The following is a 55,978-nucleotide window of genomic DNA, read 5'->3' on the forward strand; positions in this document are numbered from 1 at the left end:
CGGGCGCCACCGCCGAGAGGTACGACTGCAGCGTCTCGAACGCCTCGTCGCCGTCGATGACCATCTCGTGGAAGTCCTCGTTGAAGACGTCGCGCACGATCTTGATCAGCAGGTCGGGCTCGGAGTGCAGCTGGTTCGGGGCGTTGCCCGCCGCGACCTTCTTCTCGATGTCGGCCCACTGGTTGGTGAGGCGCTTGACGTCGAGGGTCAGCTGCTCTTCGGTCGCGCCCTCGGCCGCCGTGCGCACGATGACGCCGGTGTTCTCCGGCAGGGCCTCTTTGAGGATCTTCTTCAGACGCGCGCGCTCGGTGTCGGGCAGCTTGCGGCTGATGCCGTTCATCGAGCCGTTGGGCACGTAGACGAGGTAGCGGCCCGGCAGCGAGATCTGGCTCGTGAGACGGGCGCCCTTGTGGCCGACGGGGTCCTTGGTGACCTGGACGAGCACGCGGTCGCCGGGCTTGAGGGCCAGCTCGATGCGACGGGGCTGGTTGCCCGTCGACAGGGAGTCCCAGTCGACCTCGCCCGAGTAGAGCACGGCGTTGCGACCGCGTCCGATGTCGACGAAGGCGGCCTCCATGCTGGGCAGCACGTTCTGGACGCGGCCGAGGTAGACGTTGCCGATCAACGAGACGTTCTGCGCCTTGGCGACGTAGTGCTCGGCCAGGGTGCCGTCCTCCATGACGCCGATCTCGATGCGGTCGCCCGACGAGCGGACGATCATCTTGCGGTCGACGCTCTCGCGACGGGCGAGGAACTCGGCCTCGGTGATGACGGTGCGACGGCGTCCGGCGTCCCGGCCGTCGCGACGACGCTGCTTCTTCGCCTCGAGACGCGTGGAGCCCTTGATGCGCTGCGGCTCGGTGATGAGCTCGGCCTGACGCGGGGCACGGTCGCGGTCGCGACCACGGGGCTCGGAGTCGCGCTCCTCGCGGTCCTGCGAGCGGCCGCGCTGGCGGCGACGCGAGGCGGGCTGCTGCTCGCGGTCGTCGCGCTCGTCACGGTCGTCGCGGTCGTCGTCGTCGCCCTCGCGGTCGTCGTCCCACGAGTCGTCGCGGTCGTACCGGTCGTCACGGTCGTCGCGCTGTCGCCGACCGGGGCGGGCCGGCAGGACGGTGATCTCGGGTGCGTGGAAGATCAACGACGTCGTCGTGAGGTTCGCCGGGATCGGCGACGCCCCGTCGGTCGCCTCGTCGTCGGCCGTCGCGTCGGTGGCCCGTGACGGCTGGGTCGCCGCGGCGACGAACGCCTCGGCGACGGCGTCGGTCTCGCCCTGCTGGGAGGTCGGGGCCTGGGCCGCGACCTGCTCGTCGGTGGTCTCGGTCTCGTGGGTCACGGGTGATGCCTCCTGGGCGTCGTCTGTCGTCCGGACGGGTGAAGGGAGTGCTGCCTGCTGCCTGGCGGGGGCCGTCGCCGGGGCGGCGTCGACCGCTGCCTGGCGAGCCCTGAGGCCTGCGAACAATCCCCTTCTCTTCTTCGGACGTCCGTCGTTGTCTGTGTTGTCGTTCACCACTTGCGGTGCGCTCCTCGCCCCGCCGAGGCCATGCCGTCGGCAGGAATTCTCGTGTCGTGGCCGGGCGGTGACGTCGCACCTGCCCCTGACCACCGCGCCCTCTCACGGCGCGCCTTGTCGGACACGTCACGTTCGGTCACCCGGGGGTGTCGACCGACCTGCGGTCGTCGCCCTCGATGTCGTTCGTCGACGTGCTGTTCTTCGTGTCGCCTTGCTGGTTCGGAACTGGCCATCCGACGATGAGCGCCTGCGCTCTGGCCCGGATTCCGCTCGACCTGGTCGACCACGCGATCTCTCGCGTGACGACGACGGCCGGCACTGCCCGGTAAGCCTGGATCTCGGGGCCTGGGCCCCACGACTGGCTCGATTATCGCACGCCCACGTCGGTCCGGGGTCAAAGCGGACGCCCCGACGGCCCGTGCGATACTGCTGGACGTGACCGTCGAGACGCCTCGGGCCGTGACCCTGCCCACCGGCCGCACCCCGTTCGTCGCGGCCGTGCTGCTCGTCGTCGCCGGTCTCGGCGGACTCGTGGGGGCCTTCGCCCTGACCCTCGACAAGTTCCGGCTGCTCGAGAACCCGGGCGCGGCGCTCGGCTGCGACGTCAACCCGTTCGTGGGCTGCTCACCCGTCATCAACAGCTGGCAGGCCTCGCTCTTCGGCTTCCCCAACCCGATCCTCGGCCTGATCGGCTTCGCTGCCCCCGTGGCGGTGGGCCTGGGCCTGCTCGCCGGTGCGCGCTTCGCCCGGTGGTTCTGGCTGGCCTTCAACCTCGGACTGCTGCTCGCCTGGATCTTCATCACCTGGCTCTTCACCCAGACGGTGTTCGTCATCGGTGCGCTCTGCCCGTGGTGCATGCTCGTCTGGCTCTTCACCATCCCGCTGTTCTGGGTGTTCACGGTGTGGGGCGCGGCTCGCGGCGTCACCGTCCCGGACGGGCCGCTCCGACGTGCGGCGGCACGCTTCCTCCCCTACTCGTGGGTGCTGCCGGTGCTCAACTACATCGTCGTCGCCACGACCATCGTCGTCGTGTTCCCGCTGCTGCTGCCGACGCTGTTCGGGTGAGCCGCGCCTCCTCGCGTCCCCGGCTCCGGCCCACCCGCCCCCTCGGTCGCACTCAGGTCGCTCCCAGCCGAATCAGGGTCGACCTCGCCAGTCTTGACCGACGACCCCCGAGCCACGACGAGGACTGATGACGCCACCCACCGACTCCCCCGCCAGCAAGAAAGAACGCCGAGAAGCAGCCCGCGAGAAGGCCCGCGTCACGCGCGAGGCCGAGGCCCGACGTCGACGACGCAACAAGTGGCTCCTGCAGGGCGGCCTGGTCGTGGGCGTCGTGGCGGTGCTCGCGATCGTCGCGCTCGTCATCACGCAGTCGATCAAGCCGGCCGGTCCCGGCCCTGCGAACATGGCGAGCGACGGTCTGGTGCTCGAGGGCTCGAACGGGGCGGTCACCGCCGTGCCGAGCGGCGCCCTCGCCGCCGACGCGACCCCGACCCCGGCCCCGAGCGCCTCGGGCGACGTGCCGTCGATCGTGGTCTACCTCGACTACATGTGCCCGTTCTGCGGCCAGTTCGACACGACGAACGCCCAGCAGCTCGAGGAAGCCGTCTCGAGCGGTGCCGCGACCCTGGCGATCCACCCGATCGGGTTCCTCGACAACGCCTCGCAGGGCAGCCGGTACTCGACGCGGGCCGCCAACGCCTTCGCCTGCGTCGCGAACCACGAGCCCGACAAGGCGCTCGACGTCAACACCGCCCTGTTCGCGCAGCAACCCGAGGAGAACACCCGGGGCCTGACGAACGACGAGCTCGTCACCCTGGTGCAGGGTGCCGGGGCGACCGACGACCAGATCCCGTCGTGCATCACGGGAGGCGACTTCGAGGACTGGGTCGCCTCGGCCACCCAGCGGGCGTTGAACGACCCGATCCCGAACTCGTCGCTCGACAAGCTCGCGAGCACCCCGCTCGTCCTGGTGAACGGCCAGCAGTACCAGGGCTCGTTGACCGACGCGAGCACCTTCGCGCAGTTCGTCGCCGAGGTGCAGAACGGCGCCCCGACCGGTGACACGAGCACGGGCGACACCGAGGGCTCGACGGCGACGCCGGCCCCCTGACGACGCGACCCGTCGACACGACCGAGCCCGCGCCTCCTGATGGACTCAGGAGGCGCGGGCTCGGTGGTCTCCGGCGTCACGCCGGTCGGCGGCTCAGAACCAGAGGGCCAGCTCGCGCGTGGCGCTCTCGGGGCTGTCGCTGCCGTGCACCAGGTTCTGCTGCACCTTCAGGCCCCAGTCGCGGCCGAGGTCGCCACGGATGGTTCCGGGGGCCGCGGTCGTCGGGTCGGTCGTGCCGGCGAGCGAGCGGAAGCCCGCGATGACGGCGTCGCCCGCGATGCGCAGCGCGACGGTCGGGCCGCTCTGCATGAACTCGACGAGGGGCTCGTAGAACGGCTTGCCCACGTGCTCCTCGTAGTGCTTCGCGAGCAGGTCGCGGTCGGCCTGCACGAGGCGGACGTCGACGAGCGAGTACCCCTTGGCCTCGATGCGGCGCAGGATCTCGCCGGTCAGGCCGCGGGCGACGCCGTCGGGCTTGACGAGGACGAGGGTTTCTTCGAGATCGGACATTGCTCCTCTTTCGGTGGGTGGCGGATGGCTCGGTGGGTGGCGGATGGCTCGCGGGCGGGCGCCCGGAGGACGGGTCGGTGGGTGTCGGCTCAGGCCACGTCACCGGGCGCGTCGCGCAGCCGGGCGGCGTTCATGCGGTCGAGCTGTGTGCCCTTGACGAGGCAGTAGGTCCAGATGGCCACGAACAGGGCGGCCACGACGAACATGACCGGATCGAGGAACCCACAGGCCACGAGACCCAGCTGGACGAGCCAGCCGAGGGCGACGCCCCACCGCCAGCGCAGGGTCTGCGAGATCAGCAGCGTCAGGACGATCGCGGCGAGGCCTCCGCCCCAGGCGACGCTGGCCGGCAGCAACTGCCGCCCGAAGACCACGAGGGTGACGAAGAACAGCGTCATGGCCTCGAGCACGAGGACGATCGAGAGCAGGCTCTCGGCCGCCCCACGACGTCGACGGGGGCGCGGCGCGCGCCCGCCGGCTCCGGCTCCGGCTCCGGCTCCGGCGGGAGGCGGTGGCGTCGTCACGAGAGCCCCTCGGGCTGCTGCGAGAGGGCGATGACGTCGCCGACCAGCGTGATCGACCCCGTCACGACGACGCCGCCGGGCTCGTCGCCCTCGACCTCGTCGGCCAGGTCGCGCGCCGTGCGCAGGGCCGCCACGAGGTCGGTCTCGACGACGACGCGGTCGGCACCCACGACGCCCACCGCGATGGCGGCGAGCTCGTCGGCGTCGATCGCCCGGTCGGACTTCGAGCTCGTCACGACGAACTGGGTGACCGTGGGCGCCAGGGCGCGGACGATGCCCGCGGCGTCCTTGTCGGCCAACACGCTGAGCACCGCGACGACGCCGCCGAACTGGAAGTAGTCGTCGAGGGCCTTGGCCAGGGCGCGGGCGCCGTGCGGGTTGTGCGCCGCGTCGACCAGGATCGTCGGCTCGTTGGCGACGATCTGCAGGCGGCCGGGCGACGTCGCACTCGCGAGTCCCTCGGCGAGCACCTCGTGGTCGAGCGGCTGCGACCCGCCGCCGAGGAAGGACTCGACGGCCGCGACCGCGACGGCGGCGTTCTGGGCCTGGTGGTCACCGAACTGCGGCAGGAGCAGGTCGTCGTACCGGCCCGCGAGCCCGCGGATCGTGACGACCTGGCCGCCGACGGCGACGGTGGTGGACTCGACGCCGAAGGCGGTGCCCTCGACCGCGAGCGACCCCTCGCTCAACTCGACGGCGCGTTCGAGTTCGACCAGGGCCTCGGGGGTCTGCGACGCCGAGACCACGGCGGCCGTGGGCTTGACGATCCCGGCCTTGGTGCGGGCGATCTCGGCCACGGTCGAGCCGAGACGGTTCTGGTGGTCGAGGGCGATGGGGGTGAAGACGGCGACCTGGCCGTCGGCCACGTTCGTGCTGTCCCATTCGCCCCCCATGCCGACCTCCAGCACGACCACGTCGGCCGGAGCGTCGGCGAAGCAGGCGAAGGCGAGCACCGTCAGGGCCTCGAAGAAGGTCAGGGTGGGCTCCCCCGACGCTTCGAGATCGGTGTCGACCATGGTCAGGTAGGGCTGGATGTCGTCCCAGTTGGCGACCAGGCGCTCGTCGCTGATCGGCTCGCCGTCGACCACGATGCGCTCGTTGAGGTGCACGAGGTGCGGGCTCGTCATGAGCCCGGTGCGCAGGCCGTGCGCCCGCAGGATGCTCTCGATCATCCGGCTGGTCGACGTCTTGCCGTTCGTGCCGGTGAGGTGGATCACCGGGTAGGCCCGCTGCGGGTCGCCCAGCAGCTCGACGGCCCGCCGGGTCGGCTCGAGCCGCGGCTGCGGGGCCTGCTCGCCGATGCGTGCCAGCAGCTCGTCGTGGACGCGCTGCGCGCCGGCCGCGAACTCGCCTCCCTGCTCGTCGGCGGGGTCGCCCTGACGGTCGTTCTTCTTCGGGGTCATGCGCGTCGTACCTCCACGACGACGGCCGAGCCGGAGCCCGATCCGACGACGGTCTTCTCGGGCCGCTCGCCGACGCCCTCCTGGACGTCGACGATCAACTCGGTGGTCAGGGTCTCGCGGGAGATCAGCTCACGGTGGGCCTCGACGGCGACCGCCGCGACGGCGTCGGTCGTGAGCGTCGTCACGATGCGGTCGGACACGTCGAGGTCGGCGGTCTTCCGGGCCTGCTGCACGGCACGCACGACGTCGCGGGCCAGGCCCTCGGCCTCGAGCTCGGGCGTGGTCGCGGTGTCGAGCAGCACGAAGCCGCCGTCGCCGACGAAGGCGAGAGCGCTCGACGCGTCGGCGACGGCCAGCTCGAGCGTGAACTCGCCGGGCAGCAACTCGACGCCGCCGACGACGACGTTCTCGCCCGCGGGCTGCCAGTCGCCCCTCTTCGCCGCCGGGATGACCTGCTGCACCTGCTTCCCGATGCGCGGACCGGCCGCCCGGGCGTTGACGGTGAGCTTGCGGGTGACGCCGTATTCTCCGAGGCTCTCCTCGGTCAGGCGGGTCACGACGACCTGCTTGACGTTGAGCTCGTCGCGCACGATGTCGGCGAACGCCTCGAGGCCCGCGGGGTCGGGCGTGACGACGGTCAGACGGGCCAACGGCAGGCGGACGCGCAGCCCCTGGGCCTTGCGCAGCGCCAGGCCGCTCGACGCGACCGCGCGAACGGCGTCCATCGCGGCCACGAGGGCGTCGTCGGCCGGGAACGCCGAGGCGTCGGGCCAGTCGGTCAGGTGCACCGAGCGACCCCCGGTGAGTCCCTTGTAGATCTCGTCCGCGACGAGGGGCGCGAGCGGGGCCGCGACCCGGGTGAGGGTCTCGAGCACCGTGAAGAGGGTGTCGAAGGCGTCGACGTCGTCGCCCGACCAGAACCGGTCACGCGAGCGTCGGACGTACCAGTTGGTCAGGACGTCGGCGAAGTCGCGCAGCGTCGCGGTGGCCCGCGGCGTGTCGAGGGCGTCGAGGGCCGCCTCGACGTCCGTGACCAGGAGGCGCGTCTTCGCCAGCAGGTAGCGGTCGAGGACGTCGCTCGAGTCGGTTCGCCACTGCGCGTCGTGACCGGGGGCGGCGTGACGACCCGCGCCTCCGGAGGCCGCGTTGGCGTAGAGCGAGAAGAAGTACCAGGTGCTCCAGAGCGGCAGCAGGAACTGCCGGACGCCCTCGCGGATGCCCTCTTCGGTGACGACGAGGTTGCCGCCGCGGATCACCGAACTCGACATGAGGAACCAGCGCATGGCGTCGGCCCCGTCGCGGTCGAAGACCTCGCTGACGTCGGGGTAGTTGCGCAGGCTCTTCGACATCTTCTGACCGTCGGAGCCGAGCACGATGCCGTGGCTGACCACGTTCGAGAAGGCCGGGCGGTCGAACAACGCGGTGGAGAGCGTGTGCAGCGTGTAGAACCAGCCACGGGTCTGGCCGATGTACTCGACGATGAAGTCGGCAGGGCTGTGCTCGTCGAACCACTGCTGGTTCTCGAACGGGTAGTGCACCTGTGCGAACGGCATCGAGCCGCTGTCGAACCAGACGTCGAGGACGTCCTCGATGCGGCGCATCGTGCTCTGCCCGGTCGGATCGTCGGGGTTCGGTCGGGTGAGCTCGTCGATGTAGGGGCGGTGCAGGTCGGGCTCGCCGTCGGCGTTGAGCGGCAGGCGGCCGAAGTCGGCCTCCATCTCGGCCAGCGAGCCGTAGACGTCGACGCGCGGGTAGGCGGGGTCGTCGCTCTTCCACACCGGGATCGGTGAACCCCAGTAGCGGTTGCGCGAGATCGACCAGTCGCGGGCGTTGCCGACCCACTTGCCGAACTGGCCGTCCTTGACGTTGTCGGGCACCCAGGTGATCTGCTGGTTCAGCTCGCCCATGCGGTCGCGGAACTCGGTGACGCGCACGAACCAGCTCGACACCGCCTTGTAGATCAGGGGGTTGCGGCAGCGCCAGCAGTGCGGGTAGCTGTGCTCGTAGCTGGCGAGGCGCACCAGGCGTCCGTCGGCGCGGAGGCGCTGCACCAACGGCTTGTTGGCCTCGAAGACCTGGAGGCCGGCGACACCCAGCTCGTCGAACATCGGCAGGAAGCGCCCACCGTCGTCGACCGAGACGATCACGGGGATGCCCGCGGCGGCGCAGACCAGCTGGTCGTCCTCGCCGTAGGCCGGGGCCTGGTGCACGATGCCGGTGCCCTCGCCGGTGGCGACGTAGTCGGCGACCAGCACGCGCCAGGCGTTCTCGGTGCCCCAGGCCTCGGTGTCGGCGTAGACGTCCCAGATGCGGTCGTACTCGACGCCCTCGAGCTCGGCGCCGGTGAAGGTCGCGGTGACGGCGGCCTGGGCGGACTCGGCGGACTCGTAGCCCAGGTCGCGCGCGTAGGCGCCGAGCGTGTCGGCCGCGAGCAGGAACACGCTGCCGGTCAACAGCTCTTGGTCGCCGGTGCGCTCGCCCGGCAGGAGGGCGTGGGGCACGGTGACGTAGTCGATGGCCGGTCCCACGGCCAGCGCCATGTTGGTCGGGAGGGTCCACGGGGTGGTCGTCCAGGCCAGCGCCTCGACGCCGGTCAGGCCGAGCGCCTCGGCCTTGGCGCCGACGAGGGGGAAGGCGACGGTGACCGTCTGGTCCTGACGGTTCTTGTAGACGTCGTCGTCCATGCGCAGTTCGTGGTTGGACAAGGGGGTCTGGTCGTGCCAGCAGTAGGGCAGCACACGGAAGCCCTCGTAGGCGAGTCCCTTGTCATGCAGCTGCTTGAAGGCCCAGACGACGCTCTCCATGTAGTCGACGTCGAGGGTCTTGTAGTCGTGGTCGAAGTCGACCCAGCGCGCCTGGCGGGTGACGTACCGCTGCCATTCGTCGGTGTACTGCAGCACCGATCGGCGGGCGGCGGCGTTGAACACGTCGATGCCCATGTCGTCGATCTCGTGCTTCTCGGTCAGCCCGAGCTGACGCATCGCCTCGAGCTCGGCGGGCAGGCCGTGGGTGTCCCAGCCGAAGCGGCGGTGCACCTGCTTGCCGCGCATGGTCTGGTACCGCGGGAAGACGTCCTTGGCGTAACCCGTCAGGAGGTGCCCGTAGTGCGGCAGGCCGTTGGCGAACGGCGGGCCGTCGTAGAAGACCCACTCGTCGCAGCCCTCGCGTGCACGGATCGACTCGGCGAAGGTGTCGTCGCGCTTCCAGAAGGCGAGGACGCCGGTCTCGATCTCGGGGAATCGCGGGGAGGCGGGGACGCCGGTGGCGTCGGAACCCTTGGGGTAGGTCATCGGTTCTCCAGGTCGTGCGGTGGGTCGCCCCCGCTGCGCTGGCCGAGGGACCTTCTGACCACGAGGACGCCGTCCGGGTGCCTGACCCGGGTGGCGCGGTACCACCCCGCTTGCCGCCGTCGTCGTCCTCTCGGACGGCGACCGCGACCGCTCTGCTGCGGCTGTGACGGGCCTGCCCCGCCCGGTTCTACCGACGACCACCGGGCCTGGGCCCGCCGGTCGCTTTCTTCCGGGTGCTCCCCGGTGATGGCCGGATCGATGCGTGCTCGATCCTACCGTCAGAGCCGAGGAGGCGCGAGGCCGTCCCGAGGAGCAGGATCGAGGCCATGTCCTCCACCCCGTCCGACCCCCCGGTCAAGCCCGAGAGCACGGTCACCGTGATCGTGGCGTTCGTCGCCAACCTGCTGATCGCCGTCGCCAAGACGGTCGCCGCCTTCCTCACCGGTTCCGCGTCGATGGTGGCGGAGTCCGCGCACTCGTGGGCGGACACGGGCAACGAGATCTTCCTCTTCGTCGCCGACAAACGGGGCGTCAAGCGACGGGACGACGCGCACCCCCTCGGCTACGGGAAGGAGACCTACGTCTGGTCGATGTTCGCCGCGTTCGGCCTGTTCACCGTCGGGGCCGTCGTGTCCATCCAGCACGGCATCTCCCAGCTGACCGCCGACGAGGAGGCCGAGAACTACCTGATCAACTACGTCGTGCTGGCCATCGCCTTCGTGCTCGAGGGCACGTCCTTCCTGCAGGCGTTCCGTCAGGCCCGCGGATCGGCGGCCGAACGGCAGGTGCCGACGCTGCGGCACGTGCTGCGCAGTTCGAACTCGACCCTGCGGGCGGTGTTCGCCGAGGACGCGGCGGCCCTGATCGGCCTGCTGATCGCCTTCCTCGGGATCTTCCTGCACCAGGTCACCGGCTCGGCGGTGTTCGACGCGATCGGGTCCATCGCCGTCGGCGTGCTCCTGGGGGTGGTCGCGTTGGTGCTGATCGACCGCAACCGGCGGTTCCTCGTCGGCGAGAGCCCCTCGGACGAGCTCGAGTCGACCGTGCTCGAACGTCTGCTCGCGCGCCCCGAGATCGAGCGGGTCACCTACCTGCACACCGAGTTCGTCGGTCCGGGTCGGCTCTACCTGGTCGCCGCCGTCGACATGACGGGCGACGACCGCGAAGAGCACGTCGCCGTCGCCCTGCGCCGCGTCGAGCGGCAGCTCGAGGACCACGACGCCGTCGAGGAGGCCGTGCTCACACTCTCGACGCCGGACGAGCCGAGCCTGACGCCACGGAGGGCGTCCGACCCGGCTCGTCACTGACGGCCGCGCGGCGGTTCAGCCCCGGGAGGCGCGGCGCCGCGTGACGAGGACGGTCGCCGCCCCCAGACCCACGAGGACCATGCCGGCGAGACCCGCCCACGGAGTCGTCTCGGAGGAGCCCGTGTAGGCGAGGTCGGAGCGGTGCGCCACGGGGACGACATCCACGCCGACCGGGTTCACGGGCCGCGAGACGACCGGGATGACGGCGGGAGCGACCGGTGGCACCTCCGGAGCCGTCGCAGCCGGAGCGACCAGTGCGAATTCCACCACGACGGGTACGGACATGCGGCTGAACGGCGGACCCTCGAGACCGGCCAGGCCGTCACCGCGAGGCACGTACTGACTCACGAGCAGCCGCCACGACCCGTGAGGCAGGACCTCCAAGAAGCGGTAGGTACCGTCGGCGCCGACGCGGGGTGGGTCGTAGTCGTGACCCCACCCCTCTTGACCGCTCAAGGCTTCGACCGTGAAGGCGATGGCCGATCCGGGGACGCCCGTTCCGGCGATCGCGAACACACCCAGACCCGGGTACTCGGAGTCTGCCGTCACGATCGCACCGGTTCGGGGCGTGCTCACCGTCACGGCCGGGGACGTCGGGACGTCGATCCGGAAGTTCCGTGTCTCGTATCCGAGCAGGGCCCCTCGCGCGTCCGACACCACGACCGTGATCGCCTGATCGGCCGGCGCCTCGTCGGGCAGGTAGATCGTCTGCGTCATACGCGGTCCCGCGACCGTGGGCTCGTTGACGATCGGCTGTCCGGCCCCGTCGTACACGACGACGGCGATCGAGTCCTCCGTCGTGTCGATGACCAGTTCGTAGCCGAGCGTCGGGTACACCGCGCCTTCGACCGGGCTCACGAGCGAAAACGCCTCGGCCTGCGCAGCAAGGGGCGCCCCGTCATCCACCGGAGCGGCCTCGTCCACCGGAGCGGCCTCATCCACCGGAGCGGCCTCATCCACCGGAGCGGCCTCATCCACCGGAGCGGCCTCATCCACCGGAGCGGCCTCATCCACCGGAGCGGCTCCCCCTACCGGAGCGGCCTGGTCGACCGGCTCGGCCGATGGCCCGGCCGTGGCAACGGGCTGGTCCGTGCTTCCCTGTCCGTCCTGGGGTTCCCCCACCGATCGGGGCGAGGCGGTCGCGACTTGCGCCTCGACGCTCCCGGGAACCGACGCCGCAGACGCCGCCTGTCCGCTCAGCGCGATGCCCCCCAGGGCGATGACGATGGCCGTCGACAGCGCGGTGGCGGTCGACACGGTCTTCTTCATGAGTGGTGTCCTCTTCAGTGAGTCAGGGTGGACCGGTCGCCCTGACCCACCCCGGGGCGACCGGTCGCCGTCCCGGTGATCCGGTCCGACGAGCACGACGTTAGCCACCGGGGGCGACGGATCCTCACGCCGTGACCAGGCCGTGACGAGAAGTCATCCGCAAGAGTGAGCCGCCCTCAACCCTTCGGCGCTGCACGGGCTCACCCTCTCGTTCGGGGGGTGATTTGTGACGCATCCCGTGGTCGCTTTCAGCCGCTTCATCGCGCCCTCGGCTACCGTGATGCAGTGCAAGCAGTCATCAAGCTCATCAGAGAGCACCCTTCCGCGGCGAGGTTCCTCGTCGTCGGGGGCATCGGCTTCGTGATCACCATGGTGATCAACTACGGGCTCAAGCTGTTCGTCATCCCTCAGCACCCCGTCACCGCCCTCGCGCTGGGCATCATCGTCGCGACGGTCTTCTCGTACTGGATGAACAAGAAGTGGTCGTTCGACGACCGAGGCGAGCGTCACACCGCCCACGAGATGTTGCTCTTCGTCATCGTCAGCGTCATCGGGGTCGGCCTCAACTCCGCGCCGCTCTACCTCTCGCGCTACGGATTCGGCCTCGAGGTGCCGAACGTCTCGCGCACCACGCAAGAGATCGCCGACTTCGTCAGCGGGCCGATCATCGGCACCATGCTCGCCATGGTGTTCCGGTACTGGGCGATGAACAAGTGGGTCTTCCCGAAGCGCGCCGAGCTCGTGGACGTCCTCTCGCCCACGTCCCCGTCGACGTCACCGACGCCGACGGTCTAGGCCGAGCGCGCCTCCCGGGCGTCGAGTGCGTCCGCGACGGGGCCCACGGCCGCCGCGACCACCGGCCCGAGGGGGCCGCGCGAAACCCCGGCACGCGCCCAGTTCGCGATGGCGGTCGCCGCCGCCGCGATCAACGTCGAACCGATCACCTGTGCCGCGAGATCCGACCGATCCCGCCCCGACCGCTCGGCCACGTACGAGGCGACCGCCCCCTGCTGACGCACGAACCGGACCGCGGCCGAGGCGACGAGGTCGTCGCCGAGGGCCATCGCCTCGGACTGGGTCAGGGCCCAGGGCACGCGTTCGGGGTCGTGGGCCTCGGCGAGCGCGACGAGTGCGGCCTCGACCGCGCGGACCGGCGACAGCTCGGAGGAGGCGCGCAGCAGGTCGCCGAGATCGGCGAGGCTCCGGTCGAGGTCGAGCCAGAAGAGGTCGGACTTGGCCTCGAAGTAGTTGAAGAACGTGCCACGGCTGACGCCGGCCCGACGGGCGATGTCGTCGACGGTCGTCCCGGCGTAGCCGTTCTCGAGGAACAACTCGGCGGCGGCGTCCGCCAGCATCTCGGCGGACGAGCGACGCGGTCGGCCGACCGGCCGCCGAGGGCGGGTGGCGTCTGGTCCATCTGACATGGCCACCATCATGCCGCTAGACTCGACGGCGCACTTGTTGCACCCGGTCCACGAATGCCGCCTCGTCTCGGCGTCGTCGGATCTCACCCGACGTCCCGTCACTCCCCCGGAGCCCCATGCGCAGCCGCCTGCCCGTCCTGATCGCCGCCACCGCCGTCGCGAGCCTCGTGCTCGCCGGCTGCACGAGCGGGGGCGACCCGGACACCTCGTCCACCCCGGTCGCCGGGGGGACGTTGACCTACGCCTCGGGCGACGCCGAGCCGACCTGCCTCGACCCCCACGTCGGCGGCAACTACCCGCAGGCACTCGTGTCGACGCAGTACCTCGAGTCGCTCGTCTCGAAGGACGCCAACGGCGACATCGTCCCGTGGCTGGCCGACTCGTGGCAAGAGGGCTCCGACGGCCTCAGCTGGACCTTCACGCTCAAGGACGGCGTCTCGTTCACCGACGGCACCCCCTTCGACGCCACCGCCGTGGCGGCCAACGTCGCCCATCTCCAGGACCCCGCGACGCTGTCGTCGACCGGGTACCTCGCCCTCGGGAAGGTCACCGGCGTCGAGGCGGTCGACGCGCGCACGGCACGCTTCGACCTGAGCGAGCCCGACAGCGCCCTGCTCGAGTCCCTCTCTCAGCCCTGGCTCGCGATGGAGTCACCCGAGGCCCTGACCCGGAGCCAGGAGGTCAACTGCGAGTCACCGGTCGGCACCGGCCCGTTCGCGGTCGAGTCGTGGACCAAGCAGCAACAGGTCGTGCTCACCCGCAACGACGACTACAGCTCGCCGCCGGCCGATGCCGGGCACCAGGGGCCCGCCCACCTCGACGAGATCGTCTGGCGTTTCATCCCCGACTCGGCGTCCCGCTACGCCGCGCTGCAGGCCGGCCAGGTCGACGTGATCGACAACGCGCAGCCCGACACCCTCGTCGCCGCGGCGAAGGACGACTCGCTCGACGAGATCGACGCCCCGCGTCCCGGCGCCTCCAACCGCATCGAGCTCAACGCCGGCAAGGCGCCCTTCGACGACGCGAGCGTCCGCGAGGCGTTCATCCGCGGTGTCGACGTCGACTCGGGCATCGACTCGCTGTTCTTCGGCACGGCGAAGCGGTCGTACAGTCCGCTGTCGAGCGTCGAGCCCCTGGCGTTCTCCGACGAGTCGCTCTTCGACGTCGACACCGACGCGGCGAACGACCTGCTCGACGAGGCGGGGTGGACCACCCGCGACGCGGACGGGTACCGCACGAAGGACGGCGTGCGACTCGCCGCGACCTTCCCCGTGAGCACGAACCAGTCGATCCCCGCCGAGCAGTCGCTCTTCGAGCAGGTCCAGGCCGGCGCGAAGGACCTGGGCTTCGACGTCACCCTCGAACCCCTCGACCTCTCGAGCTGGTACGGCGCCCTCGCGGCGAACGAGTACGACCTGGTGAGCGCGCCCTACACGAAGGTCGGCCCCGACGTGCTGCGCATCCTCTACGACAGCGACGGCATCACCCCCGCCCCGAGCGGCTACTTCGCCAACCTCTCGCAGACGAGCGACCCGGCCCTCGACGACCTGTTGACCCGCGCCTCCCGGACGAGCGACGCCGACGAGCGCGCCGACCTCTACCAGCAGGCCCAGCAGACCATCCTCGAGGGATGGCACGTCCTGCCGCTGTACGACCAGCAGAACCACTACCTGGTGCGTTCGGCCGTCCAGGGCGTCCGGGCCCTGCCGACGGTCCAGGCACCGACGATGTACGACGCCTACAAGACGAGCTGATCGAGTGCGTCCGGGGCGGTGGCGACGGGCGGGTCGGTGGCTCGTCGGCCGCCTGCTCGGCGCGCTCTTCGTGCTCTGGGCCGTCGCGACGCTGATCTTCTTCGCCATCCGGCTCGTCCCGGGCGACCCGGCCGAGGCGATCCTCGGCGGTCCGGGGTCGCAGGCCTCGGCCGAGGCCCTCGACTCCGTCCGTCGGCAGTACGGCCTGGACCAGCCGTTGTTCGTGCAGTACCTCGCGCAGCTCGGACGGCTCGCCACGGGCGACCTCGGGACGTCGTACTCGCTGCGGACCGACGTCGGCCGGTTGCTGCTCGACCAGTTGCCGGGCACGATCGGTCTCGCGCTCCTCGCCCTGGTGGTGGCCTGGTCGATCGCGATCGCGACGGCCTGGTGGGCGACCCTCGGCGGCCGGATCGCCTCCGCGGTGTCGTCGGGTCTCGAGGTCGTCGCCTCGGCCGTGCCGCACTTCTGGCTGGCGAGTCTGCTCATCCTCGTCTTCAGCACCCGGCTCGGGCTGCTGCCCCCGGTGAGCACGGGAACCCCCGCGGGACTCGTCCTGCCGGTCGTCACCCTGGCGATCCCCGTCGCCGGGTTCCTCGGGCAGGTCACCCGCGACTCGCTGCTCGACGCGGCGGCCACCCCGTTCGCCCTCTCGGCACGTGCCCGGGGCGAGGGCCCGTCGGGACTCTTCGTCCGCCACCTGCTCCGACACGCGGCGCTGCCCGGGCTCGCCCTGTCGGGCTGGGCCTTCGGCTCGTTGCTCAGCGGCGCGGTCGTGGTCGAGTCGGTCTTCGCCCGCCCGGGTCTCGGTCGCACCCTGCTCGGCGCGGTCACGCTGCGCGACATCCCGCTCGTGACCGGCGTCGCCCTGGTCTCCGCGCTCGCCTACGTCGTCGTGGTCGCGCTCGGCGACCTGGCCGAACGCGCGGTCGACCCGAGAGGACGCGCGGCATGACGGCGCTGCCCGACCTGCCCCGGGGTGCCGACCCGGCCCGCGCCTCCTCGTCCCGCACCGCCCGGCGGCGCCTGCCGCTCGGCCCGACCGAACTCGTGGCGGCCGCACTGCTCTCGCTGCTGGTCGTGATGGCGGTCGCACCGGGCCTGTTGGCCCCCGCCGACCCGCTCGCCGTATCGCCGACCGACGCGTTCGCCGGTCCGTCGCTCACGCACCCGTTCGGCACGGACGAGTCGGGGCGAGGCGTGTGGACCCGCGTCGTCCACGGAGCCGGTGCCTCGCTGACGATCGGCCTCGTCGCCACGATGATCGGGACGGGACTCGGCGTGGTCCTCGGCGTCCTGGCGGGCCTCGGCGGTCGCGGCTTCGTCGGCCGCGCGACCGACGCCGGCGTGAGCCGCGTCCTCGAGGTGCTCTTCGCCCTGCCCGGCCTCCTGCTGGCGCTCGTCGTCATCGCCTTCACCGGGCCGGGGGCCGTACCGGCGACGATCGCCGTCGGCCTCGCGACCGCGCCGGGGTACGCGCGGATCGTCCGCAGCCAGGTGGCGGCCGTCCGCCGGTCGCCGATGGTCGAGGCCGCGACCGTGCTCGGCCGTCGCCCCGGGCTCGTCCTCGTGCGTCACGTGCTGCCGAACGCCCTCGCCCCCGTGGTCGTGCTCGCCACGCTGGGCCTCGGTCAGGCCGTGGTCTGGGCCTCGTCGCTGAGCTACCTCGGGCTGGGGTCGCCGCCCCCGGCACCCGAGTGGGGCGCGATGCTCTCGGCCGGGCGCACGTACCTCGCGGTCGCCTGGTGGATGACCGTCTTCCCGGGGCTCGCCGTCGTGGTGACCGCCGCGTCGGCCACGGTGCTGGGGCGAGGTCTCGCACGACGCGGACGAGGAGGACGGCGATGACCACGGACCCGCTGGCGACCGGCGCCGCTCCCCGCGACCGGCACCGCGCCTCCTCGGACGACCTCGTCGTCGACCGCCTGCACGTCACCTTCGGTGGGGTGACGGCCGTCGACGACGTGTCGTTCTCGATGGGTCGCGGCGAGTGCGTGGCCCTGGTCGGCGAGTCCGGCTCGGGCAAGAGCGTGACCGCGCGGGCCCTGCTCGGGCTGACCGGTGGCACCGTGACGGCCGACGCCCTGCGGCTCGGTGACGACGACCTGCTCACCCTGTCCGAACGGGGCTGGCGTCGGCTGCGGGGACCGCGCATCGGACTCGTGCTGCAGGACGCCCTGGTCTCGCTCGACCCCCTGCGCCCGGTCGGCCGCGAGATCGACGACGCGCTACGACTGCACACGCGACTCTCGCCGGCCGCCCGCCGAGCCCGCGTGCGGGAGGCCCTCACCGAGGTCGGCATGCCCGACCCCGAGGTGCGCCGGGGGCTGCGGTCGGGCGAGCTGTCGGGCGGACTGCGGCAGCGGGCGCTCATCGCCGCGGCCCTCGCCCTGCGACCCGGCGTGATCGTCGCCGACGAGCCCACCACCGCCCTCGACGCCGAGGTGCAGCGTCTCGTCGTCGACCGACTCGCCGCCCTGCGCGACACGGGCACGGCCGTCCTCGCGATCAGTCACGACCTCGGGGTCGTCCGGCGCCTGGCCGACCGCGTGGTCGTGATGCGCGACGGGCACGTCGTCGAGCAGGGTGACACGGCGACCGTGCTCGACTCGCCGCAGGCCGACTACACGCGCATGCTCATCGCCGCCCTGCCGGGAGGGGCCCCGCGGGGTCGCCGCCTCTCCGCCCCCACGACCTCCGACGGCACGGACGCAGGAGGCGCGCCCGCGTCGACGACGCCGGTCACCTCCGACGCGCCCGGCCCAGGAGGCGCTCCCGGCCCGTCGACGCCGGTCGCGGCGACGACTCCCCCGTCCGGCCCCGTCCTCGTGGCGACGGGCCTGCGCCGGGTCTTCCCGGGGCGCCGGGGGCCCGACCGGGTCGCCGTGGACGACGTCTCGCTCTGGCTCGGGGCCGGCGAGACGCTCGGCCTCGTCGGCGCGTCGGGCTCGGGCAAGACGACGACGGCCCGCCTGCTGCTCGGCCTCGACGACCCCGACGCCGGGACGGTCGACCTGCTCGGCACGTCCTGGGCCCCGGCCCGCGAGCGCGACCGTCGGACCCGCCGCGGCGACCTCGGCGCCGTCTACCAGGACCCCTCGAGCTCGTTCGACCCCCGGTTCACGGTCGGCCGTCTGCTGGCCGACGCGCTGACGTCGGGCCGCAGCACGCGCCTCGGTCCCGTCGAGCCCGAGGTCGTCGCCCTGCTGGCACGGGTCGGACTCGACGCCGACACGGTGACGCGTCGGCCCGACACCCTGTCGGGCGGACAGCGGCAGCGGGTGGCGATCGCGCGCGCCCTGGCCCCGCGGCCCCGGGTGATCGTCTGCGACGAGCCGGTCTCGGCGCTCGACGTCTCGGTCCAGGCCCAGGTGCTCGACCTCCTCGACGAGCTGCAGCGACAGGACGGGCTCGCCTACGTCTTCATCTCGCACGACCTGGACGTCGTCGAGCACATGTCCGATCGCGTCGCCGTGATGCACGAGGGCCGGATCGTCGAGCAGGGCCGCACGGCCGACGTGTTCTCCGCCCCGCAGCACGCCCACACCCGCGCCCTGCTCGCCGCCCGCCCCTAGCCGGGCCCTGCCCCTAACCGGCCCCTGCCCCGGGGCGGACGCGGCCCGGCCCGCCGGGGCGGGCAGCCGCCTCAGCCGCGGCGGGCGGCGTCGGCCTCGGCGGCCTTCGGGTCGACCACGTCGATGAGGCCGGACTGCGCCCACTCGAGCGCCCAGTCCGACTTCGCGACCTCGCTCGACTCGTCGGCGTAGGCCTCGACCAGCTCGCGCGCCTCGTCGTCGGTCGCGACCGAGGGGCCCGAGCCGAGCAGCGGCTCGTTGGCGGTCTCCTTCGTGAACCACACGGCGACGAGGCCGATCACGGCCGCGGCCATGAGGTAGAAGGCGGGGATGTCGTGGGCCCAGGAGAAGCCCTCGCCCTCGGCCCAGACGACCAGCGCCTCGGTGGCCAGGGGCGTGGTGCCGCCGAAGAGCGAGACGGACACGTTGAACGCGATGGCCAGTGCGCCGTAGCGGATGATCGTCGGGAACAGCGCGGGCAGCGTCGACGGCATGGTCGACGTGAACGTGACGAGCACCAGGCCGAGCACCAGCAGGCCGACGAAGACGAGCGGCGTGCTCTCGGACTGCACGAGCTTGAGCGCCGGCCACGACAGCACCAAGAATCCGACGCAGCCGGCGAACAGCACCGGTCGACGGCCGAACCGGTCGCTCAGGCGTCCGCTGAACGTGATGACGATCATCATCAGCACCATCACGACGATGACGAGCAACAGCCCCGAGGTCGCACTGCGGCCCAGCGTGTTGGTGAGGTAGGTCGGCATGTACGACAGCAGCATGTAGTCGGTCACGTTGAAGACGAGCACCAGGCCGATGCAGACGATCAACGCCCGCCAGTTCTCGGCGAAGAGCTTCACGAGGGGCACCTTGACGTGCTCGCGACCGGCGGCTTCTTCTTGCTGCTTCTGGAAGGCCGGCGTCTCTTCGAGCTTGAGGCGCAGGTAGAGCCCGATCAGGCCGAGCGGCCCGGCGATCAGGAACGGGATGCGCCAGCCCCAGGCGAGCAGCGTCTCCTCGCTCATGCCGAGCTGCAGGCCGGTGACCAGCGAGGCACCGAGCACGTAGCCGGCGAGCGTGCCGAACTCGAGCCACGAGCCCATGAAGCCGCGGCGCTTGTCGGGCGAGTACTCGGCGATGAACGTGGCCGCGCCTCCGTACTCACCGCCGGTCGAGAAGCCCTGCAGGAGGCGCGCCAACAGCAGCAGGACGGGCGCCCAGAGGCCGATGGTCGCGTACGACGGGATCAGGCCGATGGCGAGCGTCCCCGCGGCCATCAGGATCATCGTGAGGGCGAGCACCTTCTGGCGTCCGATGCGGTCGCCGAGCGGGCCGAAGAACGCGCCGCCGATCGGCCGCACGATGAACGCGGCGGTGAACGTCCCGAAGGTGAACAGGATGTTGAGCGCGTCGTTGCCCGGCGGGAAGAACACCTGGGCGATGGTCGTCGTGATGTAGGCGTAGACGCCGAAGTCGAACCACTCCATGGCGTTTCCGAGGGCTGCGGCGCTGACCGCGCGCTTGAGCAGACCCTCTTCGACGACGGTGACGTCGTCGGTGGTCAGGCTGCGGCGGGCGGGCTTCTTGCTGTCGTTCTTCTTGGCTGACATCGGGTGAGGCCTCCAGGTCGTCGGGCGGTGGCAGTCGACCCCAGCGTCGGCAAAAAACCCGTCGAGCCTAACAGAACCGCCATGTCAGTACCAGTGCAGGGGGTGCAGGCGTGCAGGCACCGCAGCGCGCAGGAGGCGCGGTGGCGGTCCACGAGGAGCCATCGCGGGGGTGCGTACACTGGTCGGAGTCCCACAACCAGGCACCTCCCCACCGACACGGTGCCGTCCACAGAACCGGAGAAGACCATGCCGTCAGCGATGCCCGAGAAGCCCGCCCTCGAAGGACTCGAGGCCCGTTGGGGTCAGGTCTGGGAGGCCGGCGGCACCTACCGCTTCGACCGCACCGACGCGACCCGCGCCTCCGTGTTCTCGGTCGACACCCCGCCGCCGACGGCGTCGGGCAGCCTGCACATCGGTCACGTGTTCAGCTACACGCACACCGACGTCAAGGCCCGGTTCGAGCGCATGCGCGGCAAGCGCGTGTTCTACCCGATGGGATGGGACGACAACGGACTGCCCACCGAGCGTCGCGTGCAGAACTTCTACGGTGTGCGCTGCGACCCGTCGCTGCCCTACGACGCCGACTTCACCCCGCCCTTCGAGGGGGGTGACAACAAGTCGTCGAAGGCCGCCGACCAGGTGCCGATCTCGCGCCGCAACTTCATCGAGCTGTGCGAGCGGCTCACCGTCGAGGACGAGAAGCAGTTCGAGGACGTCTGGCGGAAGCTCGGCCTCTCGGTCGACTGGACCCAGAGCTACCGCACCATCGACGACGACTCGCAGGCCATCGCCCAGAAGGCGTTCCTCCGCAACCTGGCCCGCGGCGAGGCCTACCAGGCCGACGCCCCCACGCTCTGGGACGTCACGTTCCGCACGGCCGTGGCGCAGGCCGAGCTCGAGGACAAAGAGATGCCCGGGGCCTACCACAAGCTCGCGTTCCACCGCACCGACGGTCAGGGCGACGTGCTGATCGACACCACGCGGCCCGAGCTGCTGCCGGCCTGCGTGGCCCTCGTCGCGCACCCCGACGACGAGCGCTACCAGGCGCTGTTCGGCACGACCGTCCGGTCGCCGTTGTTCGACGTCGAGGTGCCGGTGGTGGCCCACCACCTCGCACAGCCCGACAAGGGCTCGGGCATCGCCATGGTCTGCACCTTCGGCGACACCAACGACGTGGTCTGGTGGCGCGAGCTGCAGCTGCCGAACCGTGCCGTGATCGGCTTCGACGGCCGCTTCGTCAGCGAGGCCCCCGAGGCCATCACGTCCGAGGCGGGGCGCGCCTCCTATGCGCACCTGGCCGGCAAGACGGTCTTCAGCGCCAAGCAGTCCGTGGTCGAGCAGTTGACCGCGTCGGGTGAGCTCGTGGGCGAGATCCGCAAGATCTCGCACCCGGTCAAGTTCTTCGAGAAGGGCGACAAGCCGCTCGAGATCGTGTCGACGCGTCAGTGGTACATCGTCAACGGCGCCCGAGACGAGCAGCTCAAGGGTTCGCTGCTCGAGCGCGGTGGCCAGGTGGCCTTCCACCCCGACTTCATGCGCGTCCGCTACGACAACTGGGTCAACGGCCTCAACGGCGACTGGCTGATCTCGCGCCAGCGCTTCTTCGGCGTGCCCATCCCGGTCTGGTACCCGCTCGACGGCGACGGCAACCCCGTCTTCGACCAGGTGATCGTTCCCACCGAGGCGCAGCTCCCCATCGACCCGGCGTCCCAGGCCGCCCCCGGATACGACGAGTCGCAGCGGGGCGTGCCCGGTGGATTCGTCGGCGAGGTCGACGTCATGGACACCTGGGCGACCTCGTCGCTCACCCCGCAGCTGGCCGGCGGGTGGGAGCGCGACCCCGAGCTGTTCGACCTCGTGTTCCCGTACGACGTGCGCCCCCAGGGGCAGGACATCATCCGCACCTGGCTCTTCTCGACGATGCTGCGGTCGCAGCTCGAGTCGGGCACCGTGCCGTGGAAGAACGCCTCGATCTCGGGCTTCATCGTCGACCCCGACCGCAAGAAGATGTCGAAGTCGAAGGGCAACGTGGTGACCCCGGCCGCCATGCTCGACGACCACGGCTCGGACTCGGTGCGCTACTGGGCGGCGTCAAGCCGCCTGGGCACCGACGCGGCGTTCGACCCCCAGAACCCCAAGCAGATCAAGATCGGTCGCCGTCTGGCGATCAAGGTGCTCAACGCCGCCAAGTTCGTGTACTCGTTCGAGCTGCCGTCGGGTGAGTTCGAGATCACCCAGCCGCTCGACCGCGACCTCCTCGCATCCTTCGCCGCCGTGATCGAGACCGCGACCGAGGCGCTCGAGGGCTACGACCACGCCCGGGCTCTCGAGACGACCGAGAAGTTCTTCTGGACGTTCTGCGACGACTACCTCGAACTCGTGAAGGAGCGCGCCTACGGCGCCACCACGCCGGCCGAGCAAGCCTCGGCCGTGCTCGCGCTGCGCACGGTGCTCGAGGGCCTGCTGCGTCTGCTCGCGCCCTACCTGCCGTTCGCGACCGAAGAGGTCTGGTCCTGGACGCACGACGACTCGGTGCACCGGGCCGCGTGGCCGACGGTCGACGAGCTCGGACTCTCCGAGGGCGAGACCTCGTCCGGCCTCGTCGGGCTCGTCGGGCAGGCACTGATCTTCGTCCGGCGGGCGAAGTCGGACGCCAAGGCCTCGCAGAAGACCCCGGTGGCCTCGGCCGTCATCACGGGCCCCTCGGCCCAGCTCGACCTCGTGAAGCTCGCGGCGGGTGACCTCGCCGCGGTCGGCAAGATCGCCGAGCTGTCCTTCGCCGAGGGTGACGAGTTGGCGGTCGGCGACATCGTGTTCGCCGAGGTGCCGGCCGACGCCGGCGCGTCCGCCTCCGGTGCCGGCGCTGCTGCCGCTCCGGCCCCGACGGCGGGTGCCTGATGCAGCTCGGTACGCGGTGGAGCGTCGGAGGCGCGGCTCCTGCCGAGCTGCCCGCTGCGGTCCTCGGGGCGGTCGCCCAGGTCGAGCGTGAACTCTCCGACCAGGGCGTCGACGCCACGTCGTGGCGCTGGACGCTGACCTGGCTCGAGCGTCGCCCCGTCGTCGAACTCGACGACGGCACGGTCATCCGGGTCGACGCCGTCACCGGCGAGGCCCGCATCCACGAGCCCGTCGACGCCGAGGGCGACGACGACTGAACCGGCCCGTCCTCGGAGCCACGACGTGCCGCTCACCTCTCGAGGTGAGCGGCACGTCGCCTCCACAGGGGAGGTCGTGAGCCGTCAGGCGCGGGCGAGCAGCTCGCCGTGCGGCATGATCAACCAGCCGTCGGGGGCGTCACGCCACGAGCGCCAGGCGTCGGCGATAGCGTGCAGTTCGTCGTGCGTCGCGGCGTCCTTCTCGATCGCGTCGGCGTAGAACGCCGACTCCGTCGCGCGGGCCGCCCAGCTGTCGCCCCACCACGTGCGGTCCTCGTCGGACGCGAAGCACCACACGGAGGCGCTGCTCGCCACGTCGACGAAGCCCGCCTCGAGCGCCCACCCCTTGAGGCGCCTCCCGGCGTCGGGTTCACCGCCGTTGCCCCGGTGCACGGTCTGGTAGACGTCCATCCACCGGTCGAGACCCGGGTTCTCGGGTGCCCAGACGCAGCCGTGGTAGTCGACGTCGCGGACGGCGACGACTCCCCCGGGCCGCGCCACCCGGCGCATCTCGCGCAGGGCGGCGACCGGGTCGCCGACGTGCTGCAGGACCTGGTGCGCGTGCACCACGTCGAAGGCGTCGTCGTCGAACGGCAGGGCGAACAGGTCGGCGGTCTCGAAGTGGACGTTGTGGAGCCCCGCCCCGACCGCGAGCGACGTCGCCTGCTCGACGATGCCGGCGGCGGCGTCGATGCCGATCACGCGACCGGGCGCGACGCGGCCGGCGATGTCGACGGTGATGGTCCCCGGCCCCGACCCGACGTCGAGGACGCTGACCCCGGGCACGAGGTGCGGCTCGAGGTACGCGGCGGAGTTCTCGACCGTCCGCCACGCGTGGCTGCGCAGCACGCTCTCGTGGTGGCCGTGGGTGTACCGGGCGGGCGTCTCGGGGCGTTCGCTCATGCGGCGACCCTAGCGCGCCTCCTAGTGTGGGCTGATGACGAACCCGTTCCTCTCCTTCAGCACGCTGCCGTACTCCCTGCCGCCGTTCGCGAGCATCACCGACGACGACTACGGCCCCGCGTTCGATGCCGGGTTCGCCGAACAGCTGGCCGAGGTCGAGGCGATCGCGACCGACCCGGACGAGCCGACCTTCGAGAACACGGTCGCCGCCCTCGAACGCAGCGGTGCCATCCTCACCCGTGTCCAGCACGTCTTCTTCAACAAGACCTCGTCGGACTCGACCGAGGCCACCGACGCCCTCGAACTCGAACTCGCCCCGCGGCTCGCGGCGCACGCCGACGCGATCCGACTCGACCCGCGGCTCTTCGCCCGTCTCCGCAGCGTGCACGAGCGCCGCGACGCCCTCGACCTGACCGCCGAGCAGCGCTACCTCGTCGAGCGGCTCGTCGCCGAGGCCACCCGCTCGGGAGCCGCCCTCGCCGACGACGACAAGGTCCGCCTCCGCGACCTCAACGGCCGGCTCTCCACCCTGTCCACGAGGTTCGAGAAGAACCTGCTGGCCGACACGAACGACCTCGCCGTCGTGGTCGACGACGTCGCCGAACTCGACGGACTCGACGCCGGGGCGATCGCGGCCGTCGCCGAGGCGGCCCGAGAGCGAGGGCTCGAGGGCCGCTACGTCATCACGCTCGTCCTCTTCAGCGGGCACCCCTACCTGGCGAGCCTGACCGACGAGGGACTCCGCGATCGGATCATGCAGGCGTCGCTCTCGCGTGGACGGCGCGGAGGCGACCACGACAACCGCGAACTCGTCCTCGAGATCGCCCGGCTGCGCGCCGAGCGGGCCGAACTGCTCGGCTTCGCGTCGCACGCCGCCTACGTCACGGCGGGCGAGACCGCGGGCACCCCCGGGGCGGTGGCCGACCTGCTCGGGCGACTGGCGCCTCCTGCCGCCCGGAACGCCCGCGCCGAGCAGGCCGAACTCGAGCGCGTCGCCGGCCGGACGATCCGGGCCTCGGACTGGGCCTTCTACACCGAACGGGTGCGCGCCGAGGAGCACGACGTCGACACGGCCGCGATGCGCCCGTACTTCGAGGCCGAGCGCGTGCTGCAGGACGGCGTCTTCTTCGCCGCGGGGCTGCTCTACGGCCTGCGGTTCGCCGAACGCGCCGACCTCATGGGCTACCACCCCGACGCGCGGGTCTTCGAGGTGACCGACGCCGACGGCGGCGACGTCGGCCTCTACGTCCTCGACCTCTACACGCGCGACAGCAAGCGCGGCGGCGCCTGGATGAACCCGCTCGTCTCGCAGTCGTCGCTCACCGGGCTGCCCACCGTCGTGGTGAACAACCTCAACGTCCCGAAGCCGCCGGCCGACCAGCCGACCCTCCTCACGCTCGACGAGGTGACCACGTTCTTCCACGAGTTCGGGCACGCCCTGCACGGTCTCGTCGCCCGGGTGACCTACCCGAGCTTCTCGGGCACCAACGTCTTCCGCGACTTCGTCGAGTTCCCCAGCCAGGTGAACGAGATGTGGATGCTCTGGCCGGAGGTGCTCGCAAACTACGCCGTGCACCACGAGACCGGCGACCGGCTGCCGCAACGACTGGTGGACGCCCTCCTCGCCTCCCAGGGCTTCAACCAGGGTTTCGAGACGAGCGAGTACCTCGCGGCGGCCCTGCTCGACCAGGCCTGGCACGCTCTCTCGTCGGCCCAGGCCGCGGCGGTCACCGACGTCGAGGCGTTCGAGCAGGAGGCGCTGGCCGCGGTCGGCCTCGACCTCGCGTCGGTCCCCACCCGCTACTCGAGCACGTACTTCGCGCACACCTTCTCGGGGGGCTACGACGCCGGCTACTACTCGTACATCTGGAGCGAGGTGCTCGACGCCGACACGGTCGAGTGGTTCGAGCAGAACGGCGGGCTGACCCGCGAGAACGGCGACCGGTTCCGCGCACGCCTGCTGGGCGTCGGCGGCTCGAAGGACCCCCTCGAGGCCTACCGCGACTTCCGTGGGCGGGACGCCCGCGTCGAGCCGCTGCTCGCCCGCCGCGGCCTCGCCTGACACGAGAACGCCCCGGCCGAACCGGCCGGGGCGTTCTGACGTCGCTGCTAGGCGGACTTCTCGGTGCGCTGCTCGACGAGGCGCGGCACGATCGTGGGCGCGGCGTTCTCGAGCACCGACGCCCGCGTGATGACGACGCGCCCGACGGTGTCGTCGGACGGAACGTCGAACATGATCGGCCCGAGGACCTCTTCGAGGATGGCGCGGAGACCACGGGCACCGGTCTGGCGCAGGACGGCCAGGTCGGCGATCGCCTCGAGGGCGCCGCGATCGAACTCGAGCTCGACCCCGTCGATCTCGAACATGCGCTGGTACTGCCGCACGAGGGCGTTCTTGGGCTCGGTGAGGATCTGCATCAAGGCCGGCTGGTCGAGCTGCGTCACCGTGGTCACCACGGGCAGACGGCCGATGAACTCGGGGATCAGACCGAACTTGTGCAGGTCTTCGGGCAGGACCTCGCTGAAGAGGGCCGCCTCGTCCTCTTTGCTGTGCAGCGGGGCGCCGAAGCCGATGCCCCGCTTGCCGGCGCGGTTCGAGATGATGTCCTCGAGTCCGGCGAACGCCCCGGCGACGATGAACAGCACGTTGGTCGTGTCGACCTGGATGAATTCTTGGTGGGGGTGCTTGCGGCCACCCTGCGGCGGCACCGAGGCCACGGTGCCCTCGAGGATCTTGAGCAGTGCCTGTTGCACGCCCTCGCCCGAGACGTCTCGCGTGATGGACGGGTTCTCGGCCTTGCGGGCGATCTTGTCGATCTCGTCGATGTAGATGATGCCGGTCTCGGCCCGCTTGACGTCGTAGTCCGCAGCCTGGATCAGCTTCAGCAGGATGTTCTCGACGTCTTCGCCGACGTAACCCGCCTCGGTCAGGGCCGTGGCGTCGGCGACGGCGAACGGCACGTTGAGTCGCTTGGCGAGGGTCTGGGCCAGGTAGGTCTTGCCGCAGCCGGTCGGGCCGATCAACAGGATGTTCGACTTCGAGATCTCGACCTCGTCGGCCAGCGACTCGGCGGCCGTGAGGGTGGAGGCGGCACGGATCCGCTTGTAGTGGTTGTAGACGGCCACGGACAGCGCACGCTTCGCCGCGTCCTGACCGATCACGTACTCTTCGAGGAACGAGTAGATCTCGCGGGGCTTGGGCAGGTCGAACTCGCTCGCGGGTTCGTCGCCGGCCTCGGCGAGGCGCTCTTCGATGATCTCGTTGCAGAGCTCGACGCATTCGTCGCAGATGTAGACGCCGGGACCGGCGATCAGCTGCTGGACCTGCTTCTGGCTCTTGCCGCAGAACGAGCATTTGAGCAGATCGGCACTCTCACCTATGCGCGCCATGCTCGGCCTCCCTGATTGGCTGAGGTCATCGACCGGGACCGGTCGTCGTGTGGGACGAGCCTAACCCGATCCGCCGACACTCACGGACCGACCCGGGGGGTTCGAGCACATCCGCGGTGGTGGCGGACGGACGCCGGGGCGTCCGTCCGCCCGTCGACACGACGACGGCCCCGGGCGGGTGCCCGGGGCCGTCGTCGTCGTGCCGTGATCAGCGCGTGAGCGCCGCCGGCTGGTTCTTGCGCGAACCGAGGACCTGGTCGACGAGACCGTAGTCGAGGGCCTCCTGCGCACCGAGGATGTTGTCGCGCTCGATGTCGCGGTTCACCTGCTCGGGCGTCTTGTTCGAGTGCTTCGACAGGGTCTCTTCGAGCCAGGTGCGCATGCGGAGCACCTCGGCGGCCTGGATCTCGATGTCCGAGGCCTGGCCGCCGCTGCTGCCACCGGTCGCGGGCTGGTGGATCAGCACGCGGGCGTTGGGCAGGGCGAGACGCTTGCCGGGCTGACCCGCGGCGAGCAGGACGGCCGCGGCCGAGGCGGCCTGACCGAGGCAGACCGTCTGGATCTCGGGACGGATGTACTGCATCGTGTCGTAGATGGCCGTCATGGCCGTGAACGAGCCACCGGGCGAGTTGATGTACAGCGTGATGTCGCGGTCGGGGTCCATACTCTCGAGCACGAGCAGCTGGGCCATGATGTCGTCGGCCGAGGCGTCGTCGACCTGCACGCCGAGGAAGACGATGCGGTCTTCGAACAGCTTCGCGTAGGGATCCTGACGCTTGTAGCCGTAGGCCGTCCGCTCTTCGAAGCTGGGCAGGATGTACCGGGAGCTGGGGGTCTGCACGCGACCCGCGCCACCCATCATCGGGAGTTCCATGAGTTCTTCTCTTTCTCGTTCTGACGAAGGGGCGAAGGGCCTAGGCCTGGTCGGTGCCGGCGCCGCCGACGACGTCGGTGGCCGAGCCGCGGATGTGGTCGACGAAGCCGTACTCGAGGGCCTCCTCGGCGGTGAACCAGCGGTCGCGGTCGCCGTCTTCGTTGATCTGCTCGACGGTCTTGCCCGTCTGTGCGGCCGTGATCTCGGCCAGTCGACGCTTCATCGAGAGGATGAGCTGCGCCTGCGTCTGGATGTCCGACGAGGTGCCGCCGAACCCGCCGTGCGGCTGGTGCAGCAGGACACGCGCGTTCGGCGTGATGTAGCGCTTGCCCTTGGTGCCGGCCGTCAGGAGCAGCTGGCCCATCGAGGCGGCCATGCCGATGCCGACGGTGACGATGTCGTTCGGCACGAACTCCATGGCGTCGTAGATCGCCATGCCCGCCGTGATCGACCCGCCGGGCGAGTTGATGTAGAGGTAGATGTCCTTCTCGCTGTCTTCCGCAGCGAGCAGCAGCAGTTTCGCGGCGATCTCGTTGGCGTTCTCGTCGCGGACCTCAGAGCCGAGCCAGATGATCCGGTCTTTGAGCAGTCGGTCAAAAACACTGTTGGGCAGTGTCACGTCGGCCATGGTGGAGCTCCCATTCGTTGTCGCTTGTCGTCGAATCTATCGGAGCCAACGCACGGGTTCCGGGCTGTTCGCCCACGGCAGATACCGCGCCTCCCCGGCCCCGTCGGGGGCCCGTCCACGAGCCCGGGAGGCGCGGTGCCGGGAACGACGGAGGGCCGGGTGCGCACTCGCACCCGGCCCTCTCGGACGTGACGGGTCAGCCGACCCGCCGCTCTCGCTTACGCGTGGTCGTGACCCGCGTGGTCGTCGTCGTCGCCGCCGACGCCGGCGGTCGCCGTGAAGGCGGACAGGTCGACCGAGTCGCCCTTGCCGTCGACGACCTTGGCCTTGCTGAGCACGACCGCGAGGGCCTTGCTGCGGGCGACCTCGCCGACCATGGCGGGGATCTGGCCGTTCTGGTCGAGGACCTTGATGAACTCGCCGGGCTCCATGCCGTACTGCGCCGCACCCTGGATGAGGTACTGCGTCAGTTCGTCCTGCTCGACCTTGACGGCCTCTTTCTCGGCGATGGCGTCGAGGAGGATCTGGTTGCGGAAGGCCTTCTCGCTGCTCTCCTTCACCTCGGCGCGGTGCTCGTCGTCCTCGAGGCGGTTCTCCTGCTCGAGGTGACGGTGCACCTCGTCCTCGACGAGCTTCTCGGGGACGGGGATCTCGACGGCCTCGAGCAGCTTCTCGACGACCTGGTCGCGTGCCTGGGCACCCTGACCGAAGGTCTTCGACTTGGCGAGCTGCTCTTTAAGGTCGCCCTTGAGCTCGTCGATCGTGTCGAACTGGCTGGCGATCTGGGCGAAGTCGTCGTCGGCCTCGGGCAGCTCGCGCTCCTTGACGGCCGTGACGTCGACGGCGATGAGGGCGGTCTCGCCCTCGCGGTCCCCGCCGAGCAGCTTCGACTCGAAGGTGGTGCTCTCACCGGCGGTGAGGGACTCGAGGGCCTCGTCGATGCCCTCGATCAGCTCGCCCGAGCCGAGCTCGTACGAGATGCCCTTGGCGGTGTCGACGACGTCGTCGCCGATGGTGGCCGTCAGGTCGATCTGCGCGAAGTCACCCGTGGTGGCGGGGCGGTCGACGGTGACCAGCGTGCCGAAACGGGTACGCAGGTTCGTCAGCTCTTCGGCGATCTCGTCGTCGGTGATGTCGACCGTGTCGACCGTCAGCTCGAGGCCGTCGTACTCGGGCAGGTCGAAGTCGGGACGCACGTCGACCTCGACGGCGATCTTCAGGTCGCCGGAGAAGTCCTTGACGTTCGGCCACTCGACCACGTCGGCCTCGGGACGGCCGAGGACGCGGATCTCGGTCTCGGTCACGGCCTCGCGGTAGAACTTGTCGAGGCTCTCGCTGACGGCGTGGTTCAACACCTCTTCACGACCGACGCGCTGGTCGATGATGGGCGGCGGCACCTTGCCCTTGCGGAACCCGGGGATGTTGACCGACTCGGCGATGTGACCGTAGGCGTGCGTGACGCTGGGCTTGAGCTCGTCGGGGGTGACGACGATGTTGAGCTTGACGCGCGTGGGGCTGAGCTTCTCAACCGTGGTCTGGACCAATGTGGGGCTTCTCCTGTGTTGGTGGCGCTGAACTCACATCCGAGACAGCAGGTAGACGATCGTCGGGGCGACAGGACTCGAACCTGCGATCTTCCGCCCCCAAAACGGACGCGCTAGCCACTACGCTACGCCCCGTGTATCAGCCTGGAACCGGCCGGCACGCGTGAGCCCCGTTGAGGTCGGGTACGTGAAGGCCGCGTCGAGTCTAGCCGACACCGAGGGGCCGTGACTGAGCGACCTCGTCGGATGCCTTATGCTGGTCTCACCCGTGCGGCCAGGCCGCTCACGGGGATGTAGCTCAATGGTAGAGCCTCAGTCTTCCAAACTGATCACGCGGGTTCGATTCCCGTCATCCCCTCTCGAATCATTCGACGCCTCCGGCGTCCGGCGCCGGGGGGCGCCTCGAATGAAATCTCTCCGGGCCTTGCACGCAGGCGTCGACGCTGGCAGGCGCCGGCGATCAAATGTTCTCCGGGCCTTGCATGCAGGCGTCGGCGCAGGCGCTCTTCAGGGGTCTCTCGGCCAGCTCGGGGGGAAGTCGTGCTGGCGGATGATTTTTCCCGGCGCGACGTGACCCAAGATGGCCACATGAGACGCGCGACGTTCGCACGGGTCGCGCTGGTCGGTGCGGTCGTGGCCACCCTGGCGGCCGGGTGCGCCGCCCCACCGACCGAGGCGACCAGCGCCTCCGGGTCCGGGTCCGGGTCCGGGTCCGGCGCGATCGCGCAGGCCGCGGCCGGGCCCGGCGTGGCCGTGGCACCCACCTCGGGCGGGGTGCGGGTCGCGATCGTCGGCGACTCGCTCACGGCCGGCGGAGGTCGCCTGCTGAGCGAGGGGCTCACCGCCGACACCTGGATGACCTACGCCCAGGGCGACGGCGTCGACTACGTCGGCGGCTACGCGAAGGGCGGCTCGACCGTGCAGGAACAGGCCGCCGCGGTGCGGCCCGTCGCCGACGTCGACGTCCTGGTCCTGATGTCGGGCACGAACGACGTGCGCCTCGGCACGAGCTTCGCCGAGTCCGCCTCGTCGTACGACGCCATCGTCGACACGATCCGGCCGGAGCACGTCGTCGTGGCCGCGATCCCGCCCTACGACCGTGCCCCCCGGGCCGCGGCCCGGTACGAGGCACAGCTCGAACGCTACGTCGCCGACAAGGGCTGGACCTTCACCGACCCCTGGGGGTTCGCGCGGGCGGGCGACGTCTTCGCCGCCGGCACGACCGTCGACGGCATCCACCCCACGACGGCCGGGTACGAAGCCGTCGGCCACGCCTTGCGCGACGTCGTCCTCGACGTCGCCGGCTCCCGGGTCGTCGCCCCCCAGGCGGACTCCCCCGCCGACCCGGCCGACACCCCTCCGGGCACGACCAGCTGACGACGCCCGTCCTCGACCTCAGCCGCCCGGTCAGGGGCGCGATGCCGACGCGGGGGACGCGTCGACTCAGTGCTGCAGGAAGGCCAGCACGGCGAGCACCCGGCGGTGGTCGGTGCCGCTGTCCTCCAGCAGGAGCTTCTGGAAGATCGAGGTGACGTTCTTCTCCACCGCGCCCGTTCCGATGACCAGTTCGGCCGCGATGGCGGCGTTCGTGCGACCCTCGGCCATCAGCGTCAGGACCTCCCGCTCCCGCGGCGTGAGCGCGGCGAGCGGATCGCTGCGACGGCCCAGCAACTGCGAGACGACCTGCGGGTCGAGGACCGTGCCGCCGTCGGACACCCGCCCGAGCGCGTCACGGAACTCGTCGAACGAGGCGATGCGGTCCTTGAGCAGGTAGCCGACCCCGCCCGAGCCCGCTTCGAGCAGGTCCCGGGCGTAGGCCACCTCGACGTACTGCGACAGCAGCAGGATGCCGAGGTCGGGCCGACGGCGTCTCGCCTCGATCGCGGCCCGGACGCCCTCGTCGGTGTGCGTGGGCGGCATGCGGACGTCGAGGACGGCGATGTCGGGACGGACCTCGTCGAGGTCGGCCAGCAAGGCGTCGGCGTCGCCGTACGCCCCCACGACGTCGACCCCGATCTCGTCGAGGAGTCGGACGAGCCCCTCCCGCAGCAGCACCGAGTCGTCGGCGACGACGACACGGAGGGGCTGACGGGAGGGGCTCTCGAGACTCACGCGTCCAGACTACGGGCGCGGCCCACGAACTACGGTCGCGCGGGCGGCCCGGCCGGCGGGTCGAGCGGCCCGTCGGGCAGCGCCGCGTCGGGCAGCGGCTCGGTCACGGCCGTCGACGAGAACGGCGGCAGCGGCTCGGTCGGCAGCGGCAGCGTAGGGTTGCTCGGCACCTCGATCGTCATCGGGATGCTCACCGTGACGATGGTCGGCCCGCCCTGCGGGCTGCTGATGTCGAGGAAGCCGCCGAGGCCCACCAGGCGCTCCTGCACCCCGGCGAGACCGTGGCCGTCGCGCAGGCCGGCGCCGCCGCGCCCGTCGTCGGTCACGACGAGCTCGAGCAGGGTGCCGATGCCGTCGGGAGCCTGCCTCGTGCGCAGCACGAGGTCGGCGCTGGCCGCCCCGGCGTGCTTGCCCGTGTTCGTCACCAGTTCGGACGCGATGAAGTACGCGTTGCGCTCGATGTCGCTCGGGATCACGACGTGCGCGGGCACCCGGTCGAGCATCGTGGTGGGCACCACCGAGCGGTCGACGAGCGACTCGAGCGCCGCCACGAGGCCCCGGTCCATCAACAACGGAGGCGCGAAACCGCGGGACAGGGCACGCAGCTCCTCGAGGGCCTCGCGGGACTGGACCCGCGCCTCCTCGATGAGGGTCTTGCTCTTCTCGGGGTCGGTGTCGACGGCGCGGGACGCCGCGGCGAGGTCCATCTGCAGACGCACCAGACGCTGTTGCGGTCCGTCGTGGATGTCGCGCTCGAGCCGGCGGAGGGCCGTGCCCTCGGCCGACAGGGCGGCCGTGCGCGAGATCTCACGGTCGGCGAGCTCGACCTCGAGCTGCTCGCTGCGGAACCCCCCGAGCATGACGGCGGCGATCGCCTGGTGCATGACGACGAACCCGTGCACGACGTAGGGATAGACGAGCACGACGCCCGCGAAGAGCGCGAGGGCGAGGACGACGAGCACCGCGCCTCCGCCGTTGCCGATCGCGGACGCCCAGTTGAAGGTGTCGAACGGCGGCAACGCCTGGAAGACGAGCACGACCCCCAGGACGGCGAGCACCGGGCCGGCCAGGAGACCCACGAGGACGAAGGACGTGAAGCCCGCCACGATCGGGAACACCACGACGCCGTAGAGCAGGTACAGCCAGTAGTGCGGGTTGGCGAAGACCGAGACGGCCCGCGCGAAGCGGTTCGTCGACCGGCCCCACTCGGTGTTCGGCGTCCAGTCGACGGGGCGGATGGGTCGGTCGCTGGCCCACCGCAGGCGGAGCACCTCGAAGGTGCCGAACCACCGGGCGATCCAGAGCGCGCCGAAGACGACGATCGCGAGGAAGACGAGGGTGAACAGCGAGTCGCTCGACCCGCTGACCGTGTGCAGGAACAACGAGGCGGCCACCGTCACGATGACGACGAGGACGGCCGACAGGGCGACGTAGCCGAGTTCACGGGGCAGTTCGCGCCAACGGCGTCGGTAGCCACCGGGTGGGGGCGGGGGCGAGAGGTAGGGGTTGGCGGCGGTGATGGTGGTCTCCTGGATCATGCCTTCGAGCCTGGTCCGGACGGGGCGTCCACCCCATGGTGCCAGCGCCCGGACCGCCGGTGGGGTTATCCCCCCTCACGACCCGTGGTGAGGTGAGGCTGGCCTAGGTGAGCCGAGCCTCAGCTTGCTTGCGGAATTCTCCCAGACGTCTAGCGTTGCCTCCATCGTCTAGGAAAGGACCACGTCATGACCGACATCACCCGCACCGTCCCCCAGGGTTCCGTCGACCCCGACGTCGCCGCCGGCGTCGCCCAGTTCCTCAGCCAGATCGTCACCGACATGACGGCCCTGTCGGTCAACGGCAAGCAGGCCCACTGGCACGTGCGCGGCATCGCGTTCGTCGCCGTCCACGAACTCATCGACGTGGTCGTCGACCACGCCCGCGAGTGGGCCGACCTCGCCGCCGAGCGCGTCGTCGCCCTCGGCCTGCCGGTCGACGGACGCATCGAGACCGTCGCCGCCAAGACGGTCATCCCCCCCACCTCCCCCGGCTTCAACCAGATCGACGTCACGATCGCCGAGCTGGTCGCCCAGATCGACGCCTCGCTCGTCGCCGTCCGCGAGGCCATCGACGAGCTCGGCGAGCTCGACGCCTCGAGCCAGGACGTCGCCATCGAGATCTCGCGGGGCCTCGAGAAGGACCGCTGGTTCCTCGCCGCGCACGTCGCCGGCTGACCCGTCCCGCCGGACGGACGAAGGCCGCCACCCCGCACGGGGTGGCGGCCTTCGCCGTGTCGGGTCGACGCCGCCTCGTCAGAGCGTGCGGTGCGTCCACCGACCCGCCAGGACCGTGCCGACGACGGGCATCCGGCGCAGCTGGTCGTCCGACGCGGCGAGCGGATCGACCTCGGTGACCACGAGATCGGCGACGGAGCCGACCTCGACCGTGGCTCGACCGCCCGTCGAGGCGGCGAGCGCCGCCGAGGCGACCAGTCGCTGTTCGGGGTGCCACGCCTCGCGTCCGTCGCGCGAGCGCGAGATCGCCGCGGCCATCGCCACCCAGGGATCGAGCGGGGCGACCGGCGCATCCGAACCGAGCTGCAGGCGGACGCCGGCGGCGACGAGGCTCTCGAAGACGTAGGCACGCTCGGAGCGGCCCACCCAGAGCCGATCGACGACGTCGCGGTCGTCCATGGCGTGTTCGGGCTGCACGCTGGCCACGATGCCGAGGCGCGCGAACCGGTCGACGTCGTGCAGGTCGAGCAGTTGGGCGTGCTCGATGCTGCCCCCGCAGCCGACCAGCTCGAGGGCGTCCAGCGCCTGGGCGTTCGCGGCGTCGCCGATCGCGTGCACGGCCGGGACGAGTCCCGCCGAGGAGGCGCGGCGCAGCCACCCGACGAGTTCGTCGGTCTCGTAGATGCGCACCCCCCGAGCAGCCGGGTCGCCCTCGAGCCCGGGGTACGGGTCGTGGCACCACGCGGTGCGGGTGCCGAGGGAGCCGTCGGTGATGATCTTGAACGGCCCCATGGTGACGAGGCCCTCGGTGCCCGGGACCACGTCGCCGGTGCGCAGCCCGCGGGCGACGACGGCGTCGAGGTCGCGGGGGTAGACCCCGGGACGGATGCGGAGGCCCCGCGTGCCTCCGGCCACCCGACGTGTCCAGCGGTCGAGCGACAGCGTCATCTCGAGGTCGACGACGCCGACGACCCCCCGTGCGGCGGCCGCGTCGACGGCCTCGGCGACCCACCCGTCGAGCTGTTCGTCCGGTACGACGCTCACCGCGGCGCTGACGTCGAAGGCCGGCTGCTCGCGCAGCAGGCCGGTCGGGTGGTCGGCGTGACCGTGACGGGCCAGGGCGGACGAGTCGAGCCAGACGGAGTGCAGGTCGTTGCTCACGAGGACGACCGGCACGTCACCGGCCACCGAGTCGAGGAGCGCGCGGCTCGGAGCATCGGGCCAGAGGGCGTCCTGGAAGCCGTAGCCGACGAGGGTCCCGCCCGCCTCGACCGGCTCGACGCGGAGGCGCTCCCCCACGATCGAGGCCGCCTCGGCGGCGGACCGTGCCCGCGACAGGTCGAGTCGTCGGCGCACCAACGCCCACTGGTCCATGTGGACGTGGGAGTCCCAGAGGCCCGGGGCGAGCCAGCGGCCGTCGAGGTCGACCACCTCGGCACCGTCGGGGGCGGGGCCGGACACGAGCGCGACGACCCGGCCACCGTCGAGCAGGACGTCCACGGGAGCGGGTCCGCCGCCGACCAGGCGGGCGCCCGTCAGGAGCGTGCGCCGCGCCTCCTCGGCCCGGGTGCCTGCGTCGACCGTCATCGGTCGCGCACCCGACGCATCTCGGCGGCGAGCGCCGGCTGCGCGTAGTGCTCGCCGTGCTCGAGCTCGTCCACGATGCGGTCGACCACCTCGGGTGCCTTGTTCTGGCTCAGCTTGGCGCGGGCGTCGAACCGGGTCACGCGCAGCCGGATGCCGACGGTGCCCTTCGCGACCCGGCGAGAGCCCTCGTCGTCGAGGGTGAGGGTCGAGGGCTCGGGCATGACGCGCTCGAAGTGGTCGACGAGCTCGCCCAGCACGCGGAAGTTCTCGTCGTCCGAGAGGATCTCGGGGGTGCCCCAGAGGTGCGCCGTGACGTGGTTCCAGGTGGGGACGATCTGCTCGGCCGGGTACCAGCCGGGTGAGACGTAGCCGTGCGGGCCCTGGACGATCACCATGACCTCGTGCTCGCCCAGTTCGTGCGAGCGCTCGTCCGGACGACCGACGTGGCTGACGAGCACGATGGCCCCCGGGTCGGCGTCGTCCTGCTCGAGCACGACGGGGTAGTGCGACGCGACGAGACCGGCCGCCGTGTGCGACACGATCGTCGCCCACGGGTTCTCGTGGATCAGCCTCTTGACCTCGTCGACGTCGGACAGGACGAACGTGGGGGTGTGCCGCATGCGGTCAAGTCTGGTCGGTCGGGCACCAGTACAGCTTGCGACCCGCGGCCATCTCCATCACGACGTTAGTCCCGCAGACCCGGCAGGGCAGACCCTCGCGGTGGTAGACCCAGTGCCGGTCGGCCCGGCTGCGCAGGGCCTTGGCGTGCTGGGACTTGGTGAGACCGTCCATGGTCATCATCTGGCCGAGCTCCACGCCGCTCTTGAGCAGCTTCGTCCAGTCTTTGTAGAGGGCGCGCAGCACCTCTTCGGGGACCTGGTTGCCGGGAGTGTGCGGGTCGAGCCGGGCCCGGAACAGCAGCTCGGCCCGGTAGATGTTGCCGATGCCGCTGACCACGCTCTGGTCCATCAGCAACAGGCCGATCGGGGTGCGCTTCTTGCCCGCGATCGACACGAAGCGGTCGGCGCCCTTCTTCGGCGAGTCGACGAGGGGGTCGGGACCGAGCTTGGAGATCGCCAGGTCGACCCCGGCCGCGTCGAGCACCTCGCACTTCGTCGGGCCACGGAGGTCGCCGACCGCGGTGTCGGTCAACAGCCGCACGCGCACCTGCCCGACGGGCTCGGGCGGGAACGAGTCGATGTCGTCCTCGGTCTTCTCCTGCTCGGCCATGCGCACGCGAGACCGGCGTGGCGCCCCGATGCTGGCCATCGAGTCCTCGCCGTCGTCGTCGGGGGCGTTCTCGGCCTTGCGGGTGGCCGCCCGGCGAGTCCGGGACTCGGCCATCGAATGGCCCGTGGCGATGGCGCCCGCGAAGTCCCACGCACCGTAGAGCCCGAGGTGCACGTGCAGCCACAGGCCGTTGTCGAACTCGAGGAACATCTGCTTGCCGACGGCCTTGGAGTCGACCATCGTGGCGCCGTCGAGCCTGGTCGCCCCGTCGGCGAACCGACCCTGGGGCGAACTCACCCGGACTCGGTGGCCGACGAAGCTCTGCTCGAACTGGTTGGCGATGCGGTGGACGGAATGGCCCTCGGGCACGGCGACACCTCTCTCGGTGGTCGATGGAACGGTCTCGGGCGTGACGCCGGAGACGACGGAGCGGCGAGGCCCCGGTCGGGGTCCCGCCGCTCTCGACGTTACGTCGTCAGTCGACCGGGTGACCGGCGATGGCGCCCGTGGTCTCGTACTCGCCGACCTGCGCGATGCGGCGCACGTGGCGTTCGTCGTGGCTGAACGGCTCGGCGACGAAGGCGTCGATGAACGCCAGGGCCTCGGCCTCGGTGTGCTGGCGCGCCCCGATCGCGATGACGTTCGCGTCGTTGTGCTGGCGGGCGAGCTTGGCGGTCGAGTCGTTCCAGACCAGGGCGGCACGGACGCCCTCGACCTTGTTCGCGGCGATCTGCTCGCCGTTGCCCGAGCCGCCGAAGACGACGCCCAGCGCCTCGTGGCCGGCACGCTGGTCGCGCACGGTCGCCCGGGCCGCCGCGATGCAGAACGACGGGTAGTCGTCGAGGGGCTCGTAGCTCGTCGGACCGTGGTCGGTCACGTCGTGGCCCGCGTCGGTGAGGTGCTGGATGACGGTCGTGCTGAAGTCGAGGCCGGCGTGATCGGTCGCCACGTGGATGCGCATGGAGACGATCCTACGACCGGCTCAGTCGAAGATCGGCCCGACCGTGCGCGTGCGCTTGATCTCGAAGAAGCCGGGGTACGAGGCCACGGCGACGACTCCGTCCCACAGCCGCAGCGCCTCCTCGCCCTTCGGCGCCGGAGAGATGACGGGGCCGAAGAAGGCGACGCCGTCGACCGAGATGACGGGCGTGCCGACGTCCTGGCCGACTCGGCCGATGCCGTCGAAGTGGCTGGCACGCATCTGCTCGTCGTACTCGTCGCCGTCCGCGTACCGCGCGAAGTCGGCGGGCAGTCCGACCTCGGCCACGGCACCGGCGATGACGACGTCGCCGTCCTTCTCGCCCTCGTGGTGGATGCGGGTGCCGAGGGCGTCGTAGAGCGGCTTGACGATCTGCTGACCGTGGAGTTCACCTGCGGCCGTGACGAGCCGCGTGTAGCGCAGCATGCGGGCGAAGTTCGCCTTGTACTCGTCGCTGACGTCGGCGTCCTCGTTGAGGACCGCGAGGCTCATCACGTGGAAGGTGACGTCGAGGTCACGGTGCTTCGCGACCTCGTCGACCCAGCGGCTGGACATCCAGGCCCAGGGGCACGACGGGTCGAACCAGAAGTCGACGACGGTGTGGGACGCGGGAGCGGGGGTGTCGGTCATGCCCTCAGTCAACACCCCGGCGTCGTACAGCCGGTCTAGGCTTTCAGCGGACCACGAGTCCCCCCTCACCCCCCAGACGGATGGAGCCAGCGTGCCCGGAGAGAACCTCACCCGCGTCGAGGCGCAAGAGCGCAAGAACGTCGTCGACGTGCAGTCGTACGAGATCGCCCTCGACCTGACCCGCGGCGACGAGGTGTTCGGCAGCTCGACCACCGTGCGCTTCACCGCCACCCCCGGAGCGTCGACCTTCATCGACGCGCTCACCCGCACCGTGCACTCGGTGACCCTCAACGGCACCGCGCTCGACGTCGACGCGGTCTCCGACGGCGTGCGCATCCAGCTGGCCGAGCTGGCCGCCGAGAACGTGCTCGAGGTCGTCGCCGATGCCGAGTACACCAACACCGGCGAGGGCCTGCACCGGTTCGTCGACCCGGTCGACGGCGAGGTCTACCTCTACTCGCAGTTCGAGGTGCCCGACAGCCGCCGCGTCTTCGCGGTCTTCGAGCAGCCCGACCTCAAGGCGACGTTCCAGTTCACGGTCACCGCACCCACACGCTGGCAGGTCGTCAGCAACCAGCCCACGCCCGAACCCGTCGTCGACGGTGAGACCGGCACCTGGACGTTCTCGCCCACGCCCGTGCTCTCGAGCTACGTCACGGCGATCATCGCCGGCCCGTACGACGTGGTCCGCAGCGACCTCACCAGTTCCGACGGCCGCACGATCCCGCTCGGCATCTTCACGCGCCGATCCCTCACCGAGTACCTCGACGCCGACTACATCTTCGAGAAGACCCGTCAGGGCTTCGCCTACTACGAAGAGAAGTTCGACTACGCGTACCCCTTCGACAAGTACGACCAGCTCTTCGTGCCCGAGTTCAACGCCGGTGCCATGGAGAACGCGGGTGCCGTCACCTTCGTCGAGACCTACGTCTTCCGCAGCAAGGTGACCGACGCCATCAAGGAACGCCGCGTCGTCACGATCCTCCACGAGCTCGCGCACATGTGGTTCGGCGACCTCGTGACGATGAAGTGGTGGAACGACCTCTGGCTGAACGAGTCGTTCGCCGAGTGGGCCTCGACCATCTCGACCGCCGAGGCGACCGAGTGGACCGAGGCCTGGACCACCTTCCAGGCGATGGAGAAGAGCTGGGCCTACCGCCAGGACCAGCTGCCGTCGACGCACCCCGTCGTCGCCACGATCAACGACCTCGAGGACGTCCAGGTCAACTTCGACGGCATCACCTACGCCAAGGGCGGGTCGGTGCTCAAGCAGCTCGTCGCCTGGGTGGGCATCGACGCCTTCTACGCCGGCGTGGCCGCGTACTTCAAGAAGCACCACCACTCGAACACCGAGCTGAGCGACCTGCTCGTCGAACTCGAGGCCACCTCGGGCCGCGAGTTGACCAGCTGGTCGAAGCTCTGGCTCGAGACCGCGGGCGTCAACACGTTGCGTCCCGAGCTCGAGGTCGACGAGAACGGCGTGATCACCTCGTTCGCCGTGCTCCAGGAGGCGGCCGCCGACCACCCCACCATCCGCCCGCACCGCCTCGCCATCGGCCTCTACGCCCTGCAGGGCGACGCCCTGGTCCGCACCGACCGCGTCGAGATCGACGTGGACGGCACCCGTACCGAGGTCCCCGAGCTGGTCGGCCTGAACCGCGGCGACCTCGTGCTGATCAACGACGACGACCTCGCCTACGCGAAGATCCGACTCGACGAGGTGTCGCTCGCCACGGCCATCGCCCACCTCTCGAAGATCTCGAACCCGCTGGCCCGCGCCCTCGTCTGGGGCTCGGTCTGGGACGCGACGCGCGACGCCGAGACCTCGGCCTCGGACTACGTGCGTCTCGTGCTCGACAACATCGCGACCGAGACCGAGTCGACGACGATCCGCACCACGCTCTCACAGCTGCTGCAGACCGCCCGCAGCTACGTCGCCCCCGCGCGCCGCACCTCCACGATCACCGAGGTCGGCGACGGCCTCTGGGCCCTCGCCCAGGGTGCCGAGGCCGGGTCGGACGCCCAGTTCCAGTTCGTCACCTTCTTCGCCGCGATCGCGTCGACCGAGACCCACCGGGAGGCGCTGGCCGGCCTGCTCGACGGATCGCTCGCTCTCAAGGGCCTCACCGTCGACACCGACCTGCGCTGGCAGCTGCTCGAGGGCCTCGTGCTCGTCGGCGGTGCCGGTGAGGCCGAGATCGACGCCGCCCTCGCCGAGGACAACACGGCGAACGGCGCCCAGGCCGCCGCGCGGGCCCGCGCGACGATCGCGACCACCGAGGGCAAGCTCGCCGCCTTCGCGTCGGTCGTCGACAGCGCCGAGCAGCCCAACGCCATCGTCCGGGCGACGACCCTCGGGTTCCAGCACACGAACGACCCGGCGATCCTGCAGCCGCTCGTCGAGCGCTACTTCTCGTCCCTCACCGGCATCTGGGAGTCGCGCAGCTACCACATCGCCGACACCCTCGTCTCGGGGCTGTACCCGGCCGGCCTCGCCGACCAGGCCCTCGTCGACGCGTCGTACGCGTGGCTCGAGGCGAACCCCGAGACGCCGGCCCTGCGCCGCATCGTGAGCGAGAGCGTCGCGGGCGTCGAGCGGGCCCTGCGGGTGCAGGCGGTCGACCAGCAGTAGTCGTGCCCCGGGTCGCGCGACGACCCGACGACCGACCCGGACGGCGGGCCCTCTCACAGGGCCCGCCGTTCCGGCGTCCAGGCCCCTCCCGGGTGGGGTTGCGGTGGCGTGCTTGACTTGTCGCTCATATGGACCTCCTCCTCGCTGCCGCCACCGACCCCGCCGCCCCGATCGCCTTCGACTGGGACGCCTTCTGGACGATGTGGCGCGTTCCCATCCGCATCGTGGCGATCCTGCTCGTCGCGGTGCTGTTGCGCGTCGCCCTGCACTTCACCATCCGGCGGGTCGTCGACCAGGTCGTGAACGGAATCAAGCGGAAGCAGAACGTCGACGACACGCAGGCCCTCATGGCCTCGCCGCTGCAGGCCGTCCGGGTCGTCCAGCGCACCCGCACGCTCGGCAGCGTGCTGAACAACGTGGTGACGGTCGTCGTCGCGGGCATCGCGCTCGTGTTGATCCTCGGCGAACTGAACTTCAACGCCGTCGCGATCGTCAGCGCGGCGGGCGTGGTCGGTGCCGGACTCGCGTTCGGCGCCCAGAACATCGTCAAGGACATGCTCAACGGCATCTTCATGGTCGCCGAAGACCAGCTGGGGGTGGGCGACGTCGTCGACGTCGGGCCCGCGGCCGGCGTCGTCGAGGCCGTCGGCATCCGCGTCACGCAGATCCGCGACGTGAACGGCGTGCTGTGGTTCGTCCGCAACGGCGAGATCCTGCGCGTGGGCAACATGTCGCAAGGCTGGACGCGCGTGGTCATCGACCTCGCCGTGCCGTACTCCGCCGACGTCGACCAGGTGCAGGACGCCATGTTGAACACCGCGAACGAGCTCGCCGCGATCCCGAAGTGGAGGCGCGCCATCATCGACCAGCCCGAGGTCTGGGGAATCCAGTCGATCGCCGAGGAGCACGTGGTCATCCGCATCGTCGCCAAGACACGGTCCGCCGACCGTGACAACGTCGACCGGGAGCTGCGGTCCCGTCTCAAGAAGACCCTGGATGCCATGGACATCGTGCTGCCCTCGCTGACGAGCGTCGTCCTCACCGGCTTCGACAGCGCCTCCTCGGTCCAGGGCGCCCGGGCGCCCCGCACGGCGCCGACGCCCCACGTGCCGCGGAGCAAGCGCAAATGACCGACCTGCCGCTGACGCCGCGCCCGTCCACCGCTCAGCCCGTGACTCCCCCGCCGTCGGCCGTGCCGGTCACCGTCCGGCGGGGCCTCGGTGACGACGCCGCCCAGGGCAACTTCTGGGAGCAGATCGGTGGGCGGCCGACCTTCGAGAAGTTGGTCCGCCGCTTCTACGAGGGCGTCCGGACCGACGAGGTGCTCTGGCCGATGTACCCGGAAGCGGATCTCCAGGGCGCGATCCAACGCTTGACGGGGTTCCTCGAGCAGTACTGGGGCGGCCCCACCACCTACAGCCAGGAGCGCGGGCACCCCCGCCTGCGCATGCGGCACATGCCGTTCCGGGTGACGCCCGAGGCACGTGACCACTGGCTGCAGCACATGCGGGTGGCCGTCGACGAACTCGAACTCGCCCCCCTCGACGACGCGATGCTCTGGGGCTACCTGGATCGCGCCGCGCAGGCCATGGTCAACACGTTCGAGCGCTGACCGCCCACCGCCGGGCTGCCCGCCTCGGACCGCCCACCGCCGGGCCGATCGTCAGAGCAGGGACGATCGCCGCTTGACGAGCACGTGGCCCTTGGGCGTCGTGAGGCGGGTCCAGGTGCCGGTCTCGAACACGGCGACCTCGTCCTCGCCGTCGAGGAATCCCAGGCTGAGGGCACCGAAGCCGGCTCCGGCGGGAACCCCCTCGGCACCCTCGACGGGGGCCGACCACACGTCGGCTCGCACCCGGTGCACGATCTGCTCACCGGTGCCCGTGGGGATCGCCTCGGCGACGCGGGCGATTCCGGCCTCGGCGGTCGATCGGAGGCGGTCGGCCTCGATCGGGCCGAGTCGCGTCCAGCCCCCGCGCGGCGGCGAGATCGCTGCCCAGGTCACGGTGTTGACCGTGGCGGGCACGGACACGGTGACCGCAGCGGTCGGGTCGACGACGTCGTTCTGCAGGCGTACGAGGCGCTCCTTCAGCGACCGGACCGGGACCACGGCGTCGAACTCGGGGCGGTCGTCGAGTTGAAAGGTGCGGAGCCCCAGCACGGTAGGGCTCGAGTCGAGCAGACCCATCGGGTAGAACACGGCGACGTAGACGGCCAGGACACCGGAGCCGGCGATGAGCCGGACCGAGCCGTCCTCCACCCGGCCCGCACGCCCGAGATAGGTCGCGAGATCGCTGAGGGACAGGGAGTCGGGGAGGGTGAATGCGTCGTTCATCGGCCCCCTAAACTACATCGCGTGACCGACGATCCGCTGCAGAGCCTGCTGTCCACCCTCGACCTCTCGCCGGCGGGCAACGTCGGTGGTCAGGACGTCTTCACGGGTGGGTCACAGCCCGAGCCGCTCGGTCGCGTGTTCGGCGGCCAGGTCGCCGCGCAGGCCCTCGTCGCCGCCCAGCGCACCGTCGGCGGCGGACGCGACGTCCACTCGCTGCATTCGTACTTCCTGCGGCCCGGCGACCTCACCATCCCCATCACGTTCACGGTCGACCGCATCCACGACGGCCGGTCGTTCGCGACCCGTCGCACCCAGGCGTCGCAGGACGGCGTGCCGATCTTCTCGATGATCGCGTCCTTCCAGACCCCCGACGAGGGGCTCGACCACCAGGTCGACATGCCCTCCGGCCTGCCCGATCCCGAGGACGTCCCGAGCGACGCCGAGTTGCTGTCCGCGGTCGACAACCCCGTCGCCCAGTCGTGGGCCCGGCGGCCGTTCGACATGCGCCACGTGCCGTCGCCGGTCTTCTTCAGCGTCGAGGGCGACCACGTCGCGCACCAGGCCGTCTGGCTCAAGGCCACCGGCCCACTGCCCGACGACGCCGACCTGCACCGCGCCGCCCTGCTGTACGCGAGCGACTACACGCTCCTCGAACCGATCTACCGCCGTCACGGCGTCGCGTTCGTCACCCCCGGGCTCAAGGCCGCGAGCCTCGACCACGCCATGTGGTGGCACCGTCCCGCCCGCGTCGACGAATGGCTTCTCTATGTGCAAGAGAGCCCCAATGCGGTGGGCGGACGTGGCCTCTCGCTCGGGCGCATCTACGACCGCGCGGGCACTCTCGTGGCGAGCGTCGCACAAGAGGGCATGGTGCGGGTGCCGCGAGGCTGACCCGCCACGTTCCTGGTCAGCGCCGGCGGAAGGCCAGGGGTTCTTCGACGAACGGCGACCAGGCGTCGCGCTCGACGTCGGAGATGCGCCGGGGCTGATTCGTCGCCGAGTCGACCAGCACGATGGTGGTGGCGGCCTTCGTAAACAGCGTCCGGGGCTCGACGCCCTCGGGCGACCAGACCTCGTAGCAGACCTCGAGGCTCGCCCCGCCGAGTCGCCCGACCCAGATCTGCACGTCGAGCGGGGCCCGCAGGTACGGGATGGGGACGAGGTACTCGAGCTCCTGCCGGGCGATGAGCGTCATCGTCGCGGCGTTCGGACTGCCGTCGAGGACGGCGGCCGAGGACCGTTCGTCGATCGCCCCGTCGGCAGACCAGAACGCGTCGATGCGCGCCTCCTCGAGGAGGCGCAGCATCGACGCGTTGTTCACGTGACGGTACCCGTCGAGATCGCTCCAGCGGACTCGGGTCGGCACGTGCAGGCGGGTCATGACGGTGCGGTGCCGGTCAGTCGCGCGTGAGCTTGCGGTACGTGGCCGAACTCGGCTTCGCCGCGTCGGCGCCGAGGCGCTCGACCTTGTTCTCTTCGTACGCCTCGAAGTTGCCCTCGAACCAGTACCAGTTGGGCGTGCCGTCGTCGTTCAGGCCCTCCCACGAGAGGATGTGCGTGGCGATGCGGTCGAGGAACCACCGGTCGTGTGTGATGACCACGGCGCAGCCGGGGAACTCGAGGAGCGCGTTCTCGAGGCTGCCCAGCGTCTCGACGTCGAGGTCGTTGGTGGGCTCGTCGAGCAGGAGGAGATTGCCGCCCTGCTTGAGCGTCAGCGCCAGGTTCAGGCGGTTGCGCTCACCACCCGACAGCACGCCGGCCTTCTTCTGCTGGTCGGGACCCTTGAAGCCGAACTGCGACACGTAGGCCCGCGACGGGATCTCGGTCTTGCCGACCTGGATGTAGTCGTGCCCCTCGGAGACGACCTCCCACAGGTTCTTGTTGGGGTCGATGCCGCCACGGCTCTGGTCGACGTACGAGATGTCGACCGTCTCGCCGACCTTGAGCTCGCCACCGTCGAGCGGCTCGAGGCCGACGACCGTCTTGAAGAGGGTGGTCTTGCCGACGCCGTTCGGCCCGATGACGCCGACGATGCCGTTGCGGGGCAGCGTGAACGACAGGTCGTCGATGAGGACACGCTCGCCGAACGACTTGTGGAGCTTCTTGGCGTCGATGACCTGAGAGCCGAGACGCGGGCCCACGGGGATCACGATCTCTTCGAAGTCCAAGGTGCGCGTGCGCTCGGCCTCGTTCGCCATCTCTTCGTAGCGCGCCAGACGTGCCTTCGACTTCGCCTGACGGCCCTTGGCGTTGCTCCGGACCCACTCGAGCTCGGACGCGAGGCGCTTGGCGAGCTTGGCGTCCTTCTTGCCCTGGACCTGGAGGCGCTCGCCCTTCTTCTCGAGGTAGGTCGAGTAGTTGCCCTCGTAGGGGTAGAGGCGGCCGCGGTCGACCTCGGCGATCCACTCGGCGACGTGGTCGAGGAAGTACCGGTCGTGGGTCACGGCGAGCACGGCGCCGGGGTACTTGCTGAGGTGCTGCTCGAGCCAGAGCACGCTCTCGGCGTCGAGGTGGTTGGTGGGCTCGTCGAGGAGCAGCAGGTCGGGCTTCTGCAGCAGCAGCTTGCACAGCGCGACGCGACGCTTCTCACCACCGGAGAGGTTCGCGACCTCGGCATCGCCCGGAGGCGTGCGCAGGGCCGACATGGCCTGCTCGAGCTGGGAGTCGAGGTCCCAGGCGTCGGCGGCGTCGATCTCTTCTTGGAGGGTGCCCATCTCGGCGAGCAACGCGTCGAAGTCGGCGTCGGGCTCGGCCATGGCGGCCGAGACCTCGTTGAAGCGGTCGAGCTTCTGCTTGATCGGCCCCACGCCCTCTTGCACGTTCTCGAGGACGGTCTTGGTCTCGTCGAGTTCGGGCTCTTGCATCAGGATGCCGACCGAGTAGCCGGGGCTGAGCTTCGCCTCGCCGTTGCTGGGGGTGTCGAGCCCCGCCATGATCTTGAGGATCGTCGACTTGCCGGCGCCGTTCGGCCCCACGACACCGATCTTCGCCCCCGGGATGAACGACATGGTGACGTCGTCGAGGATCAGCTTGTCGCCGACCGCCTTGCGGGCGCGCACCATCGAGTAAATGTATTCGGCCATGACAGCGAGTCTATCGGGCGGGGCCCCGCCCCCGACGTCACCAGTCGATGGCTCGGGTCGACCCGACCAGGCAGGCGCCCGTGCCGAGGACCGGCGCCGTCTGGCTGCTGTAGCCCGCGCCCGAGACCTGCCCGATCAGGCAGTCCTGACCCCAGAGCACCGAGAACTGCACGCTGTCGGCGTCGCGGCCGATCGAGGTCGTGTCGGCGGTGACCTGCATCGTCGACTTGTCGAAGCCTGCGGCCACCAGCGCGTCGACGACGGCGCGCCCACCCGGGCGGGCGTTCGCCGCGACGGTCGCGGCGTTCACCTCGTCGAAGTGGGCCAGCGCCTCGGCCGTCGTGGACGTGGACGAGAAGGGCGGGGCGTCCGTCGACAGGGCGACGGACGCCGGCGACGGTGACGGCTCGGGCGACGAGGTGCACCCCACGAGGGGGATCGCCACGGCCAGCACGATCGCGGCGAGCGCCAGGCCGCGTGGAGGTCTCGAACCGGTCACGGGGGCCCTTCGTCGCTGGCGGCGGCCGCGGGTCGGCGAGCCGTGAGGAGTCTACGGCGTGCCGACCCACGGGCCCGGGACACGGGAGCCACCGGGGTGGTCAGAACGGGGCCGCCACCTCGTCCGCGCCGACGGCCGAGGGAGCACCCCAGTCCGCGCCGTCGTCGGGGATCGCCACCCGGTCGGGGTCCGACGACGCATCCGTCGCCGCACCGTCCGAGGGGCCTCCGTGACCGGTTCCGTGGTCCGCCTCCGTCTCGGGTGCCGAGCCGCTCTCGTCGGAGGCGACGGTCGGATCGCCCCCGCCCGCGGCCGGGGAGGAGCCCGCCGTGGCGGACGAAGCGGACGCCACCCGCCGTTCGAAGGTCGACCTGCCCCAGACGAGGTCGTGACCGACCGCGTCCGCGTCGACCTCCACCGTCATTCCGCTGCGCTCGCCCGACTCCCACGCACGGATGCGGACGCGCCCCGTGACCACGACCCGCTGCCCCTTGCGGAGGCTGGCCAGCACGTTGTCGGCGAGCTGACGGAAGCACGTCACGGTGTACCAGTTGGTCTCGCCGTCGATCCACTCGCCCTTGACGCGGTCGTACCGTCGCTGCGTCGAGGCGAGTCGGAAGCTCGTGATGGAGAGGCCGGTCTGCGTGACGAGGGCCCGGGGGTCGGTCGCGATGATCCCTGTGAGGGTGATGGTGTCTGTCATGACGGGAGTCTCGCGGGGGCGAGGGACCCCCGGGACGGCACCCGCGCCTCCTTGTGGAGAAGGAGGCGCGGGGGCCGCCCGGGGGACGACACGACGACAAGTCGTCCGGGGACGACCGGGGACGATCGGGCCTCAGTGTTCGTGGAACTCCGGGTAGTCGGCGCCGGGCCCCAACGCCGCGAACAGGGCGCTCTTGGCCACGGCCAGGCTCGGGTAGACGCCGCCGTCGGCTCCCTTCGCGGACAGACGCACCGTGAAGCCGTCGTCTGTCCGCAGGATGGTCCCGACCGCGCCTGCCGGGCCCACGGCCACCCAGGTCTGTCGGTGCAAGGTGTTCTGGTCACTCATCGTCGAGCGCCCCTTTCCTCTTTCTCGGTCGGTCACACCGGGCGGCGTGACCCGTCTACGAGGCGAGCACGTACTTCGCGTACGACTTGCGGATCTTGGTGACCTTCGGCAGCGCGACGGCGGTGCAGTAGCCCTGGCCGGGGTTCTTGGCGAAGAAGTCCTGGTGGTGCTCCTCGGCGTCGTACCAGGTGGACAGCGGCTCGATCGTCGTGACGACACCGCCGCCCCAGGCCTCGGAGGCACGGTCACGGGCCGCCTGGAAGAGCGCCTCCTGGTCGTGGTCGGCGGCGAACATCGCCGAGCGGTACTGGGTGCCGACGTCGGCACCCTGCCGGTTCAGCTGACGCGGGTCGTGCAGGGTGAAGAAGACGTCGAGGACGACGTCGGCGGGGAGCTTCTCGGGGTCGAAGCCGACCGCGACAGCCTCGGCGTGACCCGTGCGGCCCGTGCACACGTCGTCGTAGCTCGGCCGCTCGGTGTCTCCGCCGGTGTAACCCGAGACCACCTCGGTGACGCCGTCGAGGGTGCGGTAGACCGCGTCGAGGCACCAGAAGCACCCACCGGCCAGAACGAACGTCGTCATGCCCGTGAACCTACTCCCGAGCCGAGGGCCCGCCCTAGGCTGACCGCATGAGATCACCTTTCACGCCCTACGTCGCCGACGACGCACGGTACTCACGACTCGACTACGTCCGTACCGGCCGCAGCGGACTCCGGCTGCCCCGCATCTCCCTCGGCTTCTGGAACAACTTCGGCTCGGACCGGAGCCTCGAGACGCAGCGCGACATCGTGCTGCGCGCGTTCGACCGGGGGGTCACCCACTTCGACCTGGCGAACAACTACGGCCCGCCCTACGGCTCGGCCGAAGAGCAGTTCGGTCGCATCGCCGCGGCGAACCTGCGCCCCTACCGCGACGAGATCGTGGTCTCGTCGAAGGCGGGCTACGACATGACCCCCGGGCCGTACGGCGACGGGGGGTCGCGCAAGTACCTGCTCAACTCGCTCGAGGCCAGCCTCGGGCGGCTCGGCATGGACCACGTCGACATCTTCTACTCGCACCGCCCCGACCCCGAGACCCCGATCGACGAGACGATGGGGGCGCTCGCGACGGCCGTCCGGCAGGGCAAGGCGCTCTACGCCGGCATCTCCAACTACGACCCGGTGCAGACCGAGGCCGCGATCGACGCCCTGGCCGCCGAGGGCGTGCCCCTGCTGATCCACCAGCCGCGGTACAACATGTTCGACCGCCGGCCCGAGCGAGGGCTCTTCGACACCCTCCTGACCCGCGGCGTCGGTTCGATCGTGTTCTCGCCCCTGGCCGGGGGGCTCCTGACGAACCGCTACCTCTCGGGCAGTGCTCCCGCGGGTTCGCGCGCGGCCGAGGGCCGGTGGTTCTCCGAGGACGCCCTCGACGAGACCTACCTCTCCCGCGTCCGCGGCCTGAACGAGATCGCGGAGGCGCGGGGCCAGTCGCTCGCGCAGCTCTCGCTCACCTGGGTGCTGCGCCAACCCGCCGTGACCAGTGCCCTCATCGGCGCCTCGTCGGTGGCCCAGCTGGACGACAGCCTCGACGCGCTCGACGGTGCCGAGCTGACCGAGGACGAGCTCGCGGCGATCGAGCCGCTGGCGGTCGACGGCACCGGCCGCTGACCGGACGGCGCGGTGCCGACGGGGCACCGCGCCCTCCAGGCGCCCGACGCGTCCGACGTGTCCGAGGTGTCCCAGGTGTCCGACGTCGATGTCGGTGGTCACCCCTAGCGTCAGGGGTGTTCTCGACAGCATCGGCCGGATGACCTCAGGAGCACCTCATGACCAGCAGCACCCTCGACCACGCGATCGTCCCGCCTGCGCCGCACGCTCACGCGGGCGTTCCCCTCCCCTCCCTGCGCTCGACCCGGGGCGGCCTGCAGCTCGTCCAGGTGCACGACGACCTCGCCCGGGTGACCCGACCTGGTGGCGAGATCGTGGGCTACGTCGAGCGCTTCGACGACCCGCAGGGTGATCGCTACCGCGCCAAGCGGTTCCTGCCCCGTCAGCGTCGGTTCGTCGAGATCGGCGAGTTCTGGAGTCGCGACGACGCCACCGACTGCTTCCGGTTTGCCTGATCCCGACGCCTCCGCCGGAGCACCGTGACGGTGTCTCCGGCGGCGGGCTCGACAGCATGTCGCAGCCGTGCAACCTTCGACCTCGGCTGTAGTGTTCGCCCAATGCAGTGGTGGAACGATCTCGTCGAATGGCTCTCTTCGGACAACGGGTGGCGTGTCGTCACCGATGCGGTGATCCCCTTCGTCGCCATCGTCATGGCCAGCATCGTCGCAGCCCTCATCGGCCGGGCGAGCACGCGGCGGGTCGTGTCGTTGCACGAGGACGAGACGAAAGCGGCGGCGGTCGCGGCCCTCGTCTCGGCAGCTCGCAAGGGTGCCGTCTACAGCTCGCTCGGAGTCGAGGAGCGCGCCTACGCCGATCACCTCGGCCACGAGGCCGACGTCCGACTGCGGCTGTCGCCTGCGACCGGCAGCACCCTCGCCGCCGACTGGGCGGCTCACGAACTGGCCGAGATCAAGCGCAACTCGGCGTCCTTCAGCTTCCAGTCCGAGCAGACGCTGGGTGAACTCCGCGACCGCCTCGTCGAGTGGCAGAACCGCCCCGGGCGGGCCAAGAAGCTGTTCCGCGACGATCTCGCCCGCTGGAAGTACGAAGAAGCCGACGTCGACCGAGACACGGCCGCGAAGCAGAAGGCCTGGGAAGCCGAGCAGCGGGCTGCGGCGGCGACCGAGCAGCGACGTACCGAGGCCTCCGCGCCCTCGGGTGCCGCACCCTCGGCAGCGCTCCGCCCGGCGGCCCTCGACGATGCCCTGGTTCGCGGTGGCGACGAGGCCTACCGGGCACCGATGGCTCACGCCCCGCTGGCCGGACCGTCGCCGGTGTCCGCGCCCGAGGCACCGGCGGTCACGCCGGCTGACGCGAGCCACGACGACACCCGCGACGATGCGATGGACGACGAGCGTTTCGAGCAGCCGGTCAGTGCGAGCCAGGTCCGACGCCGAACGACACCCGAACGCGCGGACGACTGACCCGGCGAACGAACGACCACGCGCCCCCGACCTCGGTCGGGGGCGCGTCGTCGTGCGGGGGGGGTGGTGTCGCGTGGTGCCCCCGGCAGGAATCGAACCTGCGACCAAGAGATTAGAAGGCTCCTGCTCTATCCGCTGAGCTACGGGGGCGAACCCGACCACGATACCGTGCCCGCTCCTCCGTCCCGGTAGCGGTCCAGCCAGGCTCCGCACCGCGTTTCGTGCACCGCGCCCCGACTAGTCGCGGTGCGGTGCACGAAACGCGGTGTCTCGCGCGCCCCGGAGGTGCGGGACGGCCGGGCGGACCGGTGGCGACGTCCGGTCGGTCAGCTGGTCAGGTCGTACAGCGTGACCCCGTCGACCTCGGTCGAGGAGAAGTTCGCCTCGACCCAGGCCGCGATCTCGCTCGAGGAGGAGCTGCCGCCGTTCGACTGCCCGACGGTACCTCCGACGAACCAGTGGATCTGCCCGTCGGCGACGTACTGCTCGAACTGCGCGAGGGTCGGTGACGGGTCGCTGCCGTTGAACCCCCCGACCGCCATGACCGGGTCGCCCGTCGCGAGCTGGTAGCCCGCCGCGCTGTTCGACCCGACGGCCGCGGCGACCCAGGTGTACCGGTCCGCGTCCGCACCGACCACGGCAGCGAGCTCGTCGCTGACCGAGCCCGAGCCGAGCAGCGAGCCGGCTCCGCCCCCGCCACCCGGGAGTCCGCGCGTGGCCGTACCCGCGCCTCCTGCGGTTCCGGCCCCGGTGCCGGTGCCGGTGCCGGTGCCCGCTCCCCCGCCGGTGCCGCCCGGCAGCTGCGGGGGCGTTCCGCCAGCCGCGCCACCGGGCCCGCCACCAACGGCCCCGCCGCGACCGCCGAAGCCGCCGGCGCCGCCCGCGCCACCACCGCCGAACCCGCCCGTGCCACCCGACACGGTCGGCCCGGCCGTGACGATCGAACCGGTGTGGGCCGTCGACACGGTCTCGACCGAGTAGGCCGCCGGAGCCAGCAGGCCGCCCGTGAGCAGCACGGCGAGGGTCGCCGCCGTGAGCGCCCGGCCCCGTCGCGGCAGCAGCACGAGCACGGCGCCCACGACGGCGAGCGCGACGACGACGTACCGGAGCCACGGCTGCCAGGACTCCGCCCGTCCGAGCAGCACCCAGGCCCAGACGCCCGTGAGCAGAGCCGACGCCGCCAGCACGATCCGCACCCACGACCGGGCCCGTCGTCGCCACAACACGTCGGCCGCAGCCCCGAGGGTGACCGCGATGGCCGGGGCGAGCGCCACCGTGTAGTACGCGTGGAAGATGCCCGACATGAAGCTGAAGACGAGGGCGGTCAGCACCGTCCAGCCCCCGAACAGCAGCAGGGTCGCCCGACGGGCCGAGGTCCGGTGTCGCCAGCCGAGCAGCACGAGTGCCGAGACGCCGATCACGAGGGCGGCGGGAAGCAACCAGGTGATCTGGCCCCCGAACTCGCCCGTGAAGAGCCGGGTGATGCCGGTCTCGCCCCACATGCCTGTCGTGGCGGCACCGGTGCCGCCGCCCCCGCCCGTCACGCTGCCGGTCTCGTCACCCGTGAGCCGTCCGAGGCCGTTGTAGCCGAAGGTCAACTCGAGGAACGAGTTGGTCTGCGAGCCGCCGACGTACGGCCGCATGCCCGCGGGCACCAGCTCGACGAGGGCGACCCACCAGCCGGCCGACACCACGACCGCACCGAGCGCGGCCAGCAGGTGCAGCAGCCGCTTGCGCAGCAGGACGGGCGCCGCGACGAGGTACACCCCGGCCAGTACGGGCAGGATGACGAACGCCTGCAGTTGTTTGGTCAGGAAGCCGAAGCCGATCGCCACGCCCGCCCAGACGACCCAACGGACGCGGCCCGTCTCGACGCCGCGCAGCGTCAGGTACGTGGCGAGGGTCAGCAGCAGCACGAGCAGCGCGTCGGGGTTGTTGAAGCGGAACATCAACGCGGCGACCGGGGTCAGCGCGAGGACTCCACCGGCGACGAACGCGGCGACGCCCGAGAAGTGCCGCCGCACCGTGGCCCAGACGAGTCCGACGGTCGCGACGCCCATCAGTGCCTCGGGCAGCAGGATGCTGAACGACGACAGTCCGAACACCCGGACCGACAACGCCATGACCCACAGGCTCGCGGGCGGCTTGTCGACCGTGATCGAGTTCGCGGCGTCGGACGAGCCGTAGAGGAACGCCTCCCAGTTCTGCGAACCGGCCTGCACCGCGGCCGAGTAGAACGAATTCGCCCAGCCGTTCGCCGACAGGTTCACCAGGTAGAGAGCCCCCGTGGCGACCAGCAGCGCGAGGAACGCCGGTCGCTCCCACCGTGCCGCGTCCTCACGCCCGCGCACCAGGCGACGAGCGAGCGGACGGAGGCGCGGGCCGGCCGACCCGGACGGCGAGCGTCGATCGGTCAGCGGCACCGGCGTCGTCCCGGCGCTCATCGACCGACCACCGTGACGTCGTCGTCGCCGGCCACGGCGGCGACGCGGGTGGCGAGGTCGGACACGGGGCCGGCGACACCGACCCGCTCGTCGGCCGGTCCCGGCGTCACGTGCGTCGCCTCCGACCGGAACACCCAGACGCGCAGGAGCACGAAGCGCAGGACGGTCGCGACGAGGTTCGCGGCCGTCAAGACCAGCAGCTCGGCCTGCGCGCCGGCCGCGGGAGCCGCGGCGTGCAGCACGACGAGCGACCCCGAGGTCAGCGCCCAGGCGAGGACGAAGACCATCAGCCCTTGCAGTTGGTGTCGCGCCACGCCCGACGCCCCCCGTACCCCGAACGTGAACCGCCGGTTGGCGGCCGTGTTGACCACGGCCGTGACGAGCAACGACACGAAATTCGCCGCCTGGGCCGGCATCACCTGCTGCGCGCCGAGGTAGAGCAGCGCGTACGCGGCGGTCGAGGCGACCCCGACGACGCCGAACCGCACGACCTGCGAGAAGAACGTCGGAGGCGCGGGCGGCTCGAACGGACGCCTCCCGATCGCGTCGTACACCGCCTGGACCGGGATCGCGCCCCGGGCGATGCCCGTGCCCACGCGCAGCATCCCCTTGAGGTCGGCGGCGGCCGTGGAGACGATGTCGACCGAGCTGTCTGGGTCGTCGACCCAGTCGACCGGCACCTCGTGGATGCGCAGGCCCGAGCGCTCGGCGAGGATCAGCAGTTCGGTGTCGAAGAACCACCCGGTGTCCTCGACGAGGGGCAGCAGTCGCTCGGCGGCCTCGCGCCGGATCGCCTTGAAGCCGCACTGGGCGTCGCTGAACCCGACCCCCATCGTGCGACGCAGCAGGAAGTTGTAGCTGCGCGAGACGAATTCCCGCGTGCCGCCGCGCACGACCCGCGACGACCGGCTCAACCGGGTGCCGATCGCGAGGTCGGAGTGGCCGGAGAGCAACGGTGCGACGAGCGGGCCGAGCGCAGAGAGGTCGGTGGAGAGGTCTTCGTCGAGGTAGACCAGCACGTCGGCGGGCGAGGCCGCCCAGACCTGCTTGAGGGCACGGCCTCGGCCCTTCTCGGCGAGGTGGACGGCGGTCACGCACCGCAGGCGTCGGGCGAGGTCGTCGGCGAGGGCCGGCGTGCCGTCGGTGCTGGCGTTGTCGGCCACGGTGATGCGCCAGGTCTCGGTGACGTGGCGGGTCAGATGGTCATGGAGGCTCGTGATGCTGGTCTCGAGGGTGGCGGCCTCGTCGAAGACGGGCACCACGATGTCGAGACGCAGGATGTCGGTGTCAGGCATGGGACCACGATCGGTCGCCACGCCATCAGCG

Annotated in this window: 50 protein-coding genes and 3 tRNA genes (1 of these 53 only partly in view); 22 read left to right on the plus strand and 31 right to left on the minus strand. The window is 70.9% G+C overall.

Annotation, left to right across the window (positions count from 1 at the left end):
- Positions 1–1,510: the 5' portion of an Rne/Rng family ribonuclease gene (locus ARTHRO9V_RS10125; RefSeq protein ID WP_201298932.1), read on the minus strand. The gene continues 1,403 nt to the left of window position 1, outside the view; 1,510 of the gene's 2,913 nt are visible here — the first part of the coding sequence; the start codon lies at positions 1,508–1,510; its stop codon lies off the left edge, out of view.
- Positions 1,511–1,656: 146 nt separating this feature from the next.
- Here ARTHRO9V_RS10125 and ARTHRO9V_RS10130 point away from each other — a divergent pair, with 146 nt between their 5' ends.
- From ARTHRO9V_RS10130 to ARTHRO9V_RS10140, 3 genes are all read left to right on the plus strand, one after another.
- A complete protein-coding gene (locus ARTHRO9V_RS10130) occupies positions 1,657–1,839 on the plus strand; it encodes a hypothetical protein (protein WP_056048330.1) in 183 nt (60 codons plus the stop codon).
- Between the two features lie 106 nt (positions 1,840–1,945).
- Positions 1,946–2,575: a vitamin K epoxide reductase family protein gene (locus ARTHRO9V_RS10135; protein WP_233568524.1), complete on the plus strand. Its 630-nt coding sequence runs from the start codon at positions 1,946–1,948 to the stop codon at positions 2,573–2,575.
- A 127-nt stretch (positions 2,576–2,702) separates the two neighbouring features.
- Positions 2,703–3,626, plus strand: coding sequence for a thioredoxin domain-containing protein (locus ARTHRO9V_RS10140; RefSeq protein WP_159826908.1), 924 nt, complete (start codon positions 2,703–2,705; stop codon positions 3,624–3,626).
- 93 nt (positions 3,627–3,719) lie between these two features.
- On the opposite strand, the gene ndk is transcribed toward ARTHRO9V_RS10140, so the two are convergent.
- The 4 genes from ndk to ileS form a co-directional block, all read right to left on the minus strand.
- A complete protein-coding gene (gene ndk, locus ARTHRO9V_RS10145; protein ID WP_056048334.1) occupies positions 3,720–4,136 on the minus strand; it encodes a nucleoside-diphosphate kinase in 417 nt (138 codons plus the stop codon).
- 89 nt (positions 4,137–4,225) lie between these two features.
- On the minus strand, positions 4,226–4,660 hold the full coding sequence (locus ARTHRO9V_RS10150) for a DUF4233 domain-containing protein (RefSeq protein ID WP_159826909.1): 435 nt from the start codon (positions 4,658–4,660) through the stop codon (positions 4,226–4,228).
- A complete protein-coding gene (locus tag ARTHRO9V_RS10155) occupies positions 4,657–6,063 on the minus strand; it encodes a folylpolyglutamate synthase/dihydrofolate synthase family protein (protein WP_123571847.1) in 1,407 nt (468 codons plus the stop codon). The genes ARTHRO9V_RS10150 and ARTHRO9V_RS10155 overlap by 4 nt, the downstream gene beginning before the upstream one ends.
- Entirely contained in the window at positions 6,060–9,353 is a 3,294-nt protein-coding gene (ileS, locus tag ARTHRO9V_RS10160) for an isoleucine--tRNA ligase (protein WP_159826910.1), read from the minus strand. Before ileS ends, ARTHRO9V_RS10155 begins: the two co-directional genes overlap by 4 nt.
- Positions 9,354–9,679: 326 nt before the next feature.
- Here ileS and ARTHRO9V_RS10165 point away from each other — a divergent pair, with 326 nt between their 5' ends.
- Positions 9,680–10,660 (plus strand): cation diffusion facilitator family transporter, encoded by a 981-nt coding sequence (locus ARTHRO9V_RS10165; protein WP_159826911.1) that lies wholly within the window; start codon positions 9,680–9,682, stop codon positions 10,658–10,660.
- Positions 10,661–10,675: 15 nt separating this feature from the next.
- On the opposite strand, the gene ARTHRO9V_RS10170 is transcribed toward ARTHRO9V_RS10165, so the two are convergent.
- Positions 10,676–11,929 (minus strand): LAETG motif-containing sortase-dependent surface protein, encoded by a 1,254-nt coding sequence (locus ARTHRO9V_RS10170; protein WP_201298933.1) that lies wholly within the window; start codon positions 11,927–11,929, stop codon positions 10,676–10,678.
- 285 nt (positions 11,930–12,214) lie between these two features.
- Here ARTHRO9V_RS10170 and ARTHRO9V_RS10175 point away from each other — a divergent pair, with 285 nt between their 5' ends.
- Complete coding sequence (locus tag ARTHRO9V_RS10175; RefSeq protein ID WP_056048350.1) at positions 12,215–12,724, plus strand: GtrA family protein; 510 nt, start codon at positions 12,215–12,217, stop codon at positions 12,722–12,724.
- Here ARTHRO9V_RS10175 and ARTHRO9V_RS10180 read toward each other — a convergent pair.
- Positions 12,721–13,353 (minus strand): TetR/AcrR family transcriptional regulator, encoded by a 633-nt coding sequence (locus ARTHRO9V_RS10180; RefSeq protein WP_159826912.1) that lies wholly within the window; start codon positions 13,351–13,353, stop codon positions 12,721–12,723. The two genes, ARTHRO9V_RS10175 and ARTHRO9V_RS10180, sit on opposite strands and share 4 nt — an antisense overlap.
- A gap of 116 nt (positions 13,354–13,469) precedes the next feature.
- On the opposite strand from ARTHRO9V_RS10180, the gene ARTHRO9V_RS10185 reads away from it, so the two are divergent.
- The 4 genes from ARTHRO9V_RS10185 to ARTHRO9V_RS10200 are packed head-to-tail and all read left to right on the plus strand — an operon-like array spanning position 13,470 to position 18,682.
- Positions 13,470–15,107 carry an ABC transporter substrate-binding protein gene (locus tag ARTHRO9V_RS10185; RefSeq protein WP_159826913.1) on the plus strand — a complete coding sequence of 546 codons (1,638 nt, stop codon included), beginning with the start codon at positions 13,470–13,472 and terminating at the stop codon, positions 15,105–15,107.
- Positions 15,108–15,111: 4 nt separating this feature from the next.
- The gene (locus ARTHRO9V_RS10190) at positions 15,112–16,062 is read left to right on the plus strand and encodes an ABC transporter permease (RefSeq protein ID WP_159826914.1); all 951 of its coding nucleotides are present in this window, start codon (positions 15,112–15,114) and stop codon (positions 16,060–16,062) included.
- Entirely contained in the window at positions 16,059–16,955 is an 897-nt protein-coding gene (locus ARTHRO9V_RS10195) for an ABC transporter permease (RefSeq protein ID WP_159826915.1), read from the plus strand. The genes ARTHRO9V_RS10190 and ARTHRO9V_RS10195 overlap by 4 nt, the downstream gene beginning before the upstream one ends.
- A complete protein-coding gene (locus tag ARTHRO9V_RS10200) occupies positions 16,952–18,682 on the plus strand; it encodes an ABC transporter ATP-binding protein (RefSeq protein ID WP_159826917.1) in 1,731 nt (576 codons plus the stop codon). The genes ARTHRO9V_RS10195 and ARTHRO9V_RS10200 overlap by 4 nt, the downstream gene beginning before the upstream one ends.
- 71 nt (positions 18,683–18,753) lie before the next feature.
- On the opposite strand, the gene proP is transcribed toward ARTHRO9V_RS10200, so the two are convergent.
- Positions 18,754–20,289, minus strand: a complete 1,536-nt coding sequence (gene proP / locus ARTHRO9V_RS10205) for a glycine betaine/L-proline transporter ProP (protein WP_159826919.1) — start codon at positions 20,287–20,289, stop codon at positions 18,754–18,756.
- 258 nt (positions 20,290–20,547) lie between these two features.
- Here proP and valS point away from each other — a divergent pair, with 258 nt between their 5' ends.
- A complete protein-coding gene (gene valS, locus ARTHRO9V_RS10210; protein WP_159826921.1) occupies positions 20,548–23,187 on the plus strand; it encodes a valine--tRNA ligase in 2,640 nt (879 codons plus the stop codon).
- Entirely contained in the window at positions 23,187–23,444 is a 258-nt protein-coding gene (locus ARTHRO9V_RS10215; protein WP_123571857.1) for a hypothetical protein, read from the plus strand. Before valS ends, ARTHRO9V_RS10215 begins: the two co-directional genes overlap by 1 nt.
- Positions 23,445–23,528: 84 nt before the next feature.
- Here the strand turns inward: ARTHRO9V_RS10215 and ARTHRO9V_RS10220 are convergent, their stop codons facing one another.
- Entirely contained in the window at positions 23,529–24,347 is an 819-nt protein-coding gene (locus ARTHRO9V_RS10220; protein ID WP_159826923.1) for a methyltransferase domain-containing protein, read from the minus strand.
- Between the two features lie 34 nt (positions 24,348–24,381).
- Here ARTHRO9V_RS10220 and ARTHRO9V_RS10225 point away from each other — a divergent pair, with 34 nt between their 5' ends.
- Positions 24,382–26,409, plus strand: coding sequence for a M3 family metallopeptidase (locus ARTHRO9V_RS10225; protein ID WP_159826925.1), 2,028 nt, complete (start codon positions 24,382–24,384; stop codon positions 26,407–26,409).
- Between the two features lie 47 nt (positions 26,410–26,456).
- Here ARTHRO9V_RS10225 and clpX read toward each other — a convergent pair whose 3' ends face one another.
- The 5 genes from clpX to ARTHRO9V_RS10250 form a co-directional block, all read right to left on the minus strand.
- On the minus strand, positions 26,457–27,737 hold the full coding sequence (gene clpX / locus ARTHRO9V_RS10230) for an ATP-dependent Clp protease ATP-binding subunit ClpX (protein WP_043597039.1): 1,281 nt from the start codon (positions 27,735–27,737) through the stop codon (positions 26,457–26,459).
- A gap of 208 nt (positions 27,738–27,945) precedes the next feature.
- Complete coding sequence (locus tag ARTHRO9V_RS10235) at positions 27,946–28,611, minus strand: ATP-dependent Clp protease proteolytic subunit (protein ID WP_056048376.1); 666 nt, start codon at positions 28,609–28,611, stop codon at positions 27,946–27,948.
- Positions 28,612–28,651: 40 nt separating this feature from the next.
- On the minus strand, positions 28,652–29,239 hold the full coding sequence (locus ARTHRO9V_RS10240) for an ATP-dependent Clp protease proteolytic subunit (RefSeq protein ID WP_043597035.1): 588 nt from the start codon (positions 29,237–29,239) through the stop codon (positions 28,652–28,654).
- Between the two features lie 218 nt (positions 29,240–29,457).
- A complete protein-coding gene (gene tig / locus ARTHRO9V_RS10245; protein WP_056048379.1) occupies positions 29,458–30,783 on the minus strand; it encodes a trigger factor in 1,326 nt (441 codons plus the stop codon).
- A 62-nt stretch (positions 30,784–30,845) separates the two neighbouring features.
- Positions 30,846–30,918 (minus strand) — tRNA-Pro (locus ARTHRO9V_RS10250).
- Between the two features lie 152 nt (positions 30,919–31,070).
- Here ARTHRO9V_RS10250 and ARTHRO9V_RS10255 point away from each other — a divergent pair.
- Together ARTHRO9V_RS10255 and ARTHRO9V_RS10260 are read left to right on the plus strand one after the other, a co-directional pair.
- Positions 31,071–31,141 (plus strand) — tRNA-Gly (locus ARTHRO9V_RS10255).
- Between the two features lie 230 nt (positions 31,142–31,371).
- Positions 31,372–32,160, plus strand: a complete 789-nt coding sequence (locus ARTHRO9V_RS10260; RefSeq protein ID WP_159826927.1) for an SGNH/GDSL hydrolase family protein — start codon at positions 31,372–31,374, stop codon at positions 32,158–32,160.
- Between the two features lie 66 nt (positions 32,161–32,226).
- Here the strand turns inward: ARTHRO9V_RS10260 and ARTHRO9V_RS10265 are convergent, their stop codons facing one another.
- A complete protein-coding gene (locus ARTHRO9V_RS10265) occupies positions 32,227–32,895 on the minus strand; it encodes a response regulator transcription factor (protein WP_056048385.1) in 669 nt (222 codons plus the stop codon).
- Between the two features lie 29 nt (positions 32,896–32,924).
- On the minus strand, positions 32,925–34,433 hold the full coding sequence (locus ARTHRO9V_RS10270) for a sensor histidine kinase (RefSeq protein ID WP_123571862.1): 1,509 nt from the start codon (positions 34,431–34,433) through the stop codon (positions 32,925–32,927).
- Between the two features lie 186 nt (positions 34,434–34,619).
- On the opposite strand from ARTHRO9V_RS10270, the gene ARTHRO9V_RS10275 reads away from it, so the two are divergent.
- Complete coding sequence (locus tag ARTHRO9V_RS10275) at positions 34,620–35,108, plus strand: Dps family protein (protein WP_043597026.1); 489 nt, start codon at positions 34,620–34,622, stop codon at positions 35,106–35,108.
- A gap of 78 nt (positions 35,109–35,186) precedes the next feature.
- On the opposite strand, the gene ARTHRO9V_RS10280 is transcribed toward ARTHRO9V_RS10275, so the two are convergent.
- The 5 genes from ARTHRO9V_RS10280 to ARTHRO9V_RS10300 form a co-directional block, all read right to left on the minus strand.
- Complete coding sequence (locus ARTHRO9V_RS10280) at positions 35,187–36,695, minus strand: amidohydrolase (RefSeq protein WP_159826929.1); 1,509 nt, start codon at positions 36,693–36,695, stop codon at positions 35,187–35,189.
- Positions 36,692–37,315 carry an FMN-binding negative transcriptional regulator gene (locus ARTHRO9V_RS10285; protein ID WP_159826931.1) on the minus strand — a complete coding sequence of 208 codons (624 nt, stop codon included), beginning with the start codon at positions 37,313–37,315 and terminating at the stop codon, positions 36,692–36,694. The genes ARTHRO9V_RS10280 and ARTHRO9V_RS10285 overlap by 4 nt, the downstream gene beginning before the upstream one ends.
- Before the next feature lie 4 nt (positions 37,316–37,319).
- On the minus strand, positions 37,320–38,294 hold the full coding sequence (locus ARTHRO9V_RS10290) for an Fpg/Nei family DNA glycosylase (protein ID WP_123571865.1): 975 nt from the start codon (positions 38,292–38,294) through the stop codon (positions 37,320–37,322).
- Between the two features lie 106 nt (positions 38,295–38,400).
- Positions 38,401–38,886 (minus strand): ribose-5-phosphate isomerase, encoded by a 486-nt coding sequence (locus ARTHRO9V_RS10295; protein ID WP_043597130.1) that lies wholly within the window; start codon positions 38,884–38,886, stop codon positions 38,401–38,403.
- A 21-nt stretch (positions 38,887–38,907) separates the two neighbouring features.
- Complete coding sequence (locus tag ARTHRO9V_RS10300; protein WP_159826933.1) at positions 38,908–39,534, minus strand: DsbA family protein; 627 nt, start codon at positions 39,532–39,534, stop codon at positions 38,908–38,910.
- Between the two features lie 91 nt (positions 39,535–39,625).
- Here ARTHRO9V_RS10300 and pepN point away from each other — a divergent pair, with 91 nt between their 5' ends.
- The 3 genes from pepN (at position 39,626) to ARTHRO9V_RS10315 (ending at position 43,778) form a co-directional block, all read left to right on the plus strand.
- On the plus strand, positions 39,626–42,166 hold the full coding sequence (gene pepN / locus ARTHRO9V_RS10305) for an aminopeptidase N (RefSeq protein ID WP_159826935.1): 2,541 nt from the start codon (positions 39,626–39,628) through the stop codon (positions 42,164–42,166).
- Positions 42,167–42,294: 128 nt separating this feature from the next.
- On the plus strand, positions 42,295–43,296 hold the full coding sequence (locus ARTHRO9V_RS10310) for a mechanosensitive ion channel family protein (protein WP_056048409.1): 1,002 nt from the start codon (positions 42,295–42,297) through the stop codon (positions 43,294–43,296).
- Positions 43,293–43,778 carry a globin gene (locus tag ARTHRO9V_RS10315; protein WP_159826937.1) on the plus strand — a complete coding sequence of 162 codons (486 nt, stop codon included), beginning with the start codon at positions 43,293–43,295 and terminating at the stop codon, positions 43,776–43,778. The genes ARTHRO9V_RS10310 and ARTHRO9V_RS10315 overlap by 4 nt, the downstream gene beginning before the upstream one ends.
- Before the next feature lie 51 nt (positions 43,779–43,829).
- Here the strand turns inward: ARTHRO9V_RS10315 and ARTHRO9V_RS10320 are convergent, their stop codons facing one another.
- Entirely contained in the window at positions 43,830–44,501 is a 672-nt protein-coding gene (locus tag ARTHRO9V_RS10320) for a hypothetical protein (protein ID WP_056048412.1), read from the minus strand.
- A 21-nt stretch (positions 44,502–44,522) separates the two neighbouring features.
- Here ARTHRO9V_RS10320 and ARTHRO9V_RS10325 point away from each other — a divergent pair, with 21 nt between their 5' ends.
- On the plus strand, positions 44,523–45,392 hold the full coding sequence (locus ARTHRO9V_RS10325) for an acyl-CoA thioesterase II (protein WP_236557022.1): 870 nt from the start codon (positions 44,523–44,525) through the stop codon (positions 45,390–45,392).
- Between the two features lie 16 nt (positions 45,393–45,408).
- Here the strand turns inward: ARTHRO9V_RS10325 and ARTHRO9V_RS10330 are convergent, their stop codons facing one another.
- The 6 genes from ARTHRO9V_RS10330 to msrA form a co-directional block, all read right to left on the minus strand.
- Entirely contained in the window at positions 45,409–45,882 is a 474-nt protein-coding gene (locus tag ARTHRO9V_RS10330) for a thioesterase family protein (protein WP_056048417.1), read from the minus strand.
- 16 nt (positions 45,883–45,898) lie between these two features.
- Positions 45,899–47,584 (minus strand): energy-dependent translational throttle protein EttA, encoded by a 1,686-nt coding sequence (gene ettA, locus ARTHRO9V_RS10335; RefSeq protein WP_056048420.1) that lies wholly within the window; start codon positions 47,582–47,584, stop codon positions 45,899–45,901.
- A gap of 37 nt (positions 47,585–47,621) precedes the next feature.
- Positions 47,622–48,083 (minus strand): DUF6993 domain-containing protein, encoded by a 462-nt coding sequence (locus ARTHRO9V_RS10340; RefSeq protein WP_159826939.1) that lies wholly within the window; start codon positions 48,081–48,083, stop codon positions 47,622–47,624.
- Between the two features lie 100 nt (positions 48,084–48,183).
- On the minus strand, positions 48,184–48,786 hold the full coding sequence (gene ssb, locus ARTHRO9V_RS10345) for a single-stranded DNA-binding protein (protein ID WP_159826941.1): 603 nt from the start codon (positions 48,784–48,786) through the stop codon (positions 48,184–48,186).
- Between the two features lie 132 nt (positions 48,787–48,918).
- Positions 48,919–49,134, minus strand: coding sequence for a methyltransferase (locus ARTHRO9V_RS10350; RefSeq protein ID WP_159826943.1), 216 nt, complete (start codon positions 49,132–49,134; stop codon positions 48,919–48,921).
- A 55-nt stretch (positions 49,135–49,189) separates the two neighbouring features.
- Entirely contained in the window at positions 49,190–49,717 is a 528-nt protein-coding gene (msrA, locus tag ARTHRO9V_RS10355; RefSeq protein WP_159826945.1) for a peptide-methionine (S)-S-oxide reductase MsrA, read from the minus strand.
- A gap of 47 nt (positions 49,718–49,764) precedes the next feature.
- Between msrA and ARTHRO9V_RS10360 the strand changes: the two genes are divergently transcribed.
- The 3 genes from ARTHRO9V_RS10360 to ARTHRO9V_RS10370 all read left to right on the plus strand — a co-directional run bounded on the left by ARTHRO9V_RS10360 (position 49,765) and on the right by ARTHRO9V_RS10370 (position 52,208).
- Positions 49,765–50,784 (plus strand): aldo/keto reductase, encoded by a 1,020-nt coding sequence (locus ARTHRO9V_RS10360; protein ID WP_159826947.1) that lies wholly within the window; start codon positions 49,765–49,767, stop codon positions 50,782–50,784.
- A 158-nt stretch (positions 50,785–50,942) separates the two neighbouring features.
- The gene (locus tag ARTHRO9V_RS10365; protein WP_236557023.1) at positions 50,943–51,239 is read left to right on the plus strand and encodes a hypothetical protein; all 297 of its coding nucleotides are present in this window, start codon (positions 50,943–50,945) and stop codon (positions 51,237–51,239) included.
- A 102-nt stretch (positions 51,240–51,341) separates the two neighbouring features.
- Positions 51,342–52,208: a hypothetical protein gene (locus tag ARTHRO9V_RS10370; RefSeq protein WP_159826949.1), complete on the plus strand. Its 867-nt coding sequence runs from the start codon at positions 51,342–51,344 to the stop codon at positions 52,206–52,208.
- 74 nt (positions 52,209–52,282) lie between these two features.
- On the opposite strand, the gene ARTHRO9V_RS10375 is transcribed toward ARTHRO9V_RS10370, so the two are convergent.
- From ARTHRO9V_RS10375 to ARTHRO9V_RS10385, 3 genes are all read right to left on the minus strand, one after another.
- Positions 52,283–52,358, minus strand: a tRNA-Arg gene (locus ARTHRO9V_RS10375).
- A 176-nt stretch (positions 52,359–52,534) separates the two neighbouring features.
- Positions 52,535–54,652, minus strand: a complete 2,118-nt coding sequence (locus ARTHRO9V_RS10380) for a glycosyltransferase family 39 protein (protein ID WP_159826951.1) — start codon at positions 54,650–54,652, stop codon at positions 52,535–52,537.
- Positions 54,649–55,947 (minus strand): bifunctional glycosyltransferase family 2/GtrA family protein, encoded by a 1,299-nt coding sequence (locus tag ARTHRO9V_RS10385; RefSeq protein WP_159826953.1) that lies wholly within the window; start codon positions 55,945–55,947, stop codon positions 54,649–54,651. Before ARTHRO9V_RS10385 ends, ARTHRO9V_RS10380 begins: the two co-directional genes overlap by 4 nt.
- Between the last annotated feature and the right edge of the window lie 31 nt (positions 55,948–55,978).

This window comes from Frigoribacterium sp. 9N, from assembly GCF_902506305.1.
GTDB lineage: Bacteria > Actinomycetota > Actinomycetes > Actinomycetales > Microbacteriaceae > Frigoribacterium.

Excerpts from the sequence above, each read along its gene's own strand:
- ARTHRO9V_RS10140 (WP_159826908.1), top strand. The coding sequence starts at position 2,703 with ATGACGCCACCCACCGACTCCCCCGCCAGCAAGAAAGAACGCCGAGAA.
- ndk (WP_056048334.1), bottom strand. The coding sequence starts at position 4,136 with ATGTCCGATCTCGAAGAAACCCTCGTCCTCGTCAAGCCCGACGGCGTC.
- ARTHRO9V_RS10155 (WP_123571847.1), bottom strand. The coding sequence starts at position 6,063 with ATGACCCCGAAGAAGAACGACCGTCAGGGCGACCCCGCCGACGAGCAG.
- ileS (WP_159826910.1), bottom strand. The coding sequence starts at position 9,353 with ATGACCTACCCCAAGGGTTCCGACGCCACCGGCGTCCCCGCCTCCCCG.
- ARTHRO9V_RS10165 (WP_159826911.1), top strand. The coding sequence starts at position 9,680 with ATGTCCTCCACCCCGTCCGACCCCCCGGTCAAGCCCGAGAGCACGGTC.
- ARTHRO9V_RS10170 (WP_201298933.1), bottom strand. The coding sequence starts at position 11,929 with ATGAAGAAGACCGTGTCGACCGCCACCGCGCTGTCGACGGCCATCGTC.
- ARTHRO9V_RS10180 (WP_159826912.1), bottom strand. The coding sequence starts at position 13,353 with ATGTCAGATGGACCAGACGCCACCCGCCCTCGGCGGCCGGTCGGCCGA.
- ARTHRO9V_RS10185 (WP_159826913.1), top strand. The coding sequence starts at position 13,470 with ATGCGCAGCCGCCTGCCCGTCCTGATCGCCGCCACCGCCGTCGCGAGC.
- ARTHRO9V_RS10195 (WP_159826915.1), top strand. The coding sequence starts at position 16,059 with ATGACGGCGCTGCCCGACCTGCCCCGGGGTGCCGACCCGGCCCGCGCC.
- ARTHRO9V_RS10200 (WP_159826917.1), top strand. The coding sequence starts at position 16,952 with ATGACCACGGACCCGCTGGCGACCGGCGCCGCTCCCCGCGACCGGCAC.
- proP (WP_159826919.1), bottom strand. The coding sequence starts at position 20,289 with ATGTCAGCCAAGAAGAACGACAGCAAGAAGCCCGCCCGCCGCAGCCTG.
- valS (WP_159826921.1), top strand. The coding sequence starts at position 20,548 with ATGCCCGAGAAGCCCGCCCTCGAAGGACTCGAGGCCCGTTGGGGTCAG.
- ARTHRO9V_RS10215 (WP_123571857.1), top strand. The coding sequence starts at position 23,187 with ATGCAGCTCGGTACGCGGTGGAGCGTCGGAGGCGCGGCTCCTGCCGAG.
- ARTHRO9V_RS10220 (WP_159826923.1), bottom strand. The coding sequence starts at position 24,347 with ATGAGCGAACGCCCCGAGACGCCCGCCCGGTACACCCACGGCCACCAC.
- ARTHRO9V_RS10225 (WP_159826925.1), top strand. The coding sequence starts at position 24,382 with ATGACGAACCCGTTCCTCTCCTTCAGCACGCTGCCGTACTCCCTGCCG.
- clpX (WP_043597039.1), bottom strand. The coding sequence starts at position 27,737 with ATGGCGCGCATAGGTGAGAGTGCCGATCTGCTCAAATGCTCGTTCTGC.
- ARTHRO9V_RS10235 (WP_056048376.1), bottom strand. The coding sequence starts at position 28,611 with ATGGAACTCCCGATGATGGGTGGCGCGGGTCGCGTGCAGACCCCCAGC.
- ARTHRO9V_RS10240 (WP_043597035.1), bottom strand. The coding sequence starts at position 29,239 with ATGGCCGACGTGACACTGCCCAACAGTGTTTTTGACCGACTGCTCAAA.
- ARTHRO9V_RS10260 (WP_159826927.1), top strand. The coding sequence starts at position 31,372 with ATGAGACGCGCGACGTTCGCACGGGTCGCGCTGGTCGGTGCGGTCGTG.
- ARTHRO9V_RS10270 (WP_123571862.1), bottom strand. The coding sequence starts at position 34,433 with ATGATCCAGGAGACCACCATCACCGCCGCCAACCCCTACCTCTCGCCC.
- ARTHRO9V_RS10275 (WP_043597026.1), top strand. The coding sequence starts at position 34,620 with ATGACCGACATCACCCGCACCGTCCCCCAGGGTTCCGTCGACCCCGAC.
- ARTHRO9V_RS10280 (WP_159826929.1), bottom strand. The coding sequence starts at position 36,695 with ATGACGGTCGACGCAGGCACCCGGGCCGAGGAGGCGCGGCGCACGCTC.
- ARTHRO9V_RS10285 (WP_159826931.1), bottom strand. The coding sequence starts at position 37,315 with ATGCGGCACACCCCCACGTTCGTCCTGTCCGACGTCGACGAGGTCAAG.
- ARTHRO9V_RS10295 (WP_043597130.1), bottom strand. The coding sequence starts at position 38,886 with ATGCGCATCCACGTGGCGACCGATCACGCCGGCCTCGACTTCAGCACG.
- ARTHRO9V_RS10300 (WP_159826933.1), bottom strand. The coding sequence starts at position 39,534 with ATGACCGACACCCCCGCTCCCGCGTCCCACACCGTCGTCGACTTCTGG.
- ARTHRO9V_RS10310 (WP_056048409.1), top strand. The coding sequence starts at position 42,295 with ATGGACCTCCTCCTCGCTGCCGCCACCGACCCCGCCGCCCCGATCGCC.
- ARTHRO9V_RS10315 (WP_159826937.1), top strand. The coding sequence starts at position 43,293 with ATGACCGACCTGCCGCTGACGCCGCGCCCGTCCACCGCTCAGCCCGTG.
- ARTHRO9V_RS10320 (WP_056048412.1), bottom strand. The coding sequence starts at position 44,501 with ATGAACGACGCATTCACCCTCCCCGACTCCCTGTCCCTCAGCGATCTC.
- ARTHRO9V_RS10330 (WP_056048417.1), bottom strand. The coding sequence starts at position 45,882 with ATGACCCGCCTGCACGTGCCGACCCGAGTCCGCTGGAGCGATCTCGAC.
- ettA (WP_056048420.1), bottom strand. The coding sequence starts at position 47,584 with ATGGCCGAATACATTTACTCGATGGTGCGCGCCCGCAAGGCGGTCGGC.
- ssb (WP_159826941.1), bottom strand. The coding sequence starts at position 48,786 with ATGACAGACACCATCACCCTCACAGGGATCATCGCGACCGACCCCCGG.
- ARTHRO9V_RS10350 (WP_159826943.1), bottom strand. The coding sequence starts at position 49,134 with ATGAGTGACCAGAACACCTTGCACCGACAGACCTGGGTGGCCGTGGGC.
- msrA (WP_159826945.1), bottom strand. The coding sequence starts at position 49,717 with ATGACGACGTTCGTTCTGGCCGGTGGGTGCTTCTGGTGCCTCGACGCG.
- ARTHRO9V_RS10360 (WP_159826947.1), top strand. The coding sequence starts at position 49,765 with ATGAGATCACCTTTCACGCCCTACGTCGCCGACGACGCACGGTACTCA.
- ARTHRO9V_RS10365 (WP_236557023.1), top strand. The coding sequence starts at position 50,943 with ATGACCAGCAGCACCCTCGACCACGCGATCGTCCCGCCTGCGCCGCAC.
- ARTHRO9V_RS10370 (WP_159826949.1), top strand. The coding sequence starts at position 51,342 with ATGCAGTGGTGGAACGATCTCGTCGAATGGCTCTCTTCGGACAACGGG.
- ARTHRO9V_RS10380 (WP_159826951.1), bottom strand. The coding sequence starts at position 54,652 with ATGAGCGCCGGGACGACGCCGGTGCCGCTGACCGATCGACGCTCGCCG.
- ARTHRO9V_RS10385 (WP_159826953.1), bottom strand. The coding sequence starts at position 55,947 with ATGCCTGACACCGACATCCTGCGTCTCGACATCGTGGTGCCCGTCTTC.